Origin of the sequence: Hydrogenophilus thermoluteolus, from assembly GCF_003574215.1 — a bacterium.
GTDB lineage: Bacteria > Pseudomonadota > Gammaproteobacteria > Burkholderiales > Rhodocyclaceae > Hydrogenophilus > Hydrogenophilus thermoluteolus.
The window spans coordinates 56,854-112,679 of sequence record NZ_AP018558.1; the positions used below are offsets into that span (position 1 = coordinate 56,854).

Annotated in this window: 53 protein-coding genes and 1 pseudogene (2 of these 54 only partly in view); 28 read left to right on the top strand and 26 right to left on the bottom strand. The window is 62.1% G+C overall.

Annotated elements, in window-relative coordinates; all coding sequences use genetic code 11:
* From HPTL_RS00270 to HPTL_RS00305, 8 genes are all read right to left on the bottom strand, one after another.
* A protein-coding gene (locus HPTL_RS00270; protein ID WP_197713711.1) for an ABC transporter ATP-binding protein crosses the window boundary here: on the bottom strand, window positions 1-227 show its 5' end (the start). It extends 505 nt beyond the left edge of the window; the window shows 227 of its 732 coding nt (coding positions 1-227); its start codon is at window positions 225-227; its stop codon lies beyond the left edge, outside the window.
* Window positions 205-936, bottom strand: coding sequence for an ABC transporter ATP-binding protein (locus HPTL_RS00275; RefSeq protein WP_197713712.1), 732 nt, complete (start codon window positions 934-936; stop codon window positions 205-207). Before HPTL_RS00275 ends, HPTL_RS00270 begins: the two co-directional genes overlap by 23 nt.
* Before the next feature lie 39 nt (window positions 937-975).
* Window positions 976-2,271: an ABC transporter substrate-binding protein gene (locus HPTL_RS00280; protein ID WP_119334180.1), complete on the bottom strand. Its 1,296-nt coding sequence runs from the start codon at window positions 2,269-2,271 to the stop codon at window positions 976-978.
* Window positions 2,272-2,412: 141 nt separating this feature from the next.
* The gene (locus tag HPTL_RS00285; RefSeq protein ID WP_119334181.1) at window positions 2,413-2,649 is read right to left on the bottom strand and encodes a phenol hydroxylase subunit; all 237 of its coding nucleotides are present in this window, start codon (window positions 2,647-2,649) and stop codon (window positions 2,413-2,415) included.
* Between the two features lie 21 nt (window positions 2,650-2,670).
* Window positions 2,671-4,125 carry a 2-hydroxymuconic semialdehyde dehydrogenase gene (locus HPTL_RS00290; RefSeq protein WP_119334182.1) on the bottom strand — a complete coding sequence of 485 codons (1,455 nt, stop codon included), beginning with the start codon at window positions 4,123-4,125 and terminating at the stop codon, window positions 2,671-2,673.
* 56 nt (window positions 4,126-4,181) lie between these two features.
* Window positions 4,182-4,628 carry a GlcG/HbpS family heme-binding protein gene (locus HPTL_RS00295; protein ID WP_119334183.1) on the bottom strand — a complete coding sequence of 149 codons (447 nt, stop codon included), beginning with the start codon at window positions 4,626-4,628 and terminating at the stop codon, window positions 4,182-4,184.
* Window positions 4,629-4,642: 14 nt separating this feature from the next.
* Window positions 4,643-5,587: a catechol 2,3-dioxygenase gene (locus HPTL_RS00300; RefSeq protein WP_119334184.1), complete on the bottom strand. Its 945-nt coding sequence runs from the start codon at window positions 5,585-5,587 to the stop codon at window positions 4,643-4,645.
* 2 nt (window positions 5,588-5,589) lie between these two features.
* A complete protein-coding gene (locus tag HPTL_RS00305) occupies window positions 5,590-5,964 on the bottom strand; it encodes a 2Fe-2S iron-sulfur cluster-binding protein (RefSeq protein WP_408610123.1) in 375 nt (124 codons plus the stop codon).
* 115 nt (window positions 5,965-6,079) lie between these two features.
* Here HPTL_RS00305 and HPTL_RS00310 point away from each other — a divergent pair, with 115 nt between their 5' ends.
* Window positions 6,080-7,009, top strand: coding sequence for a LysR family transcriptional regulator (locus HPTL_RS00310; protein ID WP_119334185.1), 930 nt, complete (start codon window positions 6,080-6,082; stop codon window positions 7,007-7,009).
* Between the two features lie 49 nt (window positions 7,010-7,058).
* On the opposite strand, the gene HPTL_RS00315 is transcribed toward HPTL_RS00310, so the two are convergent.
* Entirely contained in the window at window positions 7,059-8,585 is a 1,527-nt protein-coding gene (locus HPTL_RS00315) for a YifB family Mg chelatase-like AAA ATPase (RefSeq protein ID WP_119334186.1), read from the bottom strand.
* Between the two features lie 11 nt (window positions 8,586-8,596).
* On the bottom strand, window positions 8,597-9,883 hold the full coding sequence (tyrS, locus tag HPTL_RS00320) for a tyrosine--tRNA ligase (protein ID WP_119334187.1): 1,287 nt from the start codon (window positions 9,881-9,883) through the stop codon (window positions 8,597-8,599).
* Between the two features lie 129 nt (window positions 9,884-10,012).
* Here tyrS and HPTL_RS11240 point away from each other — a divergent pair, with 129 nt between their 5' ends.
* The 5 genes from HPTL_RS11240 to HPTL_RS00340 all read left to right on the top strand — a co-directional run bounded on the left by HPTL_RS11240 (window position 10,013) and on the right by HPTL_RS00340 (window position 15,401).
* Window positions 10,013-10,159 carry a hypothetical protein gene (locus HPTL_RS11240; protein ID WP_170141223.1) on the top strand — a complete coding sequence of 49 codons (147 nt, stop codon included), beginning with the start codon at window positions 10,013-10,015 and terminating at the stop codon, window positions 10,157-10,159.
* Entirely contained in the window at window positions 10,140-11,507 is a 1,368-nt protein-coding gene (locus HPTL_RS00325; protein ID WP_119334188.1) for a glycerate kinase type-2 family protein, read from the top strand. Before HPTL_RS11240 ends, HPTL_RS00325 begins: the two co-directional genes overlap by 20 nt.
* Before the next feature lie 92 nt (window positions 11,508-11,599).
* Window positions 11,600-12,454, top strand: coding sequence for a sulfite exporter TauE/SafE family protein (locus HPTL_RS00330; RefSeq protein ID WP_119334189.1), 855 nt, complete (start codon window positions 11,600-11,602; stop codon window positions 12,452-12,454).
* Window positions 12,455-12,550: 96 nt separating this feature from the next.
* On the top strand, window positions 12,551-13,522 hold the full coding sequence (locus HPTL_RS00335) for an NAD(P)H-dependent flavin oxidoreductase (RefSeq protein ID WP_119334190.1): 972 nt from the start codon (window positions 12,551-12,553) through the stop codon (window positions 13,520-13,522).
* A 25-nt stretch (window positions 13,523-13,547) separates the two neighbouring features.
* Complete coding sequence (locus HPTL_RS00340; RefSeq protein WP_119334191.1) at window positions 13,548-15,401, top strand: autotransporter domain-containing protein; 1,854 nt, start codon at window positions 13,548-13,550, stop codon at window positions 15,399-15,401.
* On the opposite strand, the gene HPTL_RS00345 is transcribed toward HPTL_RS00340, so the two are convergent.
* From HPTL_RS00345 to HPTL_RS00380, 8 genes and pseudogenes are all read right to left on the bottom strand, one after another.
* A complete protein-coding gene (locus HPTL_RS00345; protein WP_119334192.1) occupies window positions 15,379-16,221 on the bottom strand; it encodes a LamB/YcsF family protein in 843 nt (280 codons plus the stop codon). The genes HPTL_RS00340 and HPTL_RS00345 overlap by 23 nt on opposite strands.
* On the bottom strand, window positions 16,218-17,345 hold the full coding sequence (locus HPTL_RS00350) for a 5-oxoprolinase subunit C family protein (RefSeq protein WP_119334193.1): 1,128 nt from the start codon (window positions 17,343-17,345) through the stop codon (window positions 16,218-16,220). The genes HPTL_RS00345 and HPTL_RS00350 overlap by 4 nt, the downstream gene beginning before the upstream one ends.
* Complete coding sequence (locus HPTL_RS00355) at window positions 17,342-18,028, bottom strand: 5-oxoprolinase subunit B family protein (protein WP_119334194.1); 687 nt, start codon at window positions 18,026-18,028, stop codon at window positions 17,342-17,344. The genes HPTL_RS00350 and HPTL_RS00355 overlap by 4 nt, the downstream gene beginning before the upstream one ends.
* Window positions 18,029-18,133: 105 nt before the next feature.
* A complete protein-coding gene (locus tag HPTL_RS00360; RefSeq protein WP_119334195.1) occupies window positions 18,134-18,943 on the bottom strand; it encodes an EAL domain-containing protein in 810 nt (269 codons plus the stop codon).
* 2 nt (window positions 18,944-18,945) lie between these two features.
* Complete coding sequence (locus HPTL_RS00365) at window positions 18,946-19,974, bottom strand: response regulator (RefSeq protein ID WP_119334196.1); 1,029 nt, start codon at window positions 19,972-19,974, stop codon at window positions 18,946-18,948.
* Complete coding sequence (locus tag HPTL_RS00370; protein WP_119334197.1) at window positions 19,925-23,308, bottom strand: MHYT domain-containing protein; 3,384 nt, start codon at window positions 23,306-23,308, stop codon at window positions 19,925-19,927. Before HPTL_RS00370 ends, HPTL_RS00365 begins: the two co-directional genes overlap by 50 nt.
* Window positions 23,305-27,696, bottom strand: a complete 4,392-nt coding sequence (locus HPTL_RS00375; protein WP_119334198.1) for an NAD-glutamate dehydrogenase — start codon at window positions 27,694-27,696, stop codon at window positions 23,305-23,307. Before HPTL_RS00375 ends, HPTL_RS00370 begins: the two co-directional genes overlap by 4 nt.
* 50 nt (window positions 27,697-27,746) lie before the next feature.
* A pseudogene (locus HPTL_RS00380) lies at window positions 27,747-27,977 on the bottom strand (sodium:solute symporter family transporter); the annotation flags it as partial.
* Window positions 27,978-28,063: 86 nt separating this feature from the next.
* Between HPTL_RS00380 and HPTL_RS00385 the strand changes: the two are divergent.
* The 15 genes from HPTL_RS00385 to HPTL_RS00455 all read left to right on the top strand — a co-directional run bounded on the left by HPTL_RS00385 (window position 28,064) and on the right by HPTL_RS00455 (window position 40,466).
* Complete coding sequence (locus HPTL_RS00385; protein WP_119334200.1) at window positions 28,064-28,339, top strand: DUF1289 domain-containing protein; 276 nt, start codon at window positions 28,064-28,066, stop codon at window positions 28,337-28,339.
* Window positions 28,340-28,362: 23 nt separating this feature from the next.
* Window positions 28,363-29,223 carry a deoxyribonuclease IV gene (nfo, locus tag HPTL_RS00390; RefSeq protein WP_119334201.1) on the top strand — a complete coding sequence of 287 codons (861 nt, stop codon included), beginning with the start codon at window positions 28,363-28,365 and terminating at the stop codon, window positions 29,221-29,223.
* A gap of 39 nt (window positions 29,224-29,262) precedes the next feature.
* Complete coding sequence (gene mnmG / locus HPTL_RS00395; protein ID WP_119334202.1) at window positions 29,263-31,179, top strand: tRNA uridine-5-carboxymethylaminomethyl(34) synthesis enzyme MnmG; 1,917 nt, start codon at window positions 29,263-29,265, stop codon at window positions 31,177-31,179.
* The gene (gene rsmG, locus HPTL_RS00400; protein ID WP_119334203.1) at window positions 31,176-31,826 is read left to right on the top strand and encodes a 16S rRNA (guanine(527)-N(7))-methyltransferase RsmG; all 651 of its coding nucleotides are present in this window, start codon (window positions 31,176-31,178) and stop codon (window positions 31,824-31,826) included. Before mnmG ends, rsmG begins: the two co-directional genes overlap by 4 nt.
* Before the next feature lie 2 nt (window positions 31,827-31,828).
* Complete coding sequence (locus tag HPTL_RS00405; RefSeq protein WP_119334204.1) at window positions 31,829-32,632, top strand: ParA family protein; 804 nt, start codon at window positions 31,829-31,831, stop codon at window positions 32,630-32,632.
* The gene (locus HPTL_RS00410) at window positions 32,629-33,525 is read left to right on the top strand and encodes a ParB/RepB/Spo0J family partition protein (protein ID WP_119334205.1); all 897 of its coding nucleotides are present in this window, start codon (window positions 32,629-32,631) and stop codon (window positions 33,523-33,525) included. The genes HPTL_RS00405 and HPTL_RS00410 overlap by 4 nt, the downstream gene beginning before the upstream one ends.
* A gap of 52 nt (window positions 33,526-33,577) precedes the next feature.
* Window positions 33,578-33,961, top strand: a complete 384-nt coding sequence (locus HPTL_RS00415) for an ATP synthase subunit I (RefSeq protein WP_119334206.1) — start codon at window positions 33,578-33,580, stop codon at window positions 33,959-33,961.
* Window positions 33,927-34,778, top strand: a complete 852-nt coding sequence (gene atpB, locus HPTL_RS00420) for a F0F1 ATP synthase subunit A (RefSeq protein ID WP_119334207.1) — start codon at window positions 33,927-33,929, stop codon at window positions 34,776-34,778. Before HPTL_RS00415 ends, atpB begins: the two co-directional genes overlap by 35 nt.
* Window positions 34,779-34,840: 62 nt before the next feature.
* The gene (atpE, locus tag HPTL_RS00425) at window positions 34,841-35,086 is read left to right on the top strand and encodes a F0F1 ATP synthase subunit C (protein WP_119334208.1); all 246 of its coding nucleotides are present in this window, start codon (window positions 34,841-34,843) and stop codon (window positions 35,084-35,086) included.
* 40 nt (window positions 35,087-35,126) lie between these two features.
* A complete protein-coding gene (locus tag HPTL_RS00430; RefSeq protein WP_119334209.1) occupies window positions 35,127-35,600 on the top strand; it encodes a F0F1 ATP synthase subunit B in 474 nt (157 codons plus the stop codon).
* 2 nt (window positions 35,601-35,602) lie between these two features.
* On the top strand, window positions 35,603-36,145 hold the full coding sequence (locus HPTL_RS00435) for a F0F1 ATP synthase subunit delta (protein ID WP_119334210.1): 543 nt from the start codon (window positions 35,603-35,605) through the stop codon (window positions 36,143-36,145).
* A 9-nt stretch (window positions 36,146-36,154) separates the two neighbouring features.
* Window positions 36,155-37,693: a F0F1 ATP synthase subunit alpha gene (gene atpA / locus HPTL_RS00440; RefSeq protein WP_119334211.1), complete on the top strand. Its 1,539-nt coding sequence runs from the start codon at window positions 36,155-36,157 to the stop codon at window positions 37,691-37,693.
* Between the two features lie 25 nt (window positions 37,694-37,718).
* Complete coding sequence (atpG, locus tag HPTL_RS00445; RefSeq protein ID WP_119334212.1) at window positions 37,719-38,591, top strand: F0F1 ATP synthase subunit gamma; 873 nt, start codon at window positions 37,719-37,721, stop codon at window positions 38,589-38,591.
* A gap of 24 nt (window positions 38,592-38,615) precedes the next feature.
* Complete coding sequence (atpD, locus tag HPTL_RS00450) at window positions 38,616-40,013, top strand: F0F1 ATP synthase subunit beta (protein WP_119334213.1); 1,398 nt, start codon at window positions 38,616-38,618, stop codon at window positions 40,011-40,013.
* A 15-nt stretch (window positions 40,014-40,028) separates the two neighbouring features.
* Window positions 40,029-40,466, top strand: coding sequence for a F0F1 ATP synthase subunit epsilon (locus HPTL_RS00455; protein ID WP_119334214.1), 438 nt, complete (start codon window positions 40,029-40,031; stop codon window positions 40,464-40,466).
* A gap of 160 nt (window positions 40,467-40,626) precedes the next feature.
* Here HPTL_RS00455 and HPTL_RS00460 read toward each other — a convergent pair whose 3' ends face one another.
* The 3 genes from HPTL_RS00460 to HPTL_RS00470 are packed head-to-tail and all read right to left on the bottom strand — an operon-like array spanning window position 40,627 to window position 42,711.
* Window positions 40,627-41,520 (bottom strand): Tim44 domain-containing protein, encoded by an 894-nt coding sequence (locus HPTL_RS00460; RefSeq protein ID WP_119334215.1) that lies wholly within the window; start codon window positions 41,518-41,520, stop codon window positions 40,627-40,629.
* A 16-nt stretch (window positions 41,521-41,536) separates the two neighbouring features.
* Entirely contained in the window at window positions 41,537-42,271 is a 735-nt protein-coding gene (ubiE, locus tag HPTL_RS00465; RefSeq protein WP_119334216.1) for a bifunctional demethylmenaquinone methyltransferase/2-methoxy-6-polyprenyl-1,4-benzoquinol methylase UbiE, read from the bottom strand.
* Entirely contained in the window at window positions 42,268-42,711 is a 444-nt protein-coding gene (locus HPTL_RS00470; RefSeq protein ID WP_119334217.1) for a gamma-butyrobetaine hydroxylase-like domain-containing protein, read from the bottom strand. The genes ubiE and HPTL_RS00470 overlap by 4 nt, the downstream gene beginning before the upstream one ends.
* 122 nt (window positions 42,712-42,833) lie before the next feature.
* Here HPTL_RS00470 and phoB point away from each other — a divergent pair, with 122 nt between their 5' ends.
* Together phoB and HPTL_RS00480 are read left to right on the top strand one after the other, a co-directional pair.
* Window positions 42,834-43,541: a phosphate regulon transcriptional regulator PhoB gene (gene phoB, locus HPTL_RS00475; RefSeq protein WP_119335999.1), complete on the top strand. Its 708-nt coding sequence runs from the start codon at window positions 42,834-42,836 to the stop codon at window positions 43,539-43,541.
* Between the two features lie 3 nt (window positions 43,542-43,544).
* On the top strand, window positions 43,545-44,828 hold the full coding sequence (locus HPTL_RS00480; protein WP_119334218.1) for an ATP-binding protein: 1,284 nt from the start codon (window positions 43,545-43,547) through the stop codon (window positions 44,826-44,828).
* Here the strand turns inward: HPTL_RS00480 and HPTL_RS00485 are convergent.
* From HPTL_RS00485 to gatC, 5 genes are all read right to left on the bottom strand, one after another.
* Window positions 44,798-46,351: a hypothetical protein gene (locus HPTL_RS00485; RefSeq protein ID WP_145981776.1), complete on the bottom strand. Its 1,554-nt coding sequence runs from the start codon at window positions 46,349-46,351 to the stop codon at window positions 44,798-44,800. The genes HPTL_RS00480 and HPTL_RS00485 overlap by 31 nt on opposite strands.
* On the bottom strand, window positions 46,348-47,121 hold the full coding sequence (locus HPTL_RS00490; protein WP_119334220.1) for a YeeE/YedE thiosulfate transporter family protein: 774 nt from the start codon (window positions 47,119-47,121) through the stop codon (window positions 46,348-46,350). Before HPTL_RS00490 ends, HPTL_RS00485 begins: the two co-directional genes overlap by 4 nt.
* A gap of 71 nt (window positions 47,122-47,192) precedes the next feature.
* Window positions 47,193-48,653 (bottom strand): Asp-tRNA(Asn)/Glu-tRNA(Gln) amidotransferase subunit GatB, encoded by a 1,461-nt coding sequence (gatB, locus tag HPTL_RS00495; RefSeq protein ID WP_119334221.1) that lies wholly within the window; start codon window positions 48,651-48,653, stop codon window positions 47,193-47,195.
* A 13-nt stretch (window positions 48,654-48,666) separates the two neighbouring features.
* Window positions 48,667-50,148, bottom strand: coding sequence for an Asp-tRNA(Asn)/Glu-tRNA(Gln) amidotransferase subunit GatA (gene gatA / locus HPTL_RS00500; protein ID WP_119334222.1), 1,482 nt, complete (start codon window positions 50,146-50,148; stop codon window positions 48,667-48,669).
* Entirely contained in the window at window positions 50,145-50,435 is a 291-nt protein-coding gene (gene gatC, locus HPTL_RS00505; protein ID WP_119336000.1) for an Asp-tRNA(Asn)/Glu-tRNA(Gln) amidotransferase subunit GatC, read from the bottom strand. Before gatC ends, gatA begins: the two co-directional genes overlap by 4 nt.
* A 101-nt stretch (window positions 50,436-50,536) precedes the next feature.
* On the opposite strand from gatC, the gene HPTL_RS00510 reads away from it, so the two are divergent.
* The 5 genes in view from HPTL_RS00510 to rodA are tightly spaced (at most 6 nt apart) and all read left to right on the top strand, a layout consistent with a single transcriptional unit that may run on beyond the window.
* On the top strand, window positions 50,537-51,577 hold the full coding sequence (locus HPTL_RS00510) for a rod shape-determining protein (protein ID WP_119334223.1): 1,041 nt from the start codon (window positions 50,537-50,539) through the stop codon (window positions 51,575-51,577).
* Window positions 51,574-52,422, top strand: a complete 849-nt coding sequence (gene mreC, locus HPTL_RS00515; RefSeq protein ID WP_119334224.1) for a rod shape-determining protein MreC — start codon at window positions 51,574-51,576, stop codon at window positions 52,420-52,422. Before HPTL_RS00510 ends, mreC begins: the two co-directional genes overlap by 4 nt.
* 6 nt (window positions 52,423-52,428) lie before the next feature.
* A complete protein-coding gene (gene mreD / locus HPTL_RS00520; RefSeq protein WP_119334225.1) occupies window positions 52,429-52,956 on the top strand; it encodes a rod shape-determining protein MreD in 528 nt (175 codons plus the stop codon).
* Entirely contained in the window at window positions 52,953-54,818 is a 1,866-nt protein-coding gene (mrdA, locus tag HPTL_RS00525) for a penicillin-binding protein 2 (RefSeq protein ID WP_119334226.1), read from the top strand. The genes mreD and mrdA overlap by 4 nt, the downstream gene beginning before the upstream one ends.
* Window positions 54,815-55,826, top strand: the 5' portion of a protein-coding gene (rodA, locus tag HPTL_RS00530; protein ID WP_197713715.1) for a rod shape-determining protein RodA. 119 nt of this gene lie beyond the right edge of the window; the window shows 1,012 of its 1,131 coding nt (coding positions 1-1,012); the start codon lies at window positions 54,815-54,817; the stop codon falls past the right edge of the window. The genes mrdA and rodA overlap by 4 nt, the downstream gene beginning before the upstream one ends.

Genomic DNA, 55,826 nt, shown 5'->3' on the forward strand with positions numbered 1-55,826 from the left:
TCACCAGCAAAACGAATGGATTGGTGTGGAGCAGGAAGCAAACCGCTCAAAGTTCGCAAAAGAGTAGTTTTTCCCGCACCATTTGCGCCAATGATTGCAACGGTCTGCCCCTCATACACGGTGAGATTCACACCAAATAGCGCTTGAAAGTCGCCGTAGAATGCGTCAAGATTGCGAACTTCAAGGAGCGGTTGTGACAATACGTCACCGTGCGATTTCATCGACATCGATTCCCACATAGACCGCTTGAACCTCGGAATTGGACATCACCGCTTCCGGGTTTCCATCGGCAATAACACGACCAAAATCGACCGCAATCAATCGATCGACTACCGAAATTAGGGCGTGGACGATATGTTCGATCCATAAAATCGTCACGCCACTGGAACGAATGGTTTGAATGAGTGCCACCAACGCGTGGAGCTCGTGTTCGGTGAGCCCGCCGCCGATCTCATCAAGAAGCAACAGTTGCGGATCGGTAGCGAGTGCGCGCGCCAATTCCAGTCGTTTTCGATCTAAGAGACGCAACGACCCCGCAAGCTCGTTCGCACGATGCAGCAAATCGGTCGCTTCCAGCACCGAGAGCGCTTTTCGGGATGCCTGAGTCTGCGACAGTCCCGCACCAAAAATGGCCGCCACCAGGACATTTTCAAAGACTGTCATACCAGAAAAAGGGTGTGGGATTTGGTAAGTTCTACCAATACCCGCACGACAGCGAAATGAACCGGGTAAGTAGGTGATGTCCAACCCGTTCAGTAAGATACGACCGCTATCGGGCTGGACAGTACCGCTGATCAGATTGAGCAGTGTGGTTTTCCCCGCGCCGTTCGGACCAATAATTCCAACTGCTTGGCCTTTGGGTACGGTGAAACGGACACAGTCAGTGACGATCAGCGCGCCGTAACGCTTGGTTACGGCGTCGACTTCTAACAGCATGTTTGATTCCATTGTGTGGTACGAACTCAGCAACGTCTGTTATGTGATCGGTAGCAATTCGCCACCAATCGGAATCATGGGAGCAATCCCATTTTCGACAATCACAAGCTCAAACCCTTGACCACGTTTTTGCCACTGACCACCTACCAAAGGCGTTTTACTGATATTGGGTACCGGTCCGGTTTGAAAATTGACGGGACCAACCAAGGTTTCGAGGTTTGTGGTGCGGATGGCGTCACGCAGTGCTTCGCGACTATTGCCGCCAGCTCGAACAAACGCGTCCAATGCCACTTCGAAAAGCGAATACTTGAAACCGAGAGGCATCGACCATTGCCGACCCGTGGCTTGGGTATAGGCAGCAGCAATTTCCGCTGAGCTTTGACCGGTCAGGCTTGACTTGAACGGGTGCTGCGGAGACCACCACACTTCGACCGAAAGCCCATTGGCGCGATCGCCAAACGCTTTCACAGCAGCTGGAAATTCCGTTGCTTTGGCGACGGTTACGATTTTGGGATGAAATCCCTGCTGTGCAGCTTGCGCCCAAAAGTTGCCGAAATCTGGGGGCGGTACGACCCCTGTGACAATTTCTACCCCACGATTTTTGAACTCAATGATTTGGGAAGCAAAATTATCTGCCGGTAGCGGAAAGCGACCCGTATCGACAAAAGTCAATTTTTTCTTTTCTGCTACCGCGGGAAAGCCCAATTTGGGATCGGCCCAAGCATTGCCGTCGGGATCGTTCGGCCACAATGCACCAACGACGCGGTTAGTGGGTAGCTTGTCCCAAATCCCGGTAAAGACAGCGATGATGTCCTCTAGTCCCCAGAAGAAGTGGTAGGTCCATTCAAAGCCCTTTTTGGGGTCACCCCCGCGGCCAAAAAAGTGAGGTTGCCAAGGCGTGTCGTTGGTGATACACGGAACTCCGTTGAGTTCGCAGGTATCAGCTACGGGGTTGGTGGTTTCCGGTGTTGAAGCAGCTAAAACGAGATCCACCCCATCTTTGTAGATCAGTTCGTTGGTGACCTCTGCAGCGCGGCTGGAATTAGATTGTGAGTCTTTAACGATGATCTCTACTGACCATTTTTTACCACCTGCTTGGATTCCATTGGCAAGATATGACCGAATGGCGCCAAGCACGAATGCGTCAGGTTCGGTGAAGACCGATAACGGACCGGTTTGCGGGCTGACCAAACCAATTTTGAGCGTGTTGGCAGCGTGAACCCAAGGGGCATGCGCAGCCGCAAGGCTGGTGGCCGTCAGTTTTCCCAACGTTTTGAGGGCTTTTCTACGCGAAATCGACTGCGGTTCGTTAGCAGTTGTCTTAGTTAGTGTCATAATTTTCTCCTCCACGATGAAAACTTTTGATAGATTGCTGATTACTTAGCGACGTGAGCATAAGTAAGCCGAAGTGGCTTGATGTTTACCGTCTTGAGGTCGATGGACATGGATAACTCCTCTTGGCTATGGAAAAATCGACTAGCTTCTTCTGTTGGGGAGTAACTGATGGGGGTCGTGTACTTCGACCTTTTGTTTTTCGCAAAACTCATCGAACGCTTCAGGGCGAAGCATCAGTTCGACAGTGAGTTCTTTTGCCCCGATCGTGAATTCGAACTCGACGAAACCCAAGCGGTTGATGCCGGTGACCCGCGCCCATTTGCGGTTAGGGTCAAAGGGTTCCGGCGTTTTTGCCCAATAAGACACCTTGGGTTTCATGATCGCTCTCCTGAATCGGTTTTACAATTTAATGCAGATGTTCTTGAGTTCCGTGTAGAACTCAAGGGAGTGCACTCCCCCTTCTCGACCTATGCCCGACCGTTTTGCGCCACCAAACGGGGTACGAAGATCACGCAGGAACCAGCTATTGACCCAGCAGATGCCCACTTCCAGTTTTTGCGCGACCCGGTGAGCACGGCTCAAGTTGGTGGTCCAAACTGCCGCGGCAAGGCCATAGTCGCTGTCGTTGGCACGCGCGATCACTTCCTCTTCACTGTCAAATGGGGCGATATGACAGCAGGGCCCAAAAATCTCTTCGCGCATCACCCGAGCCGTATCGGGCAATCCGGTCCAGATGGTTGGTTGAATCCAAGAGCCGCCCGCCAGTTCTTTTGGCATTTCGGGAATCCCCCCGCCGGTGACCACCGTGGCGCCTTCTTCGACAGCGAGTCGGTAGTAGGAAAGGACTTTTTCCCGATGTTCTTGGCTGATGAGCGGCCCCATATTCGTAGCGGGATCATCGGGGCGACCGAGTTGTAGCCCTTCCGCGCCGCGTTTGAGTGCTTCGACAAAACGATCGAAGATGGGACGTTCGACATAGACCCGTTCGGTGCCCAGACACACTTGACCACAATTGGCGAAAACCGAACGCATAGTCCCTTCAATAGCAGCATCGAAATCGCAATCGGCGAAGACGATTGCTGCATTCTTTCCACCCATCTCTAGACTGACGGGGCGCGCTCCTTGCGCGGCTGCTTTCATGATGATTTCACCCGTGCGGGTTTCACCGGTGAAGGTGATTGCATTGACGCCTGGGTGAGTCGTGACGAATTCGCCCGCGGAATCGGGACCAAAGCCATGAACGACGTTATAGACGCCAGGAGGAATACCCGCTTCGTTCATGATTTCGCCCAAAAGGGCAGCGGTTTGTGGGGTTTCCTCACTGGGTTTGACAACGACCGTATTGCCACATGCCAGCGCTGGACCTACTTTCCAGGTCATGAGCAGCAGAGGCAGGTTCCAGGGGCAGATCACACCGACAACCCCAACTGGGGTGCGGTAGCTGTAGTTGATTGCACCCCGTCCGTCAGGCGTAGCCATTTCGAAGAATTCGGTGGGGACATTCTTGATGATGTCTGCGAAGATGCGGAAATTGGCTGCGCCGCGAGGGATATCGACGTGACGGGCAAGGCTGAACGGTTTTCCAGTGTCTTCACATTCTGCGACTAGGAATTCGTCAAACCGCTTTTCGATTCCAGCAGCAACAGCGTAAAGGCGCTCAACCCGTTCGGCCACCGTCATCTTGCCCCATGGCCCTTCCAGTGCAGCCCGTGCGGCGCGCACCGCAGCATCGACTTGCTCACGGCTGGCTTCGTGTACCTGTGCCACGATTTCACCGGTCACAGGGCTGCGGTCAGGAAAGGTTCGATTTGACGGTTGGTAGGTACCGTTGATGAAATTCAAAATCTGTTTCATAGACATCTTTACTCAGTCTCAGTTAAAAAGGAATGGGAAAATCCTTTTTCACTTTCTCAATCGGGAATAGTGAATCCTACGGCTGCAAGGCCTGCTGCCGCACAAGCTTCGTCTTCTTCTGCAGAGCCGCCTGAGACGCCGATCCCTCCAACAACTGCGCCGTCTTGGCAGATCGGTAATCCCCCGCCGAAGACGATCAACCTTGGGCGCTGCGGAATGCCGAGCCGTAGCGCTTCGTCGTCACGAATCAGGTCGAAGAGCTTACGCGTGGGGAGACCAAAACCGGCTGCGGTGTATGCCTTGTCGATAGCGATCTCAATCGAATGCAAGAAAGCACCATGCATTCGGCGAAACGCCAATAAAGTTCCAGTGGCATCGCAAACGGCGACGTTGATCCGTATCCCCAAATTCCGTGCGTGCGCTACCGCGGCGGCGCACGCCGCTGCGGCAGCTTCGTCGCTGATTTGGGGGACGGTGACCGTTGTCTCTTTCTGCATGGTCATCGCCCCGCTTCGCCTTAGGTATAGACTTCGGTGAAGCTCGAAACGAGCTCCCCAGTGTGGTAAAAGATGCCGCTGCCTAGGTGCTCTTCGGTCCAGGTAACAACGGGCCGATCGGGTTGGGCAAGGTAACCGAGCCCAGCGAACGTTTCGTTGCGGTTGCCGCTGGGATCAAAGAAGTAGATGGTTTCCCCCCGCGTGATGCCATGCCGCGTTGGCGCCACGTCGATCTTCACTTTGTTCTTTGCCATCACGTCGGCCGCTTTGAGGATATCGTTCCATCCGTCGAGGAAGAACGCAATGTGGTGGAGCCCCATGCGCGGTCCGCCAACAAAGGCGATATCGTGCGGCGTTGTGGTACGTGCCAACCAGGTGGCCGCCTGAATCGAACCGTTCGGTCCGACCACAACTTGTTCGGTCAGGAAAAAGCCGAGCACTTCTGTGGCAAATTTGGTGTTTTCCGCGACTTTATTGACTCCGGTTTCGGGGTTGAGCTCACACATCAAAAGGCAATGATCCAACCAGTGAGCCCCGGCGCCGCGAATATCGTCCGGCCACGGGTCAGGGTTGATGTTGCCGACATCAGTGCCCACGCACTCTTTGAACGCGTAGAGACGCATTTCGTGGCCGCTTGGGAGGTTGAATTGCAACATGCGGCCAGTGGAGGGCAACGTCCCTTCGGGGAGCATTGTCGTGGAGATGCCATAGGCCTCGATCTTTTCTTGGAGCTCGTCGAGATCCTCTTCCCGTTCTACCTTGTAGGCGACATGGTTGAGGCCCGCTCGATCGGAAGGGGTCAGGATGAGGGAGAACTTGTCCCATTCGTCCCAGCATTTGAGGTAGACGTTCCCGTGCTTGTCTTCCATCACCTTTTTCATGCCGAGAACGTTTTCATAGTGGCGCACCGCCGCGGCCATGTCCATGACGCGCAGGCTAGCGTGACCAATACGCAGGATGCCCATTGCTACTCTCCTTTACTTTGGGTGGATAAACGACCTTGACCGTTTGCGGCGGCCAAGGCAAGAAACGGTTTGCTCATTTTTCCAACCACGGTCAGCACAACCGCAGAGCGCGGGGCGACCCGACAGGCCAGGGTGATTCCCTGCGCTTCTTCTTCTTCGGACACATGGGCGCGACTGATCGGGCCGACCACTTCGACCTCCCCTGAGAGGATGCGCACTTTGCAGATCCCACACCCCCCATTGATACACCCGACAGGGATCCCGCGCCGCCCGAGTCGCACCATTCCGCGCAAAAGGTTTTCGTCTTTTGCGCAAAGGTAAGATTCACCCGTGTTGGTGACCTCAACTGAGAAGGTTTGCATTGTCGTTCGATACATAGTAATCCCAGTATAAAAATTACAATTCATACCGTCAAATACTTTTTTTGTTTGTTTTGATACCATGTTTGTATACTGATATGCTATTAGTATTTTTTATTTTTGAGGTGGAGTCATGGACCGCTGGTTGCGAGCGTTGGATGATGGTCGGCGTTTGCGGCTTTTTCTTGCTGTTGCTGAGGAAGGAAATGTTTGCCGTGCTGCGGAGCGGGTTCATATGGCGCAGCCGCCGCTCTCCCGTCAGATTCAGGCATTGGAAGAGGACTTGGGCGTTAAGCTCTTCAAACGAACTGCCCGAGGGATGGAAATTACCGAGGCGGGGCGCGTGTTGGTTGATGAAGTGCGTCACCTTCTGGGGCTGGCCGAGCAGGCCGCAGAGCGCACCCGGTCAGCCGCGGCCGGTGAGTTGGGTCGGCTGGATGTGGGGCTCTTCGGTTCTGGCATTTTGGATGTGATACCGAGGATTCTTACCCAATTTCATCGTCGTTTCCCAAAAGTACGGATTGCGCTGCACAACCTTACCAAAGCGGAGCAGTTGCAGTGGCTACGCGATCGCCGACTTACCGTTGGGTTCAACCGCTATGTGCCGGACGAGCCCGATATCGAAGTGGAGAAAATTTACGAAGAGCCGTTGATGGTGGCGCTTCCCGCTACGCACCCTCTGGTTGACCAAGAGGTGATTACGGTCGAGATGTTAGCGGAGGAGCCGATGATTCTCTACCCCAACCTTCCGCTCCACGGGCTGGCACAAGAGATTCGCTTGGTTTTTCAAAGTGATGGAGTGACGATTCGCGTCGAGCAAGAGGTGGAGGATTTCTTGACCGCAGTGGCGTTGGTATCGGTTGGCTTTGGGGTGACGATTACGACACGCTCCGCTGCCAATCTCAATTTACCCAATGTGGTGTACCGTTCCTTCCGTTCGCAACGGCTGTCGACATTGGAGTTGTGTTGTCTGTGGCGTAGAGACGACCACTCACCAGTTTTAACGGCATTTCTGAATATCGCGCGGGATGCTTGCCAGTGGAAAGAGGAATCCGTGTTGTAGGGGTTGCCGGAAACGTCGTCGTTTTAGCGCGTGGTGTCGTTTCAGCGCTTCAACCCCACGGCAAACGGCGCAGTTGCACCGCTTCGGCAAGATGCGCCCCGCCGATTCGTTCACACCCCGCCAGATCGGCGATGGTACGTGCCACTTTACGGATACGGTGGTGGGCGCGGGCAGAGAGTTGGAGCCGCTCTGCGGCTTTCACAAGGAGCTCTTCGGCCGCAGGTTCCAACGGGGCAAAGCGGTCGAGTTCGGCGGGGGAGAGCGCGGCGTTCGGTTTGCCTTGTCGCCGCTGTTGGCGGGCGCGGGCGTCGCGAACGCGCGCGGCCACCACGGCGCTTGTTTCGCCCGGAGGGGCGTGGGCAAGCGTTTCGGCGGAGAGGCGGGGCGCTTCGACCATGAGGTCGATGCGGTCAAGGAGCGGCCCGGAGAGTCGCGCGCGGTAGCGCTCGATTTGCGCAGGGGTGCAGCGGCAGCGGTCCGACGGGTCGCCCAGGTAACCACATGGACATGGGTTCATTGCTGCGACGAGCTGAAAGCGCGCGGGGAAAGTGACCCGTTGCCGCAGCCGCGCGACGGTGATTTCGCCCGTTTCGAGCGGTTCGCGCAGTGCTTCGAGCACGGTACGGGAAAATTCCGGGAGTTCGTCGAGAAAGAGGACGCCGTGGTGGGCGAGCGCGATTTCGCCCGGAAGGATCCTGCCTGCTGCGCCGCCACCGACGATCGCCGGAAGGGACGCCGAATGGTGCGGGGCGCGAAACGGGCGTTGCCGCCAGGCGCTGGGGTCGAATGGCGCCAAGAGCGAATGGATCGCTGCGGTTTCCAGCGCTTCGGCTTCGTCAAGCGGCGGTAGCAGCGTGGGCAGGCGCGCGGCAAGCATCGATTTGCCGGCGCCAGGCGGGCCGAAAAGGAGCAGCGAATGGCCCCCGGCCGCAGCGATTTCGAGCGCCCGCTTCGCGGCTGCTTGTCCTTTGACGTCGCTGAGGTCGAGCGAAGCGGCAGAGAATGCAGTATCACCGGGTGCAGCGGTGGCGGGTGCGAACGCCTCCGGCCAGCCCGAAGGTTGCCGACCGTCGAGCCAGGCGTGGGCGTCCTGGAGGTCGCGCACCGGGTAACAGACCAAGTCGCCGACGAGCTGCGCTTCGGCCCAGTTCGCAACGGGAAGGATGAGCGCACGGCCTGCCTGTTTGGCGGCAAGCGCGGTGGGCAGCACCCCAGCCACGGGGCGGACCGAGCCGTCGAGCCCGAGTTCGCCGATGATTTCGCACTGGGCAAGCGCTTTGCCAGCGGCGATTTGGCCGCTGGCGGCAAGGAGCCCGAGCGCGATGGGGAGGTCGAAGCGGCTGCCGCTCTTGGGAAGGTCGGCCGGTGCGAGATTCACGGTGATGCGGCGCACCGGAAATTCGTATCCGGCACTGGTAAGCGCCGCCCGGACGCGGTCGCGCGCCTCTTTCACTTCGGCATCAGGCAGTCCCACGAGCGAAAAGCTCGGCAGGCCATTGGCCAAGTGCGCTTCGATCACCACTTCGGGCGCTGTGACACCCAGTGCGGCGCGGGTGCGAACCGAAGCCAGTGCCACAGCCTTTCCCGTCACTGTGTTGCAGCGGTGTCCCAGACGACGAGCGCGTGCTGTTTTTTGCCGCGCGACAGGATCGTGTACCGTCCAAAGCGGCGCGCGTCGCTCTCAAGCAGCGCACTCAGGTCGTTGACCTTGGCGCCGTTTACCGCAACCGCATTGCTTTGGATGAAGGTGCGCGCTTCGCTCTTCGAGCGGGCAAGCTGTGCGGCGACCAGCGCGTCGATGAGCGGGGTGGGTTGTGCCGGAAGACGAACCGACGGCATGCCGTCGAGCGCGAGTTGTGCGTAATCCGTTTCGGTAAGCGCCGCCAGGTCACCAGAGAAGAGCGCTTGGGTGATGCGCTGCGCCGCAGCGAGTGCTTCCGGCCCATGGACGAGGCGCGTGACCTCTTCAGCCAAGATCCGCTGCGCCTCTGGTTTGCCGTCACGCGCGCGGTCGGCCGCTTCGATCGCTTCGATCTCCGCAACCGGCAGAAAGGTGAAGTAGCGCAGGAATTTGTAGACGTCGGCATCGGCCGTGTTGAGCCAGAACTGGTAGAACTGATAGGGAGAGGTTTTGCTTGGGTCGAGCCAGACGGCGCCCGATTCGGTTTTGCCGAATTTGGTGCCGTCCGCCTTGGTGACGAGCGGCAGCGTCAACCCGAACGCCTCAGTGCGGAAGTAGCGGCGGATGAGGTCGATCCCGGCGGTGATGTTGCCCCACTGGTCAGAGCCGCCCAATTGCAGCCGACAGCCGTGCCGACGGTAGAGTTCGGCAAAGTCGTAGGCTTGGAGCAGCATGTAGGAAAATTCGGTAAACGAGATGCCCACTTCGTCGCGTTCGATGCGGGCGGCAACCGCCTCTTTTTTGATCATCGCGTTCACGGAGAAGTGTTTGCCGACGTCGCGCAAAAAAGTGAGCACGTTCATTTCGCCGAACCAGTCGTGGTTGTTGGCGATGATCGCAGCGTTGGCGCCGTCGAACTCCAGGAACGGTTCGAGTTGGCGACGAATCTTAGCCGACCATTCGAGGACGGTGTCCAACGTATTGAGTTTGCGCTCTTGCGCTTTGAAACTGGGGTCCCCGATCATCCCGGTGGCGCCACCGACGAGCGCAACCGGCTTGTGCCCTGCCAGTTGGAAACGGCGCAGCGCCAAAACCGGCACCAGATGGCCCAGATGGAGGCTGTCCGCAGTGGGGTCGAAGCCGCAGTAGAGCGTGATCGGACCGTTGGTGAGCGCTTCGGCGAGCGCTTCCGGATGGGTGCATTGGGCGATGAGGCCGCGTGCGGCGAGGTCGTCGAGTAGGTTCGTGGTCATCGTCGTTGCCGTTGCACGAAATGGGACTGCCGGGATTATAACGTCTGGGGCGCGAAGGGGGCCGCAAGATTCCGCGTGGTGTAGCCGCACCGCAAGGGTTGGCGGTCTGGGGGTGATTAGCGGTATAGAATGGCACCCGTAGGGTGGTGGGGTAGCGTCGATGCGTATCGCACCGCACGGGGCGTGACGCCGGTGATCGAACCCGGGGTGGTGTTCAGCAAAACCACACGGTGGATCGTTGGATGGGAGGTGGCCGATGGCGGAACGGGGCAGTGACCGATCGGTCGCGCCGCAAAAGGATGAGGCGGTTCGCGCGCAGCTGCGTGCCCTTTTCGCTGCGGCGGTGGCGCGGGCGCAACCCGAACAGGTGATGCCGGAATGGGTGGCGCAGTTGATCGCTGAAGCGCCGCGTGGCCGGACGATCGTCGTCGGTGCCGGAAAAGCGAGCGCAGCGATGGCCGCGGCGCTCGCGGCGCAATGGCCAGAGGCGTTGCCCCTTTCCGGCGTGGTGGTGACCCGATACGGCCATCTGCCGCCAGCGTGCGCGCACGGCGCGACACCGTGCGGACGCATCCGACTTCTCGAAGCGGCCCACCCGACCCCCGATGCGGCAGGGTGCCATGCCGCGCAAATGGTGCTCGACGCGGTGGCCGAAGCGGGCCCGGACGATCGTGTGGTCTGTCTCCTCTCTGGCGGGGGTTCGGCGTTGTTGCCGCTTCCACAAGCGGGAGTGTCCCTTGCCACATTGCAGTCGATCACCGCGCAGTTGTTGGCCTGCGGCGCGACGATTGCCGAAATCAACTGCGTGCGCAAACACCTGTCGCGGATCCAAGGCGGACGGTTGGCGCTTGCCGCAGCACCGGCACCGGTGGTGACGTTGGCGATCAGCGACGTGCCGGGGGACGACCCTGCGGTGATCGCAAGCGGCCCCACGGTCCCTGACCCCACGACCTGCGCGGAAGCGTTGGCGGTGCTCGAACGCTATGCGATCGCAGTGCCTGACGCAGTCCGTACCGCGCTCGCTGAGGGGCGCTGGGAGACCCCGAAACCGGACCATCCCCACTTTGCCCGTTGTCGTTATCACCTCATCGCAACGCCATGGGAGAGCCTCGCCGCAGCGGCCAACGCGGCGCGCCGTTTCGGTTTCGCTCCCCATATCCTGAGCGACGCGATCGAAGGAGAGAGCCAGACGGTGGCGCAGTGGCACGCCGCGCTCGCCCGCGCGGTGGTGTGCCACGGTGAGCCGTTTTGCGCGCCGTGTGTGCTCCTCTCTGGCGGGGAGACGACAGTAACATTGCCGCGAAAACCTGCTGACCCGCTCCTTCCGGCACGGGGTGGGCGCAACAGTGAATTTCTGCTGGCGCTGGCGTTGGCGCTGGACGGAGCAGCGCATGTCTGGGCGATCGCGGGGGATACCGACGGGATCGACGGCAGCGAAGAGAACGCCGGGGCGCTCGTCACCCCGACCACCCTGGCGCGCGCTCGTGCGTTGGGGTTGGATGCGCGGCGTTACCTGGTGGCTCACGACGCGTACGAGTTCTTTGCGGCGCTGGGCGACTTGGTGGTGACCGGGCCGACGCGGACCAACGTCAACGATTTCCGGGCGCTCATCATCGTGCGATAAAACCCAGGTCGATAACGGAATAACCGAAAACGGGTGTTTTCCGTACCGCATGCCCGGTACATTTGAAAGCAGACAGGTACGGGCAAAACGGTATGGAATGGGCTCTGGTTGCAGGCGGCGCGCTCGTTGGCTTCATCGTCGGGTTGACCGGCGTCGGAGGCGGTTCGTTGATGACGCCGCTCTTGATCTACGGGTTTGGTGTATCGCCTCACCTTGCGGTCGGAACCGACCTTCTGTTTGCGGCGATCACCAAATCGGGGGGTGCGCTTTCCTTTGCAAAGCATCGCATGGTGCCGTGGCGAATCGTCGTTCCGCTCACCGTCGGCGGCCTGGCAGGGGTCGGTGTGATGTTGGTGTTCCTGAAAACCGTAGGGCCGGCGAGCGAACACGTTCACCGCCTGATGCAGCACACGTTGGGGGTGATGTTGCTGCTCACCGCAGCGGCAACCCTCTACAAAGTGGTGAAGAGCGGGGGCGTGGTGACGCCATCGCCAAGCGCCGCATTGGACAACCGTGCCACTCCTGCCGCGGCGCATGGTCGCGTCAATTCTGGCAGCGCAGCGCACACGGTGCGCGATCGCGAACAGCCACGTTGGGCGGCGGGACCCTGGTTGATGGGCGCGGTGATCGGCGCGTTGGTCACGCTCACCTCGGTTGGGGCTGGTGCGGTGGGTATGGCGATCCTGATGGTGCTCTATCCGCATGTGCCGTTGCCCCGGCTGGTCGCTGCGGACGTCACCTACGCCGTGCCGCTGACGCTGGCGGCGGGGTTGGGGCACGCTGCGCTCGGCACCGTCGATTGGGCGATGCTGGGTTGGTTGTTGTTGGGTTCGCTTCCAGGTATCTGGGTCGGGAGTCACCTGGTCCGTGTCGTCCCACAACGCTGGGTACGCTCCGTTTTGTCGCTGCTGTTGGGCGGCATCGGTGCGAAGCTGCTGCTAGCGTAGCGATTCGCGGTAGCGAACAAGTCAAACAAACGTTTGACTTGTTCATCTCCTTGCGCTATCCTTGATCTGTTTTTTCGACACGCCAAGGAGAACCCTATGCCGATTCCAGCAGCTTTCCAAGGTCGTTTTCGGGTGCCGGTGATCGCCGCGCCGATGTTTCTCGTCTCGGGCCCCGAATTGGTGATCGCGGCGTGCAAGGCGGGGGTTGCTGGCACCTTCCCGTCGCTCAATGCGCGCCCGGTGGCGCAACTGGAAGCGTGGCTCGATTGCATCACGCGGGAACTCGCCGAAGCAGCCGCGCAGCACCCGGAACAACCGGTTGCCCCGTTCGGGGTAAACCTGATTCTGCACCATTCGAACACGCGGTTGGCCGAAGATCTGGCGCTCATCGAGCGCTTCAAGGTGCCATTCGTGATCACCAGCCTGGGCAATCCTCGGGAAGCCGCCGAGCGGATCCATGCGTATGGCGGGTTGGTCTTTGCCGACGTGATCCATGCCTACCACGCGAAGAAGGCGATCGAAGCGGGGGTCGATGGGATCATCGCGGTGTGCGCGGGCGCGGGCGGCCACGCGGGTACTCAGAGCCCGTTCGCACTCGCCCGTGAGATTCGCGAATTTTGGGACGGCACGCTCGTTCTCGCCGGGGCGATTTCCGATGGGTACAGCGTGCGCGCCGCTGAAGTGTTGGGTGCCGATTTCGCCTACATGGGGACGCGCTTCATTGCAACTAAGGAATCGATGGCCAGCCCTGGGTACAAGGAGATGGTGACGCGCTGCACGGCATCCGACGTGGTCTATACCGACGCGGTTTCGGGTACCAACGCGAACTTCCTTTGGCCGAGCCTCGAAGCCGCGGGATTCAAGCGCGAAGAACTCGCGATCAACTTCGGTAAAGGGAAACTGAAGGCGATCGGTGACGAAGCGAAAGCGTGGCGGGACATCTGGAGTGCCGGGCACGGCGTTTCGGTGATCCACGACGTTCCGACCGTAGCTGAATTGGTCGCGCGGCTCGAAACCGAATATCGGCAAGCGGCGGCGTTGCCGGTGAGCGCCGCAGTGCGCGGGTGATTTTTTTGGGTGTGAGGAGACGACGATGAAAAACAGGAAACGGCAAATCGGGATCGCGGTGGCGTCGGCGCTCGCGATCTTTTCGGGTGGTGTCCATGCCCAGGCGGTGGTTTTCGGGGACAGCCTGAGTGATGCGGGCACGTACGCGCTGATTCCGGGGGTTGGCCGCTTCACGACCAATCCGGGGCCGGTCTGGAGCGAACGCATCGTGCAGGGCTTGGTCGGTACGGTCGGCCCCGCACAATTGTGGGCCGGAAGTGGCGCATTCGTACCGAACCCGTACGGTGGCGACATCTGGGCACAGGGTGGGGCGCGGGTGACGCAGCTGCCCGGGGTGCAACCCACGCCGCCCACGGAAGACGCCAAACCGTTGGCGACTCAAATCCAGGAGTACCTGACGGCCAATGGCGGCACCGCAAACCCGAAAACGACCTATTTCCTTTGGGGCGGCGCGAACGACATCTTCTGGCAAACCGGCTACAGCGGCAATGCGCCGGCCGTGATGCAGACAGAGATCCAGAGCGCGGCGCAGCAGATGGGGGCGCTCACCGCGGTATTGCGGCAGGCGGGTGCAACGCGGCAGGTAGTGCTCACCGTGCCGGATATTGGGGCTACGCCGTTCGGTCTGTCGCAGCCGTCGGCTGCGCGTGCTGGGTTGAGCGGCTTGACGACGCTCTATAACCTGACGCTCAATAGCACCGTGAGCGCATTGGGTGAACAAGGCGTCCTGCTTCTTGACGCCGATGGGCTCTTCAAAGAGGTGGTGGCAAACCCTGCGGCATTTGGCTTCACCGTAGGCAATACGGGGGTGGCGTGCGTGACGACTACGTCGCTCGTCTGTTCCAGTGCCACGCTGGTCGCACCCGACGCGTCCACGACCTATCTCTTCGCCGATGGGGTTCATCCGACGAGCGGGGGACACGAACTGATCGCCGATTTCGTCACGCAGGCGCTCACGGCGCCCTACTTCGTCGCTGCCGTGGCCGACCATGTGGCGTCGGCGGCAAACGCCCAATGGCGGCTCGTCACGACGCGGACATTGTCCGGTTTCGCTGCAGGGGCGCAGGGTTGGTGGGCGACCGTTTCGGGTGAACGCATCACCACCGACGCCACCGCGACGCAAGCGAAGCGGCGTGCGACACCAACTCGTGTCGACGTCGGTTTCGACGGCGAATGGGGCGACGGCTGGTGGGGTGGCGTCACCGTCGGGTTCGTTCACGATTCCCTCAAAGTGACCGCTTTGGGCAACGCCGATGGCAACGGCGCCTCCCTTGCGGCGTATCTGGGCAAACGGTGGGGCGCGCGCTATGCCACCCTCACCGCAGGGATGACCGGAATTTCCTATGACCTCGAACGGGAGATGACGCTGCGCACGCTTGCGCGCACCGAGCGCGGCTCGACCAGCGGAAGCGTACGTCAAGTCCGTTTCGAGGTCGGGCAATGGTTCGGCGAATCGGCACGATTGCATGGACCGTTCGCGGCACTGGGCTGGCGCTGGGTCCATCTGGGGGGTTACAGCGAGACGAGCGGTTCCGCGACGGCGCTGCGCTTCGCGGCGCAGGATTTCGATCAAAGGGTCGGTCAGATCGGCTATCAATGGCGGATGCACAGCGCGCCCAACCTGGTGTGGCAGGGTCGGCTGGCGGTCGAGAAGGCGTTTCAGGATAGCCGCCGCACCGTGACCCATGGCGCGGTGGGTTGGGCTGGGGCGTTCCCGACCGAAGTAGGGAGCGACAACGGCGTGCAGGTGACCGCTGACCTTGGCGTGCAGTGGAACCTGGCGTCGCAGCAGCAGCTTCGGCTGGGGCTCTTTGCCACCGCGGGACAGAACGATCAACGCGCCGCGGGCCTTTCGCTCAACTGGCAAAAGGCGTTCTGACCGGGTCGAACAACGCAGGAAGTGGCGCAAGCGCGACGCCCTGCTCCTGTAACGTCGCGGCCAGCGCTTGCGCGATCGCCACCGCTTCCGGGGTGTCGCCGTGCACGCAGATCGAGTGGATCGGTGCCGGGAGGACTTCCCCCGTGGCGGTGACAATGCCGCCTGCTTCGAGCATCGTTTGGACGTGACGAAGCACCGCGTCGGGGTCATGAAGCACCGCACCCGGTTCACTGCGGGGCACCAGTGTGCCGTCGGCCGTGTAGGCGCGGTCGGCGAAGATTTCGTGGGCGACGGGAAGCGCGGCGTCGTGACCCGCAGCGGCAAGCGCTGAGTGTGGTGGAGCGAGCAGGATCAAGGCCCGAGCGTCTTGCCAGGGGATGCCGTGGCCGCTGCCCGCCAGTGCCCGGCTTGCGGTCGCTACGGCGCGGACGATCGCGCGTGCGGTGACGGGATCGCGCCAGGCGCGGTTGTAAAGCGCGCCGTGGGGTTTGACGTGGGTCAGCGTCACCCCTTCGCTGGCGGCGAGCGTGGCCAACGCGCCGATTTGGTAGAGAAGGAGCGCTTCGAGCTCGTCAGGCGGAATCGCCATCTCGCGGCGGCCAAAGCCGAGGAGGTCCGGGTAGCTTGGGTGCGCACCGACACTCACCCGTGCGGCGCGAGCCAATGCCAGCGTCTTGCGCGCGGTGAGGGGGTCCCCCCCGTGAAAACCGCAGGCGAGACTCGCACTTTGTACGAGTGCGAGCATCGCGGCGTCGTTGCCCATCGACCAGGCGCCGTACGATTCGCCCAAATCAGCGTTGAGATTGAGGGTAAGGGTCATACGAAATCCTCCCATGTGGCGTCCCAGACGCCGCTCACCAGGTTTTCGTGCCACAGCCGATGCGGATCGGGGTCACCGCTTGCGCCGATGAGCGCTGCGAGGTCTGGTGTGGCACTCGCTGCGGAACGGGCGTGGGCCAGCGCGTGCTGCTGGAAGCGGCGCCAGCGCGCGGAGAACGCATGCCAGGCGTCGTCGGGGTCGGTAAGCCAGGCAAAGCGAAGCCGTTCTCCCGGTTGGAGATGGGCCAGGCGCCAGCGGTCGGCTTCGATCACCTGTGCGATTTTGGGATAGCCGCCCATCGTCTGGGCGTCGTTGAGGAGAACGATCGGCTGGCCAGCAGGCGGCACCTGCACCGCGCCGGGCCAGAGCGGTTCAGAACGGATCTCTGGTGGTGTCGCGACCAGCTTAGGGCCTTCGAGACGTGCGCCCATGCGGTCGCTCGCGAGCGTCACCTGCCAGAGTGCGCTGACCCAAGCGGCGCGCGCGTCGTCAGCGAACGCGGACCATTGGGCGCCGGGTAGGCTACGGATCGGTTCGGTACTGGCCAATGGCCAAGGAAGGGGTAGGAACGCAGCGCGCGGCGGTTGGGTGGGTGGCGTCACGGGGATCCGATCACCCGCGGCAAGCGGTCGCCCCTGCCAACCGCCAAAACGGGCACGCAGCTCCGTGCTCGTGCTGCCCAGGCATTCGGGGATGGCCAGCGTCCCTGTGCCGACGACGGCGGTTCGACCTTCGAGGATTCGCTCCACGGTGACGGTTTCGCCGGGAGCGAGTACCCAACTGAGCGCTCCCTGCACTGCCAGCGGCGTGTCGTCGATGCGTAAGCGGACGTTGCCCGCGACGACGACGGGGAAGGGCGCTCCTTCGGCGGTGAAGGCAAAGCCACCGAAGTGGTGCTCGATGAGCGGAAAGGTGAGTGGCGGGCCGAGCGGTGGCGGCGGGGTCAGCGCGGCCAAAGGGCGGCCGCTCGCATGGAAAAGGGCAGCGAGCGCCAAACGGTAGAGCCAGGGGTCGAGCATGCCAGCGCGCGGCACACCCCACTGGCGGGCGTGAAACCGCCCGTCGTCTTGGATCGTCGCAAAACACCCTGGGTCTAGGATTCGTAACGCAGCGGCTGTGCTCATCGCGATTCCTCTCGCAGCACGAAGCGCACACGATCGCCGGGCCGAAGCCGGGCCGGAGGCATCGCCGTCGGGTCGAAGAGGGTGACCGGGGTGCGACCGATCAGGTGCCAGCCGCCCGGACTCTCCCACGGGTAGATGCACGCCATGCGTTGCGCGATCGCGACCGACCCGGCGGGCACTTTGAGGCGCGGATTGGCACGCCGCGGCAGCGCGAGCGTTTCGGGTAACCCTTCCAGGAACGGGAAACCGGGCAGAAATCCCACGGCCGCAACGGTGAACGTACAGGCGAGAAACGTGTCGAGAACCGCTTCTGGGGTGCGCCCCAGCGCTTCCGCGACCGTTGCGAGGTCGGGCGCCGTTTCGGGGGTAACGATGAGCGGGAGCTCATGGGTACGGGAATGGGGTGAAGGCGTCGAGGGATCTGAATCGGGGGCAGCGGCGGCAAGACGCGCACTGCGCGCTTTTGCGCCAACGGCGGCAAGTGCTGCCGAAAGTACCGATTCGTCCGGGCAGCCCCAGAGCGCGATTGCGTCGAACCCGACCACCGCCTCAGCTGCGGGGTAACCGCGTGCGGTCAGTTCGGTAACGAGCGCATCGGCAAGCTGGGCCGCACTGTGCCGGTCGATCTGGTCGAGCGGGATGCGCCATTGCGTTTCGCTGAGGCGTTGGGGGGTTACTGTCATCGCTGTACGTCGGGGGCAGGGGGGGTGGTGGTCGCGGCGCGGGCAGCCTGATCGTAACGCCCAGACAGGGTGCGGAGCATTTCGGCGGTGTGCTACGCGCGGAGGTCATGCGCCGGTTTCATCGACCACTTGCCAGTTGGGTTGCGGGAGCGCTTCCACCTCAGGTTTGGCAAAGAGATAGCCTTGAAAAAGGGTAATGCCCAGATTGCGCAGCCAGCGGTACTCCTCGGCGGTCTCCACCCCTTCTGCGATCGTGGTGATTCCTAAGCGTTGGGCGGTATCGAAGATGCCGGCGACGATCGCCTGGCGCACTGGGTTTTTGTCGATGCCCTGAACGAGGCCGATGTCAAGCTTGATCAGGTTGGGTTGGTAGTCGGCCAAGAGGTTGAGTCCCGAGTAACCGGCGCCGAAGTCGTCGATCGCGGTGGCAAAACCACGCGCCTGATAATCGGTGATGATGCGCAGCACGTGGTCGGGATTTTCGATTTTTTGCTCTTCTGTGAGCTCGAAGATGAGCAGCGTTGGATCGAAGCCCACTTTCTCGGCGGCAGCAAGGGTGAGGCGGATGCAGCTTGCCGGTTCATAGACCGCGTTGGGTAGAAAGTTGATCGAAAGCCGGGCTGTAAGTCCCAGGCGCTTCGCCGTTGCAATCGCCAGGACTCGGCAGGTCTGGTCGAAGTGGTAGCGATTGCTCTCGGTGACTTGGCTGAGCACCGTTGCCGCCCCTTCGCCGTTGGCGCCGCGAACGAGCGCTTCGTAGGCGAAGAGGGTTCGGTGCGCGGCGTCTACTATGGGCTGAAACGCCATGCGCAAGGGGATATGTAACTGAGCGTTTTCCCCACGGCAACGCAGGCACCCCTGAATGGACGCGTCGCTGTCGGCGAAAAAGGTTTCGAGAAAAGAGGGTGTGCTCATCATTACGCCTCCATGGGGTTTTCGACGTCAACCTCATCCCGCCACTGGTTTTGGATTTCCTGTGCCGCGTCTAGGTTGTCCAGAAACGCCGTCACGGCTTCGGGCCAGAAGTGGCGGCCGCTCTCCTCACGCAGGAGGGCGACTGCGCGGTCGATCGACCACGCCGGTTTGTAGGGGCGGGCGCTCGTCAGGGCGTCGAAGACGTCGGCCACGGCAACGATGCGCGCTTCGATGCTGATCGTTTCGCTTTGTTTTCCGTAGGGATAACCGCTGCCGTCCCATTTTTCGTGGTGTTCGAGCGCGATGCGACGCGCCATTTGCAGCAGGCTCGATGGGTCTTCACCGATGATCGCGGCGCCGATTTCGGGATGGGTACGCATCACACGCCATTCGTCGGCATCCAGTTTGCCCGGCTTGAGGAGGATATGGTCTGGAATCCCGATCTTGCCGATGTCGTGCATCGGCGCTGCGGCAAACAGTTGTTCGCTCCATTCGCGCGGGGCGCCGAGCGCTTCGGCGATCAGACGGCTGAAGTGGCTCATGCGGATCACGTGGCGCCCCGTTTCGTTGTCTTTGTATTCGGCGGCGCGCCCTAACCGCTGAATGATGGCGAGCCGCGTGCGTTCCAGCTCGTCACGGGCCACCAGGCTGAGGTGGGTGCGGACGCGCGCAAGCAACACCGGCGGCGAAATCGGTTTGGTGAGGTAGTCGACGCCACCTGCGGTAAACCCTTCCGTTTCGTGGATCGGGTCGCCCAGCGCGGTGCAAAAGAGGATAGGAAGATGCCGGGTTTCTGGGTTCGAGCGAATGCGTCGCGCCACTTCGAATCCGTTCATCTCCGGCATCATCACGTCCAAGACGACCAAATCGGGCACGCTTTCGGCAACGCGCTGCAGGGCTTCGGTGCCGTTTCGGGCAAAGCGGAGGCGATAGTGGGGGGCCAGAATCTGACGCAGGAGTTGGAGATTCGTGACTTCGTCGTCAACGAGGAGCAGTTCGGGTTGCGGGGTTGTGGGAAAGCGGGTCTCCATCCGGCAGGTCTCCTGGTGTTGGGGCAGTGCGGACGAGCATTTCTGCTTGGGCAAAATCGAAGGCGTCGAGCGCTGTGTTGAGATTGTGCCACAGGCGGGGATGCGTTTCGCGGATTGCGTCGAGCGCCGGGCCGGTGATTTCGCCACGCCGGATCATAGCAAGGAGTGCTTGACGGTCCGCGTCGGGTAGTGGCGTGGGATCGCATTGGGTAATACGCTCTGGCCGATGTAACCCGTCCGGGTGTTGGGTGGCGGTCAGTGCCGCAAGCGCATGCGCCGTGGCACGCACCGTGGCGACAAAGGTATCGAGCGGAGCTTCGCGCGCTGTGCTGTCGGCGGTGTGGCGTTCTAACGTTCGTGCCAAGTGTGCTAGGCGGGGCAGGGCCAGATTGGCTGCCGTGCCAGCAATTCGGTGCCATTCGGCAGCGGACCAGTCGCGAACCGCGTCGACCGCTTGCGGTACCGTATCGAGCCATGTTTGGGCTTTGGTCAGCCAGGCGTCGCGCCACAGCGCTTGACCCTGTTCGGGGTCGATCAAGCCAAAAGCGGCCTCTGGTGCGTCGATGGTGTTGTCTGGGGAGGTCTTTTCGTGGGCCCGGAGGCGGTCGCGCATCTCCACAAGGGGTTGCAAAACGGCGATCAGCTCCCGTTGTTGGAGCGGTTTCGCCAAAAAGGCGTCGAAACCCGCTTCGTGGCAGGCGTCGCGCTCTTCTTGCGCCACTTGTCCCGTGAGGGCGATGAGGGGCAGCGGCGCCAATCCCATCGCTCGTTCGAAATGGCGGATGGCACGCGCGGTGGTGATGCCGTCGCCATCGGGCATTCGTAGGTCGAGCAGCCCAGCAACCCAACGGTCGGGACAGGCGGTATAGTGGGCGAAAAAGGCATTGCCGCTGGCCACACAGGTGACCGCGGCGCCCAGGCGCGTAAGGAGCGCTGCGAGCAGTTCCCGGTTGAGGGCGACGTCGTCGGCAGCAAGGATCGATTTGCCGGCAAGCAAAGCAGCTGCGCTGTCGCCGATGGCGTGGGGTAGCGCTTCGTCGGGACAGTCGGTTTCGGGTAGCGGAGTGAGCGGGAGCGTGAGGGTAAAGGTGGCGCCGGCTCCCGGGGTGCTCGCGACCTGTACGTCTCCGCCCATCGCCCGCGCAAGATCGCGGACGATCGCAAGTCCCAGTCCGGTGCCGCCATGGCGGCGCGTGGTGACCTCTTCGACTTGCACGAACGGGGTGAAGATCTCCTGTTGCTTGGCGGGTGGGATCCCTGGGCCGGTGTCGCGAACGAAGAGCACAAGTGTTTGGCCATCCCACTCGGCACCGAGCGCGATTTCCCCCTGTTCGGTGAATTTGAGGGCGTTGTTGAGCAAATTACCGAGTATTTGCCGCAGCCGATCACCGTCTGCCGACCAGCAGCGAGGCAAATCATTCGGTAAAGACAAGGTGAAGCGCAGCCCTTTCTGGCGCGCGAGCAGCGCGTAGTGGCTGGTGAGTTCGTGCAGGAGGCGGTCGAGGCGTGTGGGAGTGGGACGGAGCGTAAATGCGCCCGCTTCGAGTTTCGCCAGGTCGAGGAGATCGTTCAGGAGCGTGAGCAGCGTGCGCCCCGCAGCGAGGATGGCCGAGGTGCGTTCCTGCAGCCGTGTGTCTTCGGGGTGGTCTTGTTGGATCAGTTCGGCAAAACCGAGTACCGCGTTGAGCGGGGTGCGAATTTCATGCGAAATCGCCGAGAAGAAGCGGCGCTCTCGGGCCAGCGCGACCTCCAGTTCCTGCTTTGCCTGTTCGAGTGCGTGTTGCGTTTCGATCTGCGCGGTGATGTCGATAGCAAGCTTCAACACATGGTCGATCGTACCGTCGAGGCGGCGCATCGGTTGGTACCAACCGTGCAGATGGCGAATTTTTCCCTCTTTCGTTTTGCGGGGAAAGGTGCCCTCGATCGTTTCGCCTTGGCGCAACCGTGCCCAGAAGGTGTCGCGCGCTTCTTGAGGGTAGTCGTCCGGCCATAGCGATGTATGGGCTTGACCGATGAGCGCCTCGGGGGAATAGCCAAGGGTTTCGGCAAGGCGCGCATTGATTTCCAGAAAAACCCCATCAAGGGAGAGGCGGGCGCGAAGGAGCAGTCCATCGATCGCGCGTACGAGTTGCGCTAGCGTCTCTGCCTGGGTTTCGATGGGCGTGAGGTCGGAGAGGACCAGATCTACTTCATCTCCTTCACTACCGAGCGGGGTGACCAAAACGCGGACGGAAACCCGACGGACGCTGCCGTCGGGTAAATGGAGCGTCAAGGTATCGGTGATTTCGGGTTTTTCTCGAGAGAGCGCCGCGGAGAAGCGCGCCAAAATTTCGCTACGCGATTGCGGCGGTAGAAAATCGAGCAGAGACCCTTTGCCCGCCAAATAGCGTGCAGGCGAAAGCCCCGTGAGCGTTTCCAACGCGCGCGATGCCCAAATGCGGGTGATCTGACCACGATGGATTCGAAAACGGACGATGGCAAATGGGAGGTGGTCAAGCAGTTGGTGAAAGAGCGCTGCGCGCTGGGCTGCGCGCTGGGCGGTGGCGCGCCATCCGAAGATCGCGAAGAGACCACCAAAGAAACCGAACACGACGAGCAATACGACCACGATCGCGAGCGCCAGTGGCCAATTGAAGCCTTGCCCGGGTTGCCAATCGGCAACCGGTTGCCCAATGAAGAGGGTGCCTGCCATCGCCGTGTAGTGCATTGCGCTGATCGCCAATCCAATCACTGTGCCCGAAACCACGACGCGCGGCAGGCGATGGAATCGCAACCACCCACGATGGAAGTGCAAAAAGAAAGCGAGGCACGAAAACGCAACGGCAACGACGATCGAGAGCAGAAACCACACGGGGTGGTAGCGGATTTCGCCCAACGTGATCATTCCGGCCATCCCGGTGTAGTGCATCGCGCCGATACCGGCGCCGACCAGCACCCCGGCCACGAGGAGGTCGCGTGTCGTGACGCTACGGTGGCGCAGCAGGCGCAAACCCACCCAGGCGGCAAACAGACTGGGAACGACCGAAAGCGCAGTCGGCCCGAACGCGTAGGTGACGGGTTGGCAGACGTCTGCAGCCAGCATCCCGATGAAGTGCATGCTCCATACGCCGAAGCCCAGCATCGGCACGGCGAAAAGAAATGAGGCGTGGCTGAGGCGCGGGCCAAAGCGTTCTGGATGGCGCGCGAGCGAAAGGAGTTGCAGCGCTCCAATGCCAGCTAGGACTGCAATCGTGACCGAAAGGGCGACGAGCAGGGGTTGGTACCGGACGGGCGCAAGAGGGAGCCCCTGCTCCGGCCAGGCAAAGAAAAGCGCGAAGAGTTCCGATGCGCTCATTTCCCCTGAAGCGCCCAATAGACCGCGGCTACGGCTTCGAGCGGTTGCCCCGTCTCCTGTGCCAGCGCGGCGAGTGTGAAGAGTGCCGACGCGGTGGGGAGCCACGCCAACTCGGTGGCGAGCGCTTCGGAAAGACCCGCGCGTTGCCAGCGTTCGATCGCCTCGACCCGAATCTGCGCCAAGTTGGGCTGGGTGGCTTCGCGCCAAAGCGAGCGCAGCGTGTTTGCGGCCGCTTCGAGTGTCGGGAGCAGCGCATCGCCGGTTTGTTGCTGCCAAGTGGGTTCGGATAGGAACCCGGTTACCGCTTGGCGGCAGTGGTTCCGTAGCCAGGTGAGCGCCTCGTACCGTGTCGCTTCGGGTATTGCGCCTGCCAGCGCGTCGATTTCGGCCAGCCGTACTTCAAGGGCGAAGAGGTGCCAAACGAGTGTGAAAGCGCGCGCGATTTCGGGTATCGCGGCGCCGGTTTCTTGCGCCAGTTCGTCGACGGTGGTGATGCCCAGACGGTCGATGAGTCGATTGGTCCAAAGCGTTGCGACGATCTCCCGCCGTAAGGGGTGTTCATGAAGCGTTTCGCCCAAGTCGTCAGCCAGTTCGGAAGGGAAGTAGCGCGGGTAGTCACGGGCCAGGAGCGGGTCGTCGAGACAGGCGCTCGCAAGTAGCGCCGCTTTCACTTCGAGTTTGGCGTACGCAAGGAGCACCGAGAGTTCCGGACGAGTGAGGCCCACGCCGTTCTCTTCGCGCTCGGCCATTTCGACGTCGCTCGGGATCCGTTCCAGGCAACGGTCGAGCAGTTTTTCAGCGACCAGCCGCGAGATGAAATGGCGCCACGCCGGCCAACCGTGCCCACCGCGCAACGCATCGAGCGCGATCGCTTCGGTTTGGGTGAAGTTGTCGTGTAGCACCGCTTGGACCACGGCGTCGGCCATACCCATGAAGCGGGCGTCGCGTGTTTCGGCGGCGATTTTTCCGTGTTCTACGCCGAGCCCGAGCGCGATCTTGAGGTTCACTTCGTGGTCGGAGCAGTCGACGCCGCCCGAGTTGTGGATCGCGTCGGTTTCGATGCGCCCCCCTAGGAGCGCGTATTCGACCCGCGCCCGTTGGGTAAAGCCCAGGTTTCCGCCTTCGCCGACGATGCGGCAGCGCAATGTGTTGGCGTCGACGCGCACGGCGTCGTTCGCGCGGTCCCCTGCCTCCGCGTGGCTCTCCGTACTGGCTTTGACGTAGGTGCCGATTCCGCCGTTGTAGAGCAGGTCGACCGGAGCGCGCAAGATCGCTTGGATCAGTTCGGGTGGGGTAAGCGCCGTTACCGTTTCCGGAAGTCCCAACGCGGCGCGCGCTTGCGGTGAGAGCGGGATGCGCTTCGCCGTCCGCGGCCAGATCCCGCCCCCTTCGGAGAGACAGTCGCGGCGGTAGTCGTCCCAACTGGAACTGGGGAGGCGAAAGAGCCGTTCCCGCTCCCGGTAGCTGATTACGGGGTCGGGATCGGGATCGATGAAGATGTGGCGGTGGTCGAACGCGGCGATGAGTTTGAGGGTGCGGTGCGCGAGCATCCCGTTGCCGAAGACGTCGCCGGACATGTCGCCGATTCCGACGACGGTGATCGGCTGGGTGGCGATGTCGATTCCCAGTTCGCGCAGATGGCGTTCGATCGCAACCCAGGTGCCGCGTGCCGTGATGCCGAGTTTTTTGTGGTCGTAACCCACCGAGCCACCGGAGGCGAACGCGTCACCGAGCCAGAAGCCATATTCGGAGGCGATGGCGTTCGCAGTGTCGGAAAAGGTGGCGGTTCCTTTGTCGGCGGCAACGACCAGGTACGGGTCGTCGTCGTCGTGGCGAACCACCTGGGGCGGCGGGACGATTGTTCCTTCGACGCGGTTGTCGGCAAGATCGAGGAGGCCGCGCAGGTAGGTGCGGTAGGCATCGAGCCCGGCGGCTTGCCACGCAGCGCGATCGTGGGTGGGGGCAGCGTTACGGACGATGAAACCCCCTTTGGCGCCCGTGGGGACGATCAGCGCGTTCTTGACGAGCTGTGCCTTCATCAGCCCCAAAATTTCGGTGCGGTAGTCGTCTTTGCGATCCGACCAGCGCAGCCCGCCGCGCGCGACCGGGCCGCCGCGCAGATGGACCCCTTCGACGTTGGGGGCGAAGACGAAGGTCTCGCGCCACGGTTTCGGGTCGGGAAGGAAGTCGATCGTCTGCGACGCGATCTTGAGTGCCAGCCACGGACGTGGGGTTCCGGCCTCGTCTTCGCGGTAGAAGTTGGTGCGAACCGTGGCGTCGAGCGTGGCGAGAAACGCGCGGGCGATGCGTTCTTCGTCGAGGGTGGGGAGTTGCTCGATGAGCGCGGCGAGCCGTTCGCGCCATTCTTGGTACGCCGCGGCGTGGTCGTGCGTTCGTTTTGGGTCGAAACGGGCGTGGAACGCTTGGGTCCAGGCTCGAACGAACGCCGGATGGCGTAAGACCATTTCCAGAATGTAGTTGGGGGTGAACGGTAGCGCGCTTTGCTTGAGCCACGCGGCGTAGGCGCGCCACAAGAGCGCTTCGCGCCAGGTCAAGCCGGCTAGGGTCACCAGCCGGTTGTAGCCGTCGCAGTCTGCGCGGCGGGCCCAGAGCGCGTGGAACGCAGCGATGAAGCGTTCGATGTCCTCGGGCTTGGGCGGATCCCCCCATGCGATAGTGAGTCGTAGATCGTGTAGCCACCACGAACCGGCGTCGGTTCGGATCTCGTCGGCGTTTTCTTCCAGAAGCCGCGCGCCGAGGGATTCCAGAAGGGGGCTGAGGTCAGCGAGGAGCGCTGGGGCGAAGCGGTGCCACAGACGCAATTGCCAACGCGGTTCGGTTTCGCTGGGGGCGGGGTCTGGTTCGAGCGTGAGCCAGAGGTTGCAATCGTCGGGGAGCTGTGCGAGCGCGAGGAGATCCGGCGCGATCACCTCGGGACGCCAACGGCGTTGGGCAACGGCGTCGAAACCATGGTGGAAAGAGGCCCATGCGCGTTCGCTGAGCCGTTTGGGCGCGGCGTTGTGCAGCGCTTGCCAGAGCCGCTCGCGCCAAGGCAACGCAATCGCGGCAACGGTACGCTCGAGCTGCGCTTCGTCCCAGGTGAGGTCCAGTGTGGGTTGGGGCAACCAGAAGCGGAACCAGACGCGGGCCGTTGCCGAATCGGTGAAGATGACTTCAGCGTCGGTGTTTTGCGCGCCGAATGCAGTTTCGAGGTGGTTTTGGATTGCCAGGCGGGTTTCGGTGTCGTACCCGTCGCGCGGCGTGATCAGTTGCACCGAGACGAAGCGACCGAAGGTGTCGCGGCGCGTGATCAGACGGATCTGACGCCGCTCCTGCGCGCGGAGGATCGCCTGGGCATGGGCGCTCCAGGTAGCGACGTCCACTTGGAACGCCTCGTCGCGCGGGTAGAGGTCGAGCACCAGCGCAAGCGCACGCTCCAGGTGGCTGCCTGGCCGTGCGCCGACCGCCTGTTGTACCGCTGCCGCTTTGTGGCGCAGCAGCGGGAGTTGCGCGACGGGGTAGCGGTACGCGGTTGCGGTCCACAACCCCAGGAAGCGCCGTTCGCGCACCGCGGTTCCGCTGGCGTCGCGTTCCCAGACCAGGATTTCGCTGGGGTAAGCGTAGCGGTGGACGATCGCGCGCTGACTGCCCTGCGTGATCAACATCGGTTCGGGATAGTGCAGCAAGAGTTCGCGCGCTGGCGCAGGCAGCCGCGCGAACGATTCGGAGTATTCCGAGCGGGCGCTGCTGTCGCGCAACACCCCCAGACCACTGCCCGGAATGCGCCGCAGTTGAACGGAATCGCTATTGCGCTCCACTTGATAGTCGCGACACCCCAGGAGCACGAAGTGACCCGAAGCGACCCATTCCAGGAGCGCTTGGCATTCGCGTACCCAGGTGGGATCGGATTGCGTGCCGCACCAGCGCGGCAACAGTGACGCAGTGACGTTGGCGCGCTCGCGCATCAGTGGCCAGTCGTCACTCGCCGCCACCGCTTGCAGGAACCCTTCCGTGAGCGCCGCTTCGAGCGTGGCGCGCGCCGCTTTCGGGAGCGGCTCGCAGATGAAGAGCATCCACGATTCGGGTTGGCCATCGGCTGCGGTGACCACGGGATGGAAGGCAAAGCGCGGGCGAATTCCGGCGCGGTCGAACGCGATGAGGGCGGTGGCGAAAAGGAGCGGCCGGTCGGGCTGTGCGATCGCGAGCGCTTCGCCTTCCCCGTCCGGGAGCGAGACCCGTTGCCATCGCCATCGCCAGCCCTGTTGCTCGGGCGGTTGCTGGGCGGTGACCGCGAGGTGTTCCGCCCATTCGGTCAAATGGGCTTCGCTGACAGCGTCGTTGGGATCGAGCGCTTGCGCCAACAACGGGACGATGACGGCTGGCTCCACGGGGCTCCTCCTGGTTCGTTTACAGCGTTATTATCGGCGCATTGCGCCCATCAGGCGTTCTGCGGCTTCCATTTCGACACGGCGACGATCGCGATCAGCGCGAACAAAAAGCCCGGGACGATTTCGTAAAGGTCGAAAATGCCGCCCGAGAGCTGTTTCCACACGACCACCGTGACGCCGCCGACGATGATCCCGGCAAATGCGCCGGCACGACTCATCTTAGGCCAGAGCAGGGCCAAAATCAACGTCGGTCCGAACGCGGCACCGAAGCCGGCCCATGCGTTGCGCGCTTATTCTGGTAGTGTAACGGGTTCGATTGGGAATTCGGGTCGTCTGTGGATCCGGTAGAGAACGGGAGCACCTATCGATGCAATCGCCCTGTATCCAAGTCTGCCGCATCGACGACACCACCGGGTGGTGTGTCGGCTGCGGGCGTACCCGCGACGAAATCGCGCGTTGGGGGACGGCGAGCAACAGCGAACAAGCCCGTATCTGGCAGCAGTTGCCGGAGCGGCTGGCGACTTTGCGTAACCGGCACGACGCCGAATCGTGGGGCGGGGATGCCGAGACGGGGTGTCTGGGTCTCTGTGATCCCGATTACGACGCGGGTGTCTGTCGCAGTTGCGGTCGGACGCTCTCGTAGGGTAGTGGGAAGCGAGGACGGTTATGGCGAAATATGTGGGTGCGCACGTGAGTGCGGCAGGCGGGGTCGAAAATGCACCGCTCAACGCCGCAGCGATCGGGGCAAACGCGTTTGCCCTTTTTACCAAAAATCAGCGCCAGTGGGTTGCGAAACCCCTGAGCGAACACAGTATTGCGGCGTTTCGTGCCAACCTGGAACGGGTGGGGATCCGCGCGGAACACGTACTGCCCCATGACAGCTACCTCATCAATTTGGGCCACCCCGAACCCGAGGGGTTGGCGAAATCGCGTGCTGCGTTCGTCGATGAGATGCAGCGTTGCGCACAACTGGGCCTGCGCTATCTCAATTTTCACCCTGGGGCGCACCTGGGCAAAATCAGTGAGACGGAATGTTTGGCGCGGGTGGCGGAGTCGATCGATCTCGCGCTCGACGCAGTGCCGGAGGTGGTCGCCGTGATCGAGATTACCGCCGGACAAGGGAGTAACGTCGGCTACTCCTTTGAGCACCTTGCTCAGATCATCGATCGGGTGCAGGACAAAGCGCGGGTCGGGGTTTGTCTCGACACCTGTCACATGTTCGCAGCGGGGTACGACTTGCGTACCTGGGAAGCGTGCGACGCCGTCTTCACGCAATTCGATCGGACCGTGGGGTTTCGTTATCTGCGCGGGATGCACTTGAACGGTTCGAAGGCCAAACTCGGAAGCCGGGTCGACCGCCACCACGCGCTGGAACAAGGCGAACTGGGGCTCGAAGTTTTTCGCTACATCATGAACGACCCCCGTTTCGACGACATCCCCATGGTGTTGGAGACGATCGACGAGTCGCTCTGGCCCGAGGAGATTCGACTGCTCTACCGACTTCAGGAGTCTGCGGGCTTGTCGTGATAAAATAATCTGTTTTTCGAAAGCCTTAGCGAAAACACCATGCACTTTCCCGAACGCTTCGACGTCATCGTCGTCGGCGGTGGCCATGCCGGAACCGAGGCGGCGCTCGCGGCTGCGCGGCGCGGCGCGAAGACGTTGCTGCTTACCCACAACCTCGACACACTGGGGCAGATGAGCTGCAATCCGTCGATCGGTGGTATCGGCAAAGGCCATCTCGTCAAAGAGGTCGACGCACTCGGTGGCGCGATGGCGCTGGCCACCGACGAGGCCGGGATTCAGTTCCGCACGCTGAACGCGAGCAAAGGGCCCGCGGTCCGGGCCACACGGGCGCAAGCGGATCGGGTGCTTTATAAGAAAGCGATTCGCAAGCGGCTCGAAAACCAACCCAATCTGTGGCTGTTCCAGCAAGCGGTCGACGACGTCGTGCTGGCGGGCGACGCGGTTGCCGGGGTCGTGACGCAGCTGGGGATCCGGTTCGACGCGCGTGCCGTAGTTTTGACCACCGGTACTTTTTTGAACGGCTTGATCCACGTCGGGTTGCAGCACTACGCGGCGGGGCGTGCGGGGGATCCGCCAGCGATCGCGCTGGCTGCGCGTTTGGCCGAATTGGGTCTGCCGAAAGGGCGATTGAAAACGGGAACCCCGGCGCGGCTCGACGCGCGCACGATCGATTTCAGCAAGTGTCAAGTCCAACCGGGTGACGACCCAGAGCCGGTCTTCAGTTTTATGGGCAGCCGGGCGATGCACCCCAAACAACTGCCCTGCTGGATCACGCGGACCAACGAACGCACGCACGAAATCATTCGCGCCAATCTCGACCGTTCGCCGATGTATTCTGGGGTGATCGAAGGGATCGGTCCGCGCTACTGCCCGTCGATCGAAGACAAGATTCACCGTTTCGCCGACAAGACCGGCCACAACGTCTTCCTGGAACCCGAGGGGCTGGAGACGAACGAGATCTACCCCAACGGGGTTTCGACGTCGCTGCCGTTCGACGTGCAGTATGCGTTCCTGCGCACCATCCCCGGGCTGGAAAACGTCCATATCCTGCGCCCGGGGTACGCGATCGAATACGACTTTTACAACCCGACGCACCTCAAGGCGACGCTCGAAACCAAGCACTTCCACGGACTCTTCTTCGCCGGTCAGATCAACGGCACCACGGGTTACGAAGAGGCGGCGGCACAAGGGCTGTACGCGGGCGCGAATGCAGCCGCTTACGCGCTCGAGCAGGAACCGCTGCTGCTAACCCGCGACCAAGCTTACCTGGCGGTGCTCGTGGATGATCTGATCACCCGCGGGGTCACCGAGCCGTACCGGATGTTTACGTCGCGTGCCGAATTCCGGTTGCAACTGCGCGAGGACAATGCCGACCTGCGCCTCACCGAAATCGGCCGTCGACTGGGGCTCGTCGATGATGTGCGCTGGGAAACTTTTTGCCGCAAGCGGGAGGCGATCGAACGGGAAGTGGCGCGGTTGAAGGCGACGTGGTTCGTGCCTTCGCGCGACGCCGAGCGTGTCGTGCAGCATCTGGGAGAGCCACTCACCAAGGAGGCGACCGCGTTCGACCTGCTGCGGCGTCCGAACGTCCGGTATGCCGCGCTTGCTGCGCTCTTGCCCTCGGTAAACGAAACGGAGACTCCGCATCGCGACGACGCGCTGACGGAAGCTGCGATCGAACAGGTGGAGATCGCAGCGAAGTACGCTGGATATCTGGAGCGGCAAGCGGTCGAAGTAGCGCGCCTCCAAGCCGCTGAAGCCGTACGCATCCCCGAAGGGTTCGACTACGATTCGGTTCCTGGGCTTTCGGCCGAAATACGCCAAAAACTCGCGGCGCAGCGGCCCGTAACGCTCGGGCAGGCGAGCCGCATCCCCGGCGTGACGCCCGCAGCGATCTCGATCCTCCTGGTGTGGTTGCGGCGTAACGGCTTAGTCCGTGACGAGGCCAACGGATGAACGACGCGCAAGCCCGAACGTTGCTCGCAGACGGCGTTGCGATCCTCCTTCCTGACGCTCCAGCGACATTGGTCGATCGGCTTTGGCACTTTGTTGCGCTGCTCATGAAGTGGCGACGTGCGTACAATCTGACTGCGATCACGGCGCCGGAAGCGATCGTGACCCACCACATCCTCGATGCGCTGACGCTGTGGCCGTTCGTCGCGAATGCGCCGCGGTTGCTCGATGTCGGCACCGGCGCGGGGCTGCCTGCGGTTCCGTTGGCTTTGGCTGCTGAGGCGCTCGACGCGCCACTTGTGGAAGTGGTTGCGCTCGATGCCGTCCGCAAAAAAGCGGCGTTCGTGCAACAATGTGCGATCGAACTGGCGATGCCGCGTTTGACGGTGGTGGCGGCAAGGGTCGAAACGTGGCAGTCGACGGTACCATTCCCGGCGATCACCTCACGGGCGTTTGCAGCGGTCGCCGACTTCGTGACGTGCACGCGCCGCCACCTGGCGCCCAATGGACGCTGGTTCGCGATGAAGGGTGCCGAATGGAGCGAAGAACTCGCGGCGCTCCCCGAAGGGGTCCGTGTGGTGGCGACGACGCCGGTCACCGTACCGTTTCTCGATGCCCGCCGAGCGGTCGTGGTTTTGCAGGAGGCGTGACGATGGGCTATGTCTTTTGTGTCACCAATCAAAAAGGGGGCGTTGGCAAGACCACGACTGCAGTCAATCTGGCTGCGGCGCTTGCGCAGCAAGGGCGGCGGGCGCTTTTGATCGACCTCGATCCGCAGGGCAACGCCACGATGGGAAGCGGGATCGACAAGCTGGCGCTCACCGAGTCGGTCTATCCGCTGCTTTTGGGGCTGACGACATTACCGCGTGCCCGCGTCCGCGCAGAAAAGGCAGGGTACGACGTCGTGGGGGCGAACCGAGAGCTCGCCGGTGCCGAAGTCGAGCTCGTCGAACTGCCCCGCCGCGAATACCGCCTGGCCGACGCGATCGCACCGTGGGTGGCGCACTACGACCTCGTACTCATCGATTGCCCGCCGTCGTTGTCGCTCTTGACCCTCAACGCGCTCTGCGCAGCGCACGGTGTGATCATTCCGATGCAGTGTGAATATTTCGCGCTCGAAGGGCTTTCGGATCTCGCCAATACCATCAAACGGGTGCGCAGCGGCTTGAATCCCAAGCTCGAGATCATCGGTCTGCTGCGGGTGATGTTCGACCCGAGGGTGACGCTGCAACAGCAAGTGTCCGAAGAGTTGGCACGCCACTTTGGCGAAACAGTCTTTCAAACGGTGATTCCGCGCAACGTCCGCCTGGCAGAAGCCCCAAGCCATGGACTCCCCGGTGTCTGTTACGATCCGCGCTCGACTGGCGCGAAAGCCTACCTGGCGTTCGCGGAAGAGCTCATCACCCGTTTGGGACTGGCGGAATCGTCGCCAACGGTTGGAGAATCGGTAACATGAGTCGCAGTAAGAAAGGGTTGGGGCGCGGCCTGGACGCGCTTTTGGGTGCGATGAGCAGTCAGCCGGCGCAAGGCCCTACGGCGGACGGCGAAGCGCGCGTGGTCGCGCTGCCCGTCGATCAGCTCGTACCGGGGCGCTACCAGCCGCGCAGCCGCATGGATCCTGGTTCGCTCGAAGAGTTGGCGGCGTCGATCCGGGTGCAAGGGGTGATGCAACCCGTGGTGGTGCGCCCGAACGGCGTCGGGCGCTACGAAATCATCGCGGGCGAACGGCGCTGGCGCGCGGCACAAATGGCCGGACTCGTCCATCTGCCCTGTCTGATTCGTGACGTACCGGACGATGCCGCGTTGGCGCTCGCGTTGATCGAAAACATCCAACGCGAAAATCTCAACCCGATCGAAGAGGCGCAGGGGTTGCAACGGCTGATCGAAGAGTTCGGTATGACCCACCAGCAGGTGGCCGACGCGATCGGCCGCAGCCGCTCCGCAGTCACCAACCTCCTGCGGTTGCTGCAATTGGCCGAACCGGTGCGCGAACTGGTGCTGGCGGGTGACCTCGAAATGGGGCATGCCCGTGCGTTGTTGCCGCTCTCTGCAGGAGATCAAGTGGCGCTTGCCCATCAAGCCGTCGCGAAGGGCTGGTCGGTTCGGCAGGTGGAGCGCGCGGTGCAGCAACGGTTGGCGCCGCCCGCGGAAAAGCGTGTGCCCGAGCGCAAGACAGCCGACTGGCTGCGTCTGGAAGAGCGGCTCGCGGAGCGGATTGGCGCGCCCGTCACCATCGAACGCAAAGGAAAAGGACCCGGGCGGCTGACGATTCGCTTCACCGACTGGGACGAACTCGACGCGGTGCTCGCACGGTTGGGGCTTGCGGAAGAGGCGATGCACGACGTTTGACCGTTTGCGACGAAAATTATAAAATACAGAAGATTTGCTGGGACGAGACGGAATGACCCTGCGCACCATCGTGTCGAGCTACTGGATCGTAGCTTTTTTTGTTGCCGTGGCAGCAACGCTCATGGGTGGCGTCGCGGCAGGGCTCTCGGCGCTCGTCGGTGGCGTTGCCGTTGCGGTGCCGGGGACCGTGTTTGCGCTGTTGTTGGCGCTCCATGCCCGCTTCGCGCCCAGTGCGGGCTTTTTCCTATTGGGTGAAGCGGTCAAGGTGGTTGCCACCGTGGTGCTGCTCATAGCTGCGGTGAAGGTTTTGGGTGAGCCGGTGTGGTTGGCGTTGCTTGCCGGTATCGCGTTCACGGCGAAAGCGGGATGGTTGAGTTTTGTCTTTTCGATGAGGGGGAATCATGGCAGCTTCTGGGCAAGGACCCACAGCCTCTGAGTACGTCATTCACCATTTGACCCATCTCAATACATTGGGTCATCCGCAGGAGTCGCTCGTCGACTTCACCGTGTTGCATCTCGACACCTTTTTCTTTGCCACCGGTCTGGGCATTCTCACCGTGTGGCTGCTCTATCGCGCTGCGCGCCACGCAACCAGTGGCGTTCCGGGGCGTTTCCAAAATTTCGTCGAAATGCTGGTCGAGATGGTCAATGAGCAGGCCAAAGGGATCGTGCATAATCCCGAATCGCGCAAATTCGTGGCGCCGCTTGCGCTGACCGTGTTCGTCTGGATCTTCTGGATGAACTTCATGGACCTGTTGCCGGTCGATCTCCTGCCGCGCATCTGGGAAGGGATCTATGCCGCCGCCGGGGGGGATCCGCATCATGCCTATCTGCGCGTCGTGCCCACCGCCGACCTCAATGCGACGTTGGGGATGTCGATCGCGGTGCTGCTCATTTCGCTCTACTACAACCTCAAGATCAAAGGGGTTGGCGGTTGGGTGCATGAGCTCTTTACCGCGCCGTTCGGTAACCATCCGTTGCTCTATCCGGTGAATTTTGCGATGCAGATCATCGAGTACATCGCAAAGACCGTTTCACACGGGATGCGGCTTTTCGGCAACCTCTATGCCGGCGAGCTCATCTTCATCCTTATCGCGTTGCTCGGCGGTACCGCGACGGTCTTTGGCTTTATTGGGCACGTGATCGCAGGGTCGATCTGGGCGATCTTCCACATTCTGATCATCGTGCTCCAGGCGTTCATCTTCATGATGCTTACGCTTATCTATATCGGACAAGCGCACGAGTCGCACTGAAGCAGCGCCAAGAAAGTGTGGTATCATATACAGGTTTTGTCATCCAACTTTGAGGAGTAATCATGGAAAGCATCGTTGGCTTTGTTGCTCTGGCTGCTGGTCTCATCATCGGTTTGGGTGCTCTGGGCGCCTGTATCGGCATCGGCATCATGGGTAGCCGCTTCCTCGAGGCGTCGGCGCGGCAGCCCGAATTGATGAATGCGCTGCAAACCAAAATGTTCCTTCTGGCTGGTCTCATCGACGCTGCGTTCATTATCGGTACGGGTATCGCGCTCTGGTACTCCACGGCCAACCCGTTTGTCGGCTAAACGTACGCGGCGTCCCGGGTGGGCGTGAAGGAGTGAAACTGTGAACTTGAACGCAACCCTGATCGCGCAGCTTGTCGTCTTCTTTATTTTGGGGTGGTTTACGATGAAGTTCGTTTGGCCGCCCCTGATGAAGGCGCTTGACGAGCGTGCGGCGAAGATCGCTGAAGGGCTTGCGGCGGCAGACAAGGCCAAAACCGACCTCGCGCTTGCCGAGAAGCGGGCAGTGGAAGAGTTGCGCAAAGCGCGCGAAGAAGCGGCGACGATGCGCACCAACGCCGAGCAGCAGGCGGCCAAATTGATCGAAGAGGCGCGCGTCGAAGCAGCTCAGATCATCAACCGTGCGCAGAAAGCGGCGGAAGAGGAGGCGCGTGCGTCGGTGCAGCGCGTTCTGGAAGAGCTCCGTGAAGAGGTCGCGCGCTTGGCCTTGGTCGGCGCAGAGCAGATTCTGCGTCGCGAAATCGACGCCAAAGCCCACGCCGAATTGATCCAGCGATTGAAAGAGGAACTCAAATAACCATGGCCGAGACCGCAACCATCGCTCGCCCCTACGCCGAAGCAGCGTTCGCTTTGGCGAAAGAGGCGGATGCGCTCGGTCCCTGGTCGCAAGCAATGCATGCGCTCGCTGAAGTGGTCGCGGTCGATACCGTCCGGGCCGCTTTGGCCGATCCGCGCGTCGATGATGCCGCCAAATCGGATCTGATCACGGTGCTCGTGGAAAAAGCGGCGCCGCTGCCGGAAGGGTTCGCGAATTTCGTCCGGCTGTTGGTCGAAAACGATCGCGTCGCCGTAGTCGGGTCGATCGTCGAACAATTCGAAGCGAAGCGCTTGGCGTTCGAAGGGCGGTTACACGCCGTCGTCACCAGCGCATTCGAATTGACCGACGCGCAACAAAAGCAGATCCAGTCCGATCTCGAAGCCCACTATGGCAAGCCGGTCGAAATCGAAGTGCGGGTCGACCCCGAACTCATCGGTGGCGTGAAGATCGCAGTGGGCGACGACGTAATCGACGCGTCCGTGCGCAGCAAGCTTGCGAAGATGGCCGCAGCGCTCAAAATTTAGGAGTGATCCATGCAACTCAGTCCGTCTGAAATCAGTGATCTGATCAAGAGCCGGATCAAAAATCTCGAATTGTCGGCTGCCGTTCAAAACGAAGGGGTGATCGTTTCGGTGGCGGACGGCATCGCACGCATTCACGGGCTCACCGGTGCGATGCAAGGGGAAATGCTCGAATTTCCTGGGAACACCTACGGTCTGGCGCTCAACCTCGAGCGTGATTCGGTCGGCGCGGTGATCCTGGGTGACTACGAACACATCTCCGAAGGGGATACCGTCAAAGCAACTGGCCGCATCCTGGAAGTGCCGGTCGGTCCCGAACTCCTTGGCCGCGTGGTCAACGCCCTGGGACAGCCGATCGACGGCAAAGGTCCGATCGAGGCGAAACGGACCGACAAGATCGAAAAGGTCGCGCCAGGCGTGATCTGGCGCAAATCGGTCTCGCAGCCGGTGCAGACCGGTCTCAAAGCGGTCGACACCATGATCCCGATCGGTCGAGGCCAGCGGGAATTGATCATCGGTGACCGGCAAACCGGTAAAACGGCCGTCGCGGTCGATACGATCATCAACCAAAAAGGTCAGAATATGTTCTGTATCTACGTCGCGGTCGGTCAGAAAGCCTCGACCATCGCGAACGTAGTGCGCAAGCTCGAAGAGCATGGCGCGATGGAATATACCATCGTCGTCGCGGCATCGGCGTCGGAGTCGGCGGCGATGCAATACCTGGCACCGTACGCCGGCTGTACGATGGGCGAATATTTCCGCGATCGCGGGATGGACGCACTCATCATCTACGACGACCTGACCAAACAGGCGTGGGCGTACCGTCAAATTTCGCTGCTGCTGCGCCGTCCACCGGGGCGTGAGGCTTATCCGGGTGACGTCTTCTACCTCCACTCCCGTCTGCTCGAGCGCGCAGCGCGCGTCAATGAAGAATACGTCGAGCGCTTCACCAACGGGGAAGTGAAAGGCAAGACCGGGTCGCTCACCGCGTTGCCGATCATCGAAACGCAAGCGGGTGACGTCTCGGCGTTCGTTCCGACGAACGTGATCTCGATTACCGACGGGCAGATCTTCCTTGAAACCGACCTCTTCAACGCAGGGATCCGTCCAGCGGTGAACCCGGGGATCTCGGTGTCGCGGGTGGGGGGCGCCGCGCAGACCAAGATCATCAAGAAACTCTCCGGTGGTATTCGAACCGACCTCGCGCAGTATCGGGAATTGGCGGCCTTTGCGCAATTTGCATCGGACCTCGATGAAGCCACCCGCAAACAGCTCGAACGGGGACGTCGGGTTACCGAGCTCTTGAAGCAGCCGCAATACTCGCCGATGAACATCGCGCAGATGACCGTGTCGCTCTTGGCGGTGAACAACGGCTACTTCGACGCGATTCCGGTCGAACAGGTTTTGGCGTGCGAACAGGCGCTGCACCAGCACATCGAGAGCAAATTCCCCGAAGTGATGAAATCGATCATCGAAACGGGGAACCTCTCCGACGAAGATCAGGCGAAGATCCTCGAGGAAATTGCGGCTTTCATGAAAACCTGGGCCTGAACGGGCGTGACGCCAAGGAGCGAACATGGCCGGAAGTAAAGAGATCCGCGGCAAGATCAAGAGCGTGCAGAACACGCGCAAGATCACCAAAGCCATGGAAATGGTCGCCGCGTCGAAAATGCGCAAAGCCCAGGAGCGGATGCGGCAAGCGCGCCCGTACGCCGAGCGGATCCGCCGCTTGGCGGGGCACTTGTCGCATGCCACCGCGTCGGAGTACCGCCACCCGTTCATGCAGGAATCCGAACGGGTCGAACGGGTGGGATTGATCGTGGTCACGACCGACAAAGGGCTCTGTGGTGCACTCAACACCAACATCCTGCGCGCAACGCTCAACGAAATGAAGCGGTGGGAGCAGGATGGGGTCAAGGAGATCCAGGTCGTCGCAATCGGCAATAAGGGCCTTGGCTTCATGCAACGCATTGGCGCGAAGGTGGTCGCTGAACGAACCCATTTGGGGGATACGCCCCACCTCGACGTCCTGATCGGTCCGACCAAGGTGTTGCTCGACGCGTTCGAAGCGGGTGAACTCGATCGCGTCTCTATCGCCTATACCCGTTTCATCAACACGATGAAACAGGAACCGGTGATCGAGCAACTGTTGCCGCTTTCGGGAGAACGGCTCGACGTGCCCGAACACAACTGGGACTACATTTACGAGCCGGAAGCCGAAGTCGTGGTGGACGAACTGCTTCGTCGCTACATCGAAGCGCTCGTCTATCAGGCGGTCGCCGAAAATATGGCGTCGGAGCAAAGCGCGCGGATGGTTGCGATGAAAGCGGCGTCCGACAATGCGACGAACGTGATCAAAGAGCTGCAGCTGGTGTACAACAAGTCGCGTCAAGCGGCGATCACCAAAGAGCTCGCCGAAATCGTCGGCGGGGCAGCCGCGGTCAGTTGAGGACTCTCTGAAAAGGATAGAACGATGGCAACAGGTACGATCGTACAGTGCATCGGCGCGGTGATCGACATTCAATTCCCGCGCGACCAGATGCCAAAAATCTACGAAGCGCTGAAACTCGTCGACGAAAACGATTTCGTCGAGAAAGGGCTCACGTTCGAGGTGCAGCAGCAGTTGGGTGACGGTGTCGTGCGCACGATCGCGCTGGGCGCTTCCGACGGGCTGCGCCGTGGGATGAAAGTGGAATCGACGGGGGCACCGATCAGCGTTCCCGTCGGTCATGGCACGCTCGGCCGCATCATGGACGTGCTCGGTCGGCCCATCGACGAAGCCGGTCCCATCCAAACCGACGAATACCGCTCGATCCACCAGAAAGCGCCGAAATTCGACGAGCTTTCGCCGTCGGTCGAGCTCTTGGAGACCGGGATCAAGGTGATCGACCTCATCTGCCCGTTTGCGAAAGGGGGTAAGGTCGGTCTCTTCGGCGGTGCCGGGGTGGGCAAAACCGTCAATATGATGGAGCTCATCAACAACATTGCGAAACAGCACTCCGGTCTCTCGGTTTTTGCCGGCGTCGGTGAGCGTACCCGCGAAGGGAATGACTTCTATCACGAAATGAAGGAGTCGAACGTTCTCGACAAGGTCGCGATGGTCTTCGGGCAGATGAACGAACCGCCCGGAAACCGTCTGCGCGTGGCGCTAACTGGTCTGACGATGGCCGAACGCTTCCGCGACGAAGGGCGCGACATTCTCTTCTTCGTCGACAACATCTACCGCTACACGCTTGCGGGTACCGAAGTGTCGGCGCTCCTTGGCCGGATGCCGTCGGCGGTGGGTTATCAGCCGACGCTCGCCGAAGAGATGGGTAAATTGCAAGAGCGGATCACATCGACGAAAGTCGGCTCGATTACCTCGATCCAAGCGGTTTACGTTCCGGCGGACGACCTGACCGACCCGTCTCCGGCAACCACCTTCTTGCACCTCGACTCCACCGTCGTGTTGTCGCGTGATATCGCAGCACTCGGGATCTACCCTGCGGTCGACCCGCTCGATTCCACCAGCCGTCAGCTCGATCCGCTGATCGTCGGTGAGGAGCACTACACCGTGGCGCGTAAAGTGCAGGCCACGTTGCAGCGCTACAAAGAGTTGCGCGACATCATCGCGATCCTGGGGATGGACGAGCTTTCACCGGAAGACAAACTGACGGTGGCCCGTGCGCGGAAGATCCAGCGCTTCTTGTCGCAGCCGTTCCACGTCGCCGAGGTGTTTACCGGGACGCCGGGCAAATACGTTCCGCTCAAGGAGACGATCCGCGGCTTCAAGATGATCGTCGAAGGCGAGTGCGACCACCTGCCCGAACAGGCCTTCTACATGGTCGGGACGATCGACGAGGCATTCGAAAAAGCCAAGAAGGTCCAATAAACAAGGGGTGGTGTCATGGCGATGACCGTACATGTCGATGTGGTGAGCGCCGAAGAAGAGCTCTTCTCCGGGCTTGCCGAAATGGTGGTTCTGCCCGGAGAAGCGGGCGAACTGGGCGTATTACCAGGTCATGCGCCGTTGCTGACGCGAATCCGCCCGGGGACCGTTCGGGTCAAGACGCCGGACCATGGCGAAGAGATCATCTTCGTTTCGGGCGGCATTCTCGAGGTGCAACCCAACTTGGTGACGGTGTTGGCCGATACCGCAGTGCGCGGTGCCGACCTGGACGAAGCGCGCGCAATCGAAGCGAAGCGCCGCGCCGAGGAGGCACTGCAAAACCGCAACGCGGCGATCGACTACGCGAAAGCGCAAGCCGAACTCGCCGAAGCGGTGGCGCAGCTCCAGGCGATCGAGCGGATGAAAAAGCTCAAACACCGCGTGGGTGGCGCATAACCAACCGAACCCGAATCGCGTAATTCGCGAAGAGCCCGAGGGTGTGTTGCCGCACCCTCGGGCTTTTTTTGTCGCGTAACAATCGTGGCACGCAGATAAAGGAGGCGGCTAGGAGTTCGAGACGGTAGCAAACAGCAGATCGATTGACACTACGACGGCTTTACGCCGGTTGAATCCCCGCAACTTTCCAACCGCCACCCGACTTCGGTTTGACCAAGTGCCAGAGCTCGGCGAACGACGCGGGCGGCGTCGATGGCGTTTCTCGGATCAACCCGCTGAAGCGTACCGTAGCCAGGTAGTGGTCTCCTTCGTCGGTCAGGTCGAGAAGTTCCGCGGAGAGTTGCACCACATCGGTCTGTTGGCTGGGCTCCCAGGTTGGGTTCGCCTGGAGTTCCGCGAGCAGTTGCGGGGTGACCAGACGCGCGATCGCTGCCCAATCTTGCGCGTCGTGGGCCGCTTGCAGCGCGACGAACTGCCGTTTCGCTTCCTGCAGGAACGCCACTTCGTCGAGCTGAGCACGAAGGGGGTTGGTGGTATCGGCATCCCCTGCGGCTTGCGCAGCGTGCCCGGCAGCAGCAGATGGCCATGAGTTAGATGGCCACGGGTTGCGATCGGCGGTACGCCACGTCGCCTGGGGCGATGCGCCAGCCGCAGTCTCCGCTGGGCGCATCTGCGGCGATTGCCACCGGCGGAAGAGCCAAAAGAGGCCGCCTGCAAAGAGCGCGATCAGGAGCAGCGAACCGAATTCGTCGCTCAAACCGAGGGAAGAAAAGAGCCAAGCCAGGCCGAGCCCCGCCGCGAGACCGCCGAGTGGTCCCAACCACGAGGAACGGCGCGGTGTGGTTTGGGGCGTCGCGCCTGGGGTTGCCGGTTTGGGCGCAGGCGCGATTTGAGCGGGGCGCGGTGGTGGAGTGATCTGGCGCTGGATACCGAAGCTGCGCCCACCACCCAGGCGGCGCGCTTCAGCGTCGTCCGGCCAGGCGGTCAGGAACAACGTGGCACACGCAACGAAAGCGGTCAAAACCAATCGTGCCATGCGATGCGCATAGGTCATCGGCGAAATCCTCCTGTTACGGTTTGAAGCCGCGATGGAGTGCAACCACCCCAGCGGTCAGGTTGTGGTATTGGACCGCGACGAAGCCGACGCGTTCCATCATCTGACGGAGCGTCTCCTGATCGGGGTGTACCCGAATCGATTCCGCGAGATAGCGGTAACTCTCGGCGTCGTTCGCGACGATTTTGCCGAGCCGCGGCAGCACCTGAAAGGAGTACCAGTCATAAAGCGGGGAGAGCGGCGCCCAGACGCGAGAGAATTCCAGAACCAACAGGCGTCCGCCCGGTTTGAGCACGCGCAGCATTTCGGCAAGTGCTGCCTCTTTGTGGGTCATGTTGCGCAAGCCGAACGCGACCGAAACGCAGTCGAACGTGTCGCTGGGAAAGGGGAGTTGCTCCGCGTCGCACTGGGCAAACGCAGGAATGACGCCTGTTTCGAGGAGGCGCGTTTTGCCGCGCACAAGCATCGCGTGGTTGATGTCGGTCATCCACACCTGGCCGGTGGGTCCGACGCGCCGCGCGAACGCCAACGCGAGATCCCCGGTGCCCGAAGCGATATCCAATACCCGGTGACCAGGGCGCACGCCCGAGGTGGCGATCGTGTAGTGCTTCCAAAGACGGTGGAGCCCTGCCGACATCAGATCGTTCATCACGTCGTATTTGTCGGCGACCGAATCGAAGACTTGCCCGACCAACCGTTTCTTTTCTGGTGCGGGAACCTGGCGGAACCCGAAGTCGGCTTGCTCGCTCATCGCGCACACCCTCCTTGCCCGCACCCACACGCGGCATCCGAAAGGCGGCTTGCTTCGGTGTTGGTATGGGAAGTCGGTTCACGGCTCGCGCCAGCCGCTTGCAGTTGGGCGAGGTAGTCGGCCCACCGCGCTGCATAGGTTTCGCCGAGTTCGCGCAGATAGGTCCAAGTGTAAATGCCGCTGTCATGACCGTCCGAAAATGCGATCTGAAGGGCATAATGACCTGAAGGGGTCAGCCGATCGATTCGCACCCCTTTTTTGCCGGTCTGCAATACGGATTGACCGGGGCCGTGACCTTGGACTTCGGCAGACGGGCTGAACACCCGCAGATATTCGGGGTCGAACGTGAACGTGGCGCCATCGGCGAACGTGATTTCGAGCTGGTTGCGCCGTTGGTGGTAAACCACCGATTCGGGAACATGACGAGGGTCGAGATTCATGGTGCGCACGAAAGATGGCTCAGACAATCGTTTAGCTTACCATGAATCGCGCGTGGGCAGGGGGGCGCGATCGCCACGCCTTTGTCACAAAACTGTCATCTCATTCGATTATGATCGCAGCGATGAGCCAAACACGAACGATATTGCTCGTTGAAGACGATGCCGCGATCCGTTCGCTCCTGGTGTTGCACCTGGAGAACGCGGGTTTTCGGGTGCTGGAAGCGCCAGACGTGCGTACGGCGCTACGCTGGTTGGACGAACTGTTGCCCGATATTGCGGTGATCGACTGGATGTTGCCCGACGTCTCGGGGATCACGTTGCTCGAGCGATTGCGCCACAACGACCGTACACGGCAGATTCCCGTGGTGATGCTGACGGCTCGCGCTGCGGAAGCCGACAAGGTGCGCGGGCTCGAGGGGGGGGCCGACGATTATGTCACCAAACCGTTCTCGCCGCGGGAACTGCTGGCGCGGATCCGTGCGGTGTTGCGGCGGCGGCAGCCGGAGCCGGAAGCCGGACCGGTTGCGTTCGGCGGGCTTGAACTGGTGCCCGATCGCCGTGTCGTCCGCCGCGCCGGTGCGGAGCAGACGCTGGGACCGACCGAATTCCGGCTGTTGCATTTTTTCGTGACCCATCCGGAACGGGTATGGGATCGCGCCACGCTGCTCGATCGCGTCTGGGGCGACGATGCGTTCATCGAAGAGCGTACCGTGGATGTCCATGTCCGGCGGTTGCGCTTGGCGTTGCGGCCCCTCAAGGCCGACGGCATGATCGAGACGGTTCGCGGCGCAGGTTACCGCATCACCGCGATCCCCCTCGAACCGCTGTGAACGATGCGCCCGCGTCACGAACGTTTCGGCCTGGTGCTCGGCGCGATCGGGGTTGGTGTGGCGAGCGTCGTCGCCGGCAGCACGGGTGCGGCGATCGCGGTTGCGGCTGTAGCGGGTTGGGGATGGTGGCAAGCGCAGCGCCGTTGCCATGAGGTAGAGACGGCGTTGGCGCGCGCCGAGGCGGAGCAGGCGGCGTCGCAGCGCGATCGTGCGCAGCAAGCGAACGACTTGTCGCAGTTGCTGGCGCTCTTGTCCGACGTGCCCGTTGCGATCGTTTGGGTACGGGCGGGCATGGTGCAGTGGGCGAATCAGACCGCATGTACTTGGTTGGCGCTGCGGCCAGCGCGCCACTTGGGGCAACCGGTGGTCTGGTTTTTGCCCGACACGACCTGTTGGTCAGAAGCGGTGCGTGCCGGTGCCAACGGCGTGACGAAAACGGTCCAGATTGGGCAACGCACCTTCGAATGGCGGCTCTACTGGTTCGCCCATACGGATACGCCGGAAAGCGGCCTCTTGTGGATCGAGGATGCGACGGAACGCCAGCGCGTTGCTGCGATGCGCCGCGATTTCGTCGCAAACGTTTCGCACGAGCTGCGGACCCCGCTGACGGTGTTGATCGGCGGTTTGGAGACGCTTGCCGAGCGCGATTTTCCGTTGGAACCGGCACAACGCAGCGAACTCATCGCCCAGTGCGAGCGGGAAGCGAAACGGATGTTGCGCCTGGTGCGCGATCTGCTGCAGCTCGCAGAACTGGAAAGCGGCGCGCCGCCTGCGTTCGAGTGGATTTCAGTGGCGGCGCTGATCGACGAAGCAGCCGAGTTGGCGTGGACGTTGGCGCCTGAAGGGCTCACCGTCACGGTTGCGTTACCGGAACCGCTCGCCACGGCGCAATTGCACGGCGACGAGGCGGAATTGGCGACGGCGTTACGCAATTTGGTGAGCAACGCGGTGCGCTATACCCCCGCGCCCGGGAGGGTGACCATCGGCGCGACGGCGCAAGGGGATGCATTGGTCCTTTGGGTCGAGGACACAGGGATCGGCATTCCCGAGGAACACCTACCGCGGCTCACCGAACGGTTCTACCGGGTCGACCGGGCCCGCTCCCGCGCAAGCGGCGGAACCGGTCTGGGGTTGGCGATCGTCCAGCATGTCGCCGAACGGCACGGTGCGCGCTTGGCGATCACGAGCGAAGTGGGCAAAGGAAGCTGTTTTCGTCTCGATTTCCCTCGCCCGCGCTGGCGCGTCACGACCGTTGCTCACAATGAGCGGAACGAGAACCAGCAGTAATCGTAACCGGTTTCGAGCCGCTCTACGACCAGGATCAGCCGCTCTTTCTTGTTGAGGTGAAGTTCCCACTGTTTGGGGAAGGGTTCGTCTTGCGCCGGAACGACGAGCGTCTCCCACGGGTCGAGCGCGTCCCGTGAGCGAATCAACAGAAACGCGGGCGACCAGGGAAGGGGGTCGGTACCGATGGGGTTGAGGGGTCTTGCGGCAAGAGGGATCACGCGATCGTACGTGAACCGTTGGATGCCAATGTGGAAAGCGTTCTCCGTCTGAGAACGCCACCGGATACGCGCAAGTACCCAGCGTTTCGCGTCCAGACTGGGGCTGGTGGTTTGTAATGCGACCAACTGTTGCGGGACGAACGTATCCGCAGTGATTCGAGCGACCGAAAGCGGTTGGATCAACTGCCAACCCTCGGCGCTTTTGTCCCTGACGCGCAAAAGGTTGTGTTCCTCGTCGTTCGCATCGCTGGCGTTGCCCAAACCATCGACAAAAAGCGCGATCCGCTGGGTGCGGAGGTACGGGGAGCGCTCCGATCCGGGTTGGTATTCGAACGGACGGCCTGCGACTGCAGTGTAGATCGCGTTCCACCCCTGAATCAGGCGCGCTGGCTCGAGCGCGCCCGATTCGCGCTGCTGTGACCGTCCTTTGGGCGGTTGTGCCAGCAGGCGATACAAGGTTTCCCGCGCGTTTTGGGCTTCGATGCGGTCTGGTTCGGTGTGCGCAGCTGCTCCTTCCTCTTGTTGTTGGAGTTGGTGGAGCATGGCTTCGCAATCGAGGAGCCACAGATCCTGTTCGGTGTCATCACCATGCAGTCGAGGCGGTGCCCAACTGTGGAGGGAAAAACCATAGCGGTGGGTCTTATCGTCTGGAGCAAGCCAGCTCTTGGGTACGATTTGGAGATAAGCCGCGTGGGTCTCGATCAGTTCGCGGAACGCGGCAAGCTGCGGCGGCGGGGTGCGCGCGGGATCGACGAGAAAGGTGGCAAGCACCGCGGCGACCTGCTCATGCGGTGACGTCTTGCCGTCGCGGGTGAGGGGGTCTTCGACCCGTTTCCACACGACCCGACGCTCGCTTGCCGCAGTATAGAGGCGATAGAGCGCATTCCACAGCGCTTCGGGGATCGCGTGGGCGCGCTGCCAGAACCAATCGAAGGCTTGCTGGAGTAACCACCCCATTCGGGCGAACGCAACGGCCAAATGGGTTCGGTACCGGGTGTGGTTCGAAAGGCGCTGTGCCACGGTCGCATAGAGCACGAGCAACACGGACCAGAGCGCCCAAAACCGCTCAGGGTCGTTCCGGGTGAGCGTGTGGGCGTGGCTGCGCAGAATATCGACGGTTTCGAGCAATTCCCCCCAGGCGGGTTCGTCGTCTGGGGATGCCGGACGGTGCCGCTCTGCCGCAAGCGTGCGCAGCAACTGGGTGGCGTGGCGATGCACCAACCGCTCGATTTCCGCGCCATCGTGCGCCGCGGTCAATTCGCTTTTGAGCGTCTCTTGAAAACGCGTTGCATCCCACATCGTCAAGTGGCTCGCATCGTTCCGTCGACCAGCCGATGGGTGACGATCCCGCCGACCCACATCGCCAACAGAGTGAGCCACGAGGTGAGGGAAAAGAGCGACGCGCCGGTAACGCCTGCGCCTACCGCACAGCCGCCGGCCAGAATGCCGCCGAAGCCCATCAATACGGCACCAGCGAGATACCGCTTCATCGCGTGCCCGCCCTGAAACCCTTGGAGCTCGAGTTCACGATTGTGCCATGCGGCCAAAAAAGCGCCAAGGAGTACGGCTGGAATGAAGAAAAAATCGAAGTCCAGGGGCACGGTGGCGGTAGCCAGAACGGTCATCAGGACATTCGCCGAAGGCGAGGTGAAGGTGAGGCTGCGCACCGGAACCGGGTCGAACGAAACCAGCGAGAGTTGGTAGGTGGCGATCCACGCGACGACGATTACCGCACCGGCGCCGATCGCATGTCCGATTTGGCCGCGCGGCAGCCGCGAACGAATTGCCCAGAGGATCGCGCCGGAGAGGCTGCCGACGCTGGCCAGCTGCCGAACGTTCGCGGTGTCGAACCAGCCCGAAGCAATCGCGAGCTGCGTCCCCATCACCGCAACCGAGAAGGTGATGAGCCAGACCGTGGTGCGCTGTCCCCATTGCCGTTCGGCGAATTCGATCGTTGCAGCGCGCAGGCAGAATCGAGAACGTTGGCCAAAGTAGCCGAATGCGAGCCCGATGAGCGCACCGAGTGTGGCGAGGAGATACGGGGTTTCGAAGCGGTCGACGAGCCAAGCCCACATGGCGACACCTTCCGACGGAAGAGGTCGCCATTATCGCATACGAATATGTTGAAGTAGAATAAAATAAAACGTTAAGATGCCAATGCACGGCGGATCAATTCGGTGACCTGCTTCGGGTTGGCCTTGCCTTTGGAGGCTTTCATCACGGCGCCGACGATCGCGTTGAGCGCTTTCTCTTTCCCCGCCCGATATTCGGCAACCGATTTCGGATTCGCGGCGATCGCCTCGGTAACGAGCTGTTCCAGGAGTGCGGTGTCATTGACCTGGCGCAGCGCCAGCGCGTCGATCAGTTCGTCCGCTGAGCGGGCGTCACCGGCCCACCACGCGGCCAAGAGTTGCTTGCCCCCGGTGGAGGAGAGGGTGCCGTCGGCAACGCGCGCGACCAACGCCGCGAGCTGGTGGGGGGTCACGGGGGCGCTTTCGATCGACCGCTCCTCTTTGTTGAGCCGCCCGAGCACTTCGACCAAAAGCCAGTTGGCGCACGGTTTGGCGAGCGCAGACCCCGCTGCTTCGACGGTGGCGACGAAGAAGTCGGCGAGCGCCTTGTCGCTGACGATGAGCGCCGCGTCGTGCGCCGAGAGGCAGTAGGCGGTTTCGAACCGTTCGGCAAGCGCCTGGGGGAGTTCCGGTAGTGCCGCGCGTTCGCGTTCGATCCATTCGGCAGGGATCACGAGTGGTAGCAGATCGGGGTCGGGGAAGTAGCGGTAGTCGTGCGCCTCTTCCTTAGTGCGCATCACCCGCGTCTCCCCTTTCTCCGGGTCGAAGAGGACGGTGGCCTGTTCGATCGGGCGGCCCGATTCCAATTCGTCGATTTGCCAGGCGATCTCATATTCGATCGCTTGGTAGAGGAAGCGGAACGAGTTGAGGTTCTTGATTTCGCGCCGCGTGCCCAGCTTGGTCTCACCGCGTGGGCGGACCGAGACGTTGGCGTCGACCCGGAACGACCCTTCTTGCATGTTGCCGTCGCAGATGCCGATCCAGCGCACCAGCGCGTGGAGCGCTTTGGCGTACGCGACCGCCTCTGCGGCGCTGTTCATCTCCGGTTCGGAGACGATCTCGAGGAGCGGCGTGCCGGCACGGTTGAGGTCGATGCCGCTCATGCCATGGAAGTCTTCGTGCAGGCTCTTGCCCGCGTCCTCTTCCAGGTGGGCGCGGGTGAGGTGCACCGTTTTCTGGTAAGCGTTCGCTCCGTCCCCCACTCGGATGGTGAGGGCACCGCCAGAGACCACCGGCAGTTCGTACTGGCTGATCTGATACCCTTTGGGCAGGTCGGGGTAAAAGTAGTTTTTGCGTGCGAAAACGCTACGCGGCGCAATGGTCCCGTTTACCGCGAGGCCGAAGCGGATCGCGCACGCCACCGCTTCGCGGTTGAGCACCGGAAGGGTACCGGGCAACGCCGCGTCGATCCAGCTCACCTGCCGGTTGGGTTCGGCGCCAAACGCGGTTGCCGCTCCGGAAAAGATCTTGCTGCGCGTGGTGAGTTGCGTGTGAATTTCGAGTCCGATCACCGCTTCGTAACGATTCATGCTCATCGCTTTCGCTCCTTCAGCACGCGGCAACCGGGGGCAGCGCGCGGTGCCAATCGGTTGCGTTCTGGTAGGCATGGACCGCGGCGAGCAGTTTCGCTTCGCCGAAATGGGGGGCGATGAGTTGCGCGCCGATCGGCAAGCCCGCTCCGTCGAACCCGCAGGGATGGGCGATCGCTGGCAAACCGGCCAAATTGACGCCAATGGTGAACACGTCGGCCAGGTACTCTTCTACCGGGTCGCTCTTTTCACCCACCCGCCACGCGGTGGTGGGGGTTACCGGTGTGAGGATGAGGTCGCACGCGGCAAACGCGTTGCGGTAGTCGTCGGTGATCAGCCGCCGCACCTGCTGCGCTTTGCGGGTGTAGGCGTCGTAGTAGCCGGCAGAGAGCACGTAGGTGCCCATGAGGATACGCCGCTTCACCTCCCAGCCGAACCCTTCGGCACGGGTGCGGGTGTACATTTCGAAAAGGTCGTCGTAGTGCGCGGTGCGGTAGCCATACCGGACACCGTCGTAGCGCGCAAGGTTGCTCGACGCCTCCGCAGGCGCCAGGACGTAGTAGGCGGGAATCGCCAGTTCGGCTTGGGGGAGATGGATGTCGACGAGCGTTGCGCCGAGCTGCTCATAGCGGCGCGCTGCGGCAAGGACCGCGTCGCGAACTTCGGGTTGGAGCCCATCGGCAGCCAAGAACGATTGCGCAACGCCGATGCGCCAGCCAGCGAGTGGCCGGTCTGTAGCGATCGCGGCAAGCGCCGCAGCGTAGTCGGGAACGTCGACGGCCGCCGAGGTGGAGTCGAGGGGATCGAACCCGGCGATCGTGTGCAAAAGCAGCGCGCAATCTTCGGCGGTGCGGGCAAAGACTCCGGCTTGGTCGAACGAGGAGGCGTAGGCGATCATCCCCCAGCGGCTCACCAGTCCGTACGTCGGTTTCAGTCCGGTCACGCCGCAGTGCGCTGCGGGTTGGCGCACGCTCCCGCCGGTGTCGGTTCCCGTCGCCGCGGGGACGATCCCGGCCGCGACCGCTGCGGCCGAGCCACCTGACGAACCGCCCGGGACGCGGTCGGTTGCCCACGGGTTGCGGCACGGACCAAAATAACTGTGCGCGTTTGCCGAACCCATCGCGAATTCGTCGAGGTTCGTTTTGCCGACCGTCACGGTTCCCGCCGCTTTGAGACGCGTAACGACCGTTGCATCGAACGGTGAGTGGTAACCGTCGAGCATTTTCGACGCCGCGGTGGTTGGGAATTCCGTGGTACAAAAGAGGTCTTTGTGCGCGATCGGGATCCCGGCAAGAGGCCCGGAGGCCTGGGATGCGCCAGCGAGTTCGGTCAGCCGTGCGGCGAGCGTCGCGTCGTCGGCGATCGTGATGAAGGCGTTGAGGGTAGGCTGCAATGCGTGCGCCCGTTCGCAGGCTGCGCGCGCCACCGCTTCGGGAGTGGTTTTCCCTTCGGCGAAGGCGCGGCGCAATTGGCTGATGGTAAGGGGGTGCTGCGCATTCATGATTCGATGACCTTGGGAACCAGGTAGAGGCCGTTTTCGGCAAGCGGGGCCAATGCCATCAGCGCGTCGCGCCGGTCGGGTTCGGTGACGACGTCGTCACGCAGCCGTTGCGTGAGCTCCAAGGGGTGCGCCAGCGGCTCGACCCCTTCGGTCGGAGCGTTTTGCAGTTGGTCCAGGAGGGCGAAGACGCCGTCGAGTTCGTGCGCCATCTGTTCGGCTTCGGCATCAGAAAGCGCAAGCCGCGCCAGCGCGGCCAAACGGTGAATCGCTTCGGTGGTAAACGCCATGGTTCGAACCGTGTCGTCACAATCGGAAACGCGGTAGGGTATCATATCGCATGGGCATTTGCGAAGCACGATCGGTGCTTCTTCTCGTTCGAGGAATTCGTATGTTTGGCTTTTTGCGTTCGTGGTTCTCCAACGACCTGGCGATCGATCTGGGCACAGCCAACACGTTGATCTATATGCGCGGCCGCGGCATCGTGCTCGACGAGCCGTCGGTGGTAGCGATTCGCGTCGATGCCAGTACCGGAAAGAAGACGATCCAGGCGGTCGGTAAGACCGCAAAAGAGATGCTCGGTAAGACGCCCGGCAATTTGGAGGCGATCCGCCCGATGAAGGACGGCGTGATCGCCGATTTCATCGTCACCGAGCAGATGATCAAACAGTTCATCAAAAAGGTCCATGCGTCGAAATTGATTGCACCGTCGCCGCGCATCATCATCTGTGTACCGTGTGGGTCGACGCAGGTGGAGCGGCGTGCGATTCGTGACGCGGCGCTTGCTGCTGGCGCCAGCAAGGTCTATCTGATCGAAGAGCCGATGGCCGCGGCGATCGGCGCAGGGTTGCCGGTTGCCGAGCCCACCGGTTCGATGGTCGTCGATATCGGCGGGGGTACGACCGAAGTCGGCGTGATCGCGCTCGGTGGGATGGTCTATTCCGGGTCGATCCGTGTCGGTGGCGACAAGTTCGACGATGCGATCGTCAATTACATTCGCCGCAATTACGGGATGTTGATCGGCGAGGCGACGGCCGAGATGATCAAAAAAGCGATCGGAACCGCGTTTCCGACCGCCGAGGTGCTCGAGATCGAAGTGAAGGGGCGTAACTTGGCCGAAGGGATTCCGCGTGCTTTTACGGTTTCGTCGAACGAAGTGCGTGAAGCGATCCAGGAACCGCTCAATCAGATCGTCTCCGCGGTGAAGATCGCGTTGGAACAGACTCCGCCTGAGCTGGGTGCCGATATCGCGGAGCGCGGGATCGTGTTGACGGGCGGTGGCGCGCTCCTCAAAGACATCGACCGCTTGATCCAGGAGGAGACAGGGTTGCCGGTCTTCGTCGCCGACGATCCGCTCACCTGCGTTGCGCGGGGGTGCGGTGCGGCGCTCGAAAAGGTCGATCTCCTGGATACGATTTTCACCCATGAATGACCGTGGCTGATTCGGCCGCGACGCACCTTTCGTTCCGCCGGTCGCTGCCGCTCACGACGCGTGCGTGGTTGGCGACGCTCGTCGCGATCGCGGTGATGGTCGCCGACGCCCGCTTCGACTGGCTCACACCGTTACGCGATGGCGTCTCCGTGCTGGTTCGACCATTGGTCGCTGCGGGGCAGTGGCCGTTTCGCGTCTGGGAGATGCTGGAGCGAACGACGATCGACGTTGTTGCGCTGCAACAAGAGAACGCCGAACTGCGCCGCCAGTTGCTGATCTTGTCGGCGCAAATCTGGGAGGGCGCGGCGGCGCGGCGGGAAAACGACCGGCTGCGTGCGTTGTTGGGCTTTGCGCCGATGCCCGGAACCCGTTTGCTCCCGGCTCAGGTGCTCTACGATTCGCCCGATCCCTTTTCCCGTCGCATCGTGATCGACCGCGGCAGCAACCACGGTATTCGACCCGGACTTGCGGTCGCTGCGGCGAAGGGGTTGGTCGGTCAGGTGACGCGGGTGCAGCCGTTGGTGAGTGAGGTGACGCTGATCACGCACGAGCGAATGCGGATCCCGGTGATGGTCGCGCGCACCGGGATGCGCGGCATTTTGTGGGGGCGCGGAGAGGGGGAACTGCAGCTGCGCGACGTGTTGGGCGAATGGGTGGTTGCCGAAGGAGACGAGGTGGTGACCTCAGGATTGGACGGCCTCTACCCGGTCGGGTTACCTGTGGGGCGCGTGACGCGTATCGAACGGGGGCAAGCCGAGCCGCTGGTGTTCGTCACGCCGTTCGAAGCCGGAGCGCAGTGGCGGCAGTTGCTCGTGCTCGTGCGCGACGAAACGGTGGCGCCGTAAGCGACGATGGAACAGCCGACCCACCGTTCGCGCGAACTGCTGTCGCCGCCCAGCCGAGCGTGGATGATCGTGACGCTCCTGGGCGCGTTGGCGCTCGATCTCATCCCCCGTCCTTGGACCACGGTTTGGGGTCCCGAAGCGACGTTGATGACGCTGACGTTTTGGGCGTTGCGTTCGCCCGCATGGACGGGCTTCGGTTTGACCCTGCTCGTGAGCATCGCGCTCGACGTGGGCCGCGGCGCCGTGTTGGGACAGACGGCGCTCGCCGCGATCTGGGTGGTGTGGGGCGCGCAGAAGTGGCGCAGTCGTGTGCTCTGGTTCGGCCCCTTTGGCCAAGCGGTGCACTTGGTCTGGTTGTGGGCTGGGGCGCTCGCGGTGCAGGTGGCGGTGCGTTGGCTCGTGGTCGGTGACGGGATTTTTGCTTATGGGTATCTCTTGTCGCCGCTGTGGATGGCACTCGTGTGGCCCATCTGGTACGCGTTGTTGCTGTGGCCGCAACGGTGGCGTGCGGAGTTGCCCAAGCATCGGGTATGACGCTGGAAACGCCTTCCCTCGATCAACTTCAGCGCCGAACCCGCTGGCGTGCGGCAGTCGCCGCGTTGGTTATGCTCGCTGGGTTTGCGCTCCTATTGTGGCGATTGCACCATCTGCAAGTGGCGCAGCACGAACGGTTCGCGGCGCTTGCTGAGGCCAACCGTCTGGCCTTGGTGCCCATCCCGCCGCAGCGCGGCGAAATCTTCGATCGGAACGGCAAGCCGCTTGCGCGTAACGAAGGGGTTTATGTGCTGGAAGTGACGCCGGCGCTCACGCCAGATCTCGACGCAACCTTGAATTCGCTTGCTGAGCTTGTGGCGATCGATGCCGACGATATTCGGTCGTTTCGTCGCAAAGTGCGCGAACAGCGCGGCTTGGGAAGCGTGCCGCTCAAGTGGCGTCTCACCGACGCCGAAGCCGCCCGAATCGCGGCGAACGGGTTTCGCTTGCCTGGTGTTGAGGTTGCGGTCCGTTCGATGCGCCACTATCCCTACGGCGAGGTGATGGCGCACATCGTCGGCTATTTGGGGCGGATCAGCGAACGCGACCTGCAGCGTATCGAAGCGCAAGACGCGCTGGGACGCTACCGGGGGTTGGAGGTGATCGGCAAAGAGGGGGTCGAGGCGAGCCACGAATCCGAACTGGTGGGTTGGCCGGGGTGGGAGCAGCTCGAAGTGAACGCCGCCGGGCGCGCGGTGCGACGGCTCGCTTCGGTGCCGGCGCAACCGGGACGCGATGCGATCTTGACGATCGATGTCGATTTCCAGGCGTTCGTCCATGAGTTGCTTCGCGACAAGCAGGCGGCGTTCGTCGCGCTCGATCCGCGCGACGGCGCTGTTTTGGCGATGGTGAGTACCCCTGCGTACGACCCCAATGCGTTCGTGACCGGATTGTCGAACGAGGTGTGGACGCGCCTGCTCGAGGACCCAGCCCGTCCGTTGCTCCATCGCGCGTTGCGGGGAACCTATCCGCCCGGGTCGACCTTCAAACCGTTCATGGCGCTCTTGGGGTTGGAAGCCAAGGCGCGACGCGTCACTCAGCGTTTCAACCACCAAGGGTCGTTCCAGATTGGCCAGCAGGTCTTGCACGACCGCAAATCAGCGTGCCAAAGCGGCGTCGATCTCATTCGTGCGCTCACCTATTCGTGCAACGTCTATTTCTACCAGTTGGGGGTCGATCTGGGAATCGACGCGATCGCGACCTTCATGACCCATTTTGGTTTCGGATCCCCGACTGGGATCGATCTGCCCAACGAAGCGGCGGGGGTGTTGCCGTCGCGCGAATGGAAGCGTAGCTTCTTCAAGAGGCGGCGTGACCAGCAATGGTTCACCGGGGAAACGGTTTCGGTGGCGATCGGTCAGGGGTACAGCAGCTATACGCCGCTGCAGATGGCCAACGCGTTGATGATCCTCGTCAATGGTGGGTTGGGACCGATTCCCCACGTCGTCGACCATTTCCGCGATCGCCGCTCTGGTGCCATCATTCCCGTACCTCGGCCGCCCGCGCGTTTCGTGCCGCTCGATCCGGTGAACGTCGAGGCGGTGCTTACGGGGATGCGCGAAGCGGTCCGTGTGGGAACCGCGGCCCGGGCATTTGCCGGTGCGCCGTATCGCGCAGGCGGCAAGACCGGCACCGCGCAGGTGGTGTCTACGCAGCGGGTGCACCGCGATGCCGACGCCGCGGACGAGCAAGACCATGCGTGGTTCATCGCCTTTGCGCCAGCAGAAGAACCGCGAATCGTCGCCGCACTGATCGTCGAGCACGGCGGCTATGGCGGTGCGGTTGCGGCGCCGTTGATGCGCATCATCTTCGACCGCTTCTTCGGCGTCGAACCGAAGCCGGAATGGGAGTCCGCACGATGAGGCCTGCGTGGTGGCAATCGCTCCTGCGACGGTGGGATCCCTTTTTGCTGCTCTTCCTGGCAGGGTTCTTCACTTTTTCCCACTGGGTGATGACCAGCGCTTCGCCTGAGCGGCTCGACGAACAGTGGCTGCATCAGGGGCTGGCGTTGACTGCCTTTTTGGTTGCAGCGTTGGTGCCGTTTCGCTGGTGGTTGGCGGTCTCACCGCTGCTCTATCTGGGCGGAGTGATCGCGCTCGTCTTGGTGCTGGTCGTTGGGGTGACCGCGAAAGGGGCGACGCGGTGGCTCGATCTGGGCGTGGCACGCGTCCAACCTTCGGAACTGATGAAACTTGCGGTGCCGCTTTTTTGTGCCGCGTATTTCCATTGGCGGCAAGGGATGCTGCGCTGGTGGGACCATCTGGTCGCGTTCGTTTGGGTGTTGGTGCCTACTGCGCTCATTTTGAAACAGCCCGATTTGGGGACCGCGATCATGGTGGGAGTGATCGGCGGATGCGTGCTCTTTTTCGCCGGTTTGAGCTGGCGTCTGATTCTGCCGGTCGTTGTCGCGGTGAGTGTCGCGATCGCCGCGTTGCTCCATTACGGCGATCGCTGGTGCGCGCCAGAGGTCGAGTGGCCTGGGTTGCACGACTACCAGAAAGGGCGGATCTGCACGTTGCTCGATCCCGAACGCGACCCGCTGGGTAAAGGGTTTCACACGATCCAAGCCGAGATCGCGATCGGTTCGGGCGGCGTATGGGGGAAAGGGTTGGGGAATGGGACGCAGTCACAGTTGGCGTTCATCCCGGAGCGGCATACCGACTTCATCCTCGCGGTGATCGCGGAAGAGTTGGGCTTCGTTGGGGTCGCGGGACTCTTTGCAGGTTATTTGATTTTGCTGTTTCGAGGGTTTTCGCTTGCGCTTTCCTCGGGGTTGTGGTCCGGGCAGCTCTTCGGTTGCGCGGCGGTCACAGGGATTTTTCTCTATACTTGGGTCAATGCGGCGATGGTGATGGGACTTGCGCCCGTGG

What these genes read in the sequence shown, in the direction of transcription:
- HPTL_RS00335 (WP_119334190.1), top strand. Translation starts at nt 12,551, where the DNA reads ATGCCGATTCCAGCAGCTTTCCAAGGTCGTTTTCGGGTGCCGGTGATC.
- HPTL_RS00295 (WP_119334183.1), bottom strand. Translation starts at nt 4,628, where the DNA reads ATGACCATGCAGAAAGAGACAACGGTCACCGTCCCCCAAATCAGCGAC.
- HPTL_RS00345 (WP_119334192.1), bottom strand. Translation starts at nt 16,221, where the DNA reads ATGACCCTTACCCTCAATCTCAACGCTGATTTGGGCGAATCGTACGGC.
- rsmG (WP_119334203.1), top strand. Translation starts at nt 31,176, where the DNA reads ATGAACGACGCGCAAGCCCGAACGTTGCTCGCAGACGGCGTTGCGATC.
- HPTL_RS00300 (WP_119334184.1), bottom strand. Translation starts at nt 5,587, where the DNA reads ATGGGCATCCTGCGTATTGGTCACGCTAGCCTGCGCGTCATGGACATG.
- mrdA (WP_119334226.1), top strand. Translation starts at nt 52,953, where the DNA reads ATGACGCTGGAAACGCCTTCCCTCGATCAACTTCAGCGCCGAACCCGC.
- HPTL_RS00490 (WP_119334220.1), bottom strand. Translation starts at nt 47,121, where the DNA reads ATGTGGGCTTGGCTCGTCGACCGCTTCGAAACCCCGTATCTCCTCGCC.
- atpA (WP_119334211.1), top strand. Translation starts at nt 36,155, where the DNA reads ATGCAACTCAGTCCGTCTGAAATCAGTGATCTGATCAAGAGCCGGATC.
- HPTL_RS00510 (WP_119334223.1), top strand. Translation starts at nt 50,537, where the DNA reads ATGTTTGGCTTTTTGCGTTCGTGGTTCTCCAACGACCTGGCGATCGAT.
- atpD (WP_119334213.1), top strand. Translation starts at nt 38,616, where the DNA reads ATGGCAACAGGTACGATCGTACAGTGCATCGGCGCGGTGATCGACATT.
- HPTL_RS11240 (WP_170141223.1), top strand. Translation starts at nt 10,013, where the DNA reads ATGGCACCCGTAGGGTGGTGGGGTAGCGTCGATGCGTATCGCACCGCA.
- HPTL_RS00325 (WP_119334188.1), top strand. Translation starts at nt 10,140, where the DNA reads ATGGCGGAACGGGGCAGTGACCGATCGGTCGCGCCGCAAAAGGATGAG.
- HPTL_RS00470 (WP_119334217.1), bottom strand. Translation starts at nt 42,711, where the DNA reads ATGAATCTCGACCCTCGTCATGTTCCCGAATCGGTGGTTTACCACCAA.
- HPTL_RS00415 (WP_119334206.1), top strand. Translation starts at nt 33,578, where the DNA reads ATGACCCTGCGCACCATCGTGTCGAGCTACTGGATCGTAGCTTTTTTT.
- mnmG (WP_119334202.1), top strand. Translation starts at nt 29,263, where the DNA reads ATGCACTTTCCCGAACGCTTCGACGTCATCGTCGTCGGCGGTGGCCAT.
- HPTL_RS00460 (WP_119334215.1), bottom strand. Translation starts at nt 41,520, where the DNA reads ATGACCTATGCGCATCGCATGGCACGATTGGTTTTGACCGCTTTCGTT.
- HPTL_RS00435 (WP_119334210.1), top strand. Translation starts at nt 35,603, where the DNA reads ATGGCCGAGACCGCAACCATCGCTCGCCCCTACGCCGAAGCAGCGTTC.
- HPTL_RS00285 (WP_119334181.1), bottom strand. Translation starts at nt 2,649, where the DNA reads ATGAAACCCAAGGTGTCTTATTGGGCAAAAACGCCGGAACCCTTTGAC.
- atpB (WP_119334207.1), top strand. Translation starts at nt 33,927, where the DNA reads ATGGCAGCTTCTGGGCAAGGACCCACAGCCTCTGAGTACGTCATTCAC.
- HPTL_RS00290 (WP_119334182.1), bottom strand. Translation starts at nt 4,125, where the DNA reads ATGAAACAGATTTTGAATTTCATCAACGGTACCTACCAACCGTCAAAT.
- gatB (WP_119334221.1), bottom strand. Translation starts at nt 48,653, where the DNA reads ATGAGCATGAATCGTTACGAAGCGGTGATCGGACTCGAAATTCACACG.
- gatC (WP_119336000.1), bottom strand. Translation starts at nt 50,435, where the DNA reads ATGGCGTTTACCACCGAAGCGATTCACCGTTTGGCCGCGCTGGCGCGG.
- HPTL_RS00360 (WP_119334195.1), bottom strand. Translation starts at nt 18,943, where the DNA reads ATGAGCACACCCTCTTTTCTCGAAACCTTTTTCGCCGACAGCGACGCG.
- HPTL_RS00275 (WP_197713712.1), bottom strand. Translation starts at nt 936, where the DNA reads ATGCTGTTAGAAGTCGACGCCGTAACCAAGCGTTACGGCGCGCTGATC.
- gatA (WP_119334222.1), bottom strand. Translation starts at nt 50,148, where the DNA reads ATGAATGCGCAGCACCCCCTTACCATCAGCCAATTGCGCCGCGCCTTC.
- HPTL_RS00350 (WP_119334193.1), bottom strand. Translation starts at nt 17,345, where the DNA reads ATGAGCACAGCCGCTGCGTTACGAATCCTAGACCCAGGGTGTTTTGCG.
- HPTL_RS00385 (WP_119334200.1), top strand. Translation starts at nt 28,064, where the DNA reads ATGCAATCGCCCTGTATCCAAGTCTGCCGCATCGACGACACCACCGGG.
- HPTL_RS00305 (WP_408610123.1), bottom strand. Translation starts at nt 5,964, where the DNA reads ATGTATCGAACGACAATGCAAACCTTCTCAGTTGAGGTCACCAACACG.
- HPTL_RS00455 (WP_119334214.1), top strand. Translation starts at nt 40,029, where the DNA reads ATGGCGATGACCGTACATGTCGATGTGGTGAGCGCCGAAGAAGAGCTC.
- HPTL_RS00355 (WP_119334194.1), bottom strand. Translation starts at nt 18,028, where the DNA reads ATGACAGTAACCCCCCAACGCCTCAGCGAAACGCAATGGCGCATCCCG.
- HPTL_RS00370 (WP_119334197.1), bottom strand. Translation starts at nt 23,308, where the DNA reads ATGAGCGCATCGGAACTCTTCGCGCTTTTCTTTGCCTGGCCGGAGCAG.
- HPTL_RS00310 (WP_119334185.1), top strand. Translation starts at nt 6,080, where the DNA reads ATGGACCGCTGGTTGCGAGCGTTGGATGATGGTCGGCGTTTGCGGCTT.
- HPTL_RS00280 (WP_119334180.1), bottom strand. Translation starts at nt 2,271, where the DNA reads ATGACACTAACTAAGACAACTGCTAACGAACCGCAGTCGATTTCGCGT.
- tyrS (WP_119334187.1), bottom strand. Translation starts at nt 9,883, where the DNA reads ATGACCACGAACCTACTCGACGACCTCGCCGCACGCGGCCTCATCGCC.
- HPTL_RS00405 (WP_119334204.1), top strand. Translation starts at nt 31,829, where the DNA reads ATGGGCTATGTCTTTTGTGTCACCAATCAAAAAGGGGGCGTTGGCAAG.
- atpE (WP_119334208.1), top strand. Translation starts at nt 34,841, where the DNA reads ATGGAAAGCATCGTTGGCTTTGTTGCTCTGGCTGCTGGTCTCATCATC.
- HPTL_RS00365 (WP_119334196.1), bottom strand. Translation starts at nt 19,974, where the DNA reads ATGGAGACCCGCTTTCCCACAACCCCGCAACCCGAACTGCTCCTCGTT.
- HPTL_RS00410 (WP_119334205.1), top strand. Translation starts at nt 32,629, where the DNA reads ATGAGTCGCAGTAAGAAAGGGTTGGGGCGCGGCCTGGACGCGCTTTTG.
- mreC (WP_119334224.1), top strand. Translation starts at nt 51,574, where the DNA reads ATGACCGTGGCTGATTCGGCCGCGACGCACCTTTCGTTCCGCCGGTCG.
- phoB (WP_119335999.1), top strand. Translation starts at nt 42,834, where the DNA reads ATGAGCCAAACACGAACGATATTGCTCGTTGAAGACGATGCCGCGATC.
- HPTL_RS00340 (WP_119334191.1), top strand. Translation starts at nt 13,548, where the DNA reads ATGAAAAACAGGAAACGGCAAATCGGGATCGCGGTGGCGTCGGCGCTC.
- HPTL_RS00330 (WP_119334189.1), top strand. Translation starts at nt 11,600, where the DNA reads ATGGAATGGGCTCTGGTTGCAGGCGGCGCGCTCGTTGGCTTCATCGTC.
- HPTL_RS00480 (WP_119334218.1), top strand. Translation starts at nt 43,545, where the DNA reads ATGCGCCCGCGTCACGAACGTTTCGGCCTGGTGCTCGGCGCGATCGGG.
- atpG (WP_119334212.1), top strand. Translation starts at nt 37,719, where the DNA reads ATGGCCGGAAGTAAAGAGATCCGCGGCAAGATCAAGAGCGTGCAGAAC.
- ubiE (WP_119334216.1), bottom strand. Translation starts at nt 42,271, where the DNA reads ATGAGCGAGCAAGCCGACTTCGGGTTCCGCCAGGTTCCCGCACCAGAA.
- mreD (WP_119334225.1), top strand. Translation starts at nt 52,429, where the DNA reads ATGGAACAGCCGACCCACCGTTCGCGCGAACTGCTGTCGCCGCCCAGC.
- nfo (WP_119334201.1), top strand. Translation starts at nt 28,363, where the DNA reads ATGGCGAAATATGTGGGTGCGCACGTGAGTGCGGCAGGCGGGGTCGAA.